The sequence below is a fragment of the Paraburkholderia sp. CNPSo 3272 genome, assembly GCF_024206495.1.
GTDB lineage: Bacteria > Pseudomonadota > Gammaproteobacteria > Burkholderiales > Burkholderiaceae > Paraburkholderia.
Genome location: NZ_JAMBPQ010000002.1, coordinates 115,344 through 171,417, shown reverse-complemented (window position 1 = coordinate 171,417; position 56,074 = coordinate 115,344). Strand labels below are relative to the sequence as shown.

53 protein-coding genes, 1 other RNA gene and 1 pseudogene (1 of these 55 running past the window's edge) are annotated in these 56,074 nt (G+C 65.4%); 30 read left to right on the top strand and 25 right to left on the bottom strand.

The genetic code is table 11. The features are described 5' to 3' along the window. Window positions 1-1,857 carry the 3' portion of a YadA-like family protein gene (locus M3I53_RS03145; protein WP_254314510.1) on the top strand. 1,761 nt of this gene lie to the left of the window's left edge, so 1,857 of the gene's 3,618 nt are visible here — the last part of the coding sequence; its start codon lies beyond the left edge, outside the window; the stop codon is at window positions 1,855-1,857. A 101-nt stretch (window positions 1,858-1,958) separates the two neighbouring features. On the opposite strand, the gene M3I53_RS03140 is transcribed toward M3I53_RS03145, so the two are convergent. Then, window positions 1,959-2,816 (bottom strand): MurR/RpiR family transcriptional regulator, encoded by an 858-nt coding sequence (locus M3I53_RS03140; RefSeq protein WP_254314509.1) that lies wholly within the window; start codon window positions 2,814-2,816, stop codon window positions 1,959-1,961. Window positions 2,817-3,106: 290 nt separating this feature from the next. On the opposite strand from M3I53_RS03140, the gene edd reads away from it, so the two are divergent. The 4 genes from edd (at window position 3,107) to M3I53_RS03120 (ending at window position 7,913) form a co-directional block, all read left to right on the top strand. Further along, a complete protein-coding gene (edd, locus tag M3I53_RS03135; RefSeq protein ID WP_254314508.1) occupies window positions 3,107-5,002 on the top strand; it encodes a phosphogluconate dehydratase in 1,896 nt (631 codons plus the stop codon). 23 nt (window positions 5,003-5,025) lie between these two features. After that, complete coding sequence (gene eda, locus M3I53_RS03130) at window positions 5,026-5,667, top strand: bifunctional 4-hydroxy-2-oxoglutarate aldolase/2-dehydro-3-deoxy-phosphogluconate aldolase (RefSeq protein WP_254314507.1); 642 nt, start codon at window positions 5,026-5,028, stop codon at window positions 5,665-5,667. A 295-nt stretch (window positions 5,668-5,962) separates the two neighbouring features. Then, on the top strand, window positions 5,963-7,324 hold the full coding sequence (locus M3I53_RS03125; RefSeq protein ID WP_254314506.1) for a GntP family permease: 1,362 nt from the start codon (window positions 5,963-5,965) through the stop codon (window positions 7,322-7,324). Window positions 7,325-7,403: 79 nt separating this feature from the next. Beyond that, window positions 7,404-7,913 (top strand): gluconokinase, encoded by a 510-nt coding sequence (locus M3I53_RS03120; protein WP_254314505.1) that lies wholly within the window; start codon window positions 7,404-7,406, stop codon window positions 7,911-7,913. A gap of 96 nt (window positions 7,914-8,009) precedes the next feature. On the opposite strand, the gene purB is transcribed toward M3I53_RS03120, so the two are convergent. Beyond that, window positions 8,010-9,398: an adenylosuccinate lyase gene (purB, locus tag M3I53_RS03115; protein WP_254314504.1), complete on the bottom strand. Its 1,389-nt coding sequence runs from the start codon at window positions 9,396-9,398 to the stop codon at window positions 8,010-8,012. Window positions 9,399-9,652: 254 nt separating this feature from the next. On the opposite strand from purB, the gene M3I53_RS03110 reads away from it, so the two are divergent. The 7 genes from M3I53_RS03110 (at window position 9,653) to M3I53_RS03080 (ending at window position 17,375) form a co-directional block, all read left to right on the top strand. Next, window positions 9,653-11,455 carry a tetratricopeptide repeat protein gene (locus tag M3I53_RS03110; RefSeq protein ID WP_254314503.1) on the top strand — a complete coding sequence of 601 codons (1,803 nt, stop codon included), beginning with the start codon at window positions 9,653-9,655 and terminating at the stop codon, window positions 11,453-11,455. 109 nt (window positions 11,456-11,564) lie between these two features. Continuing rightward, on the top strand, window positions 11,565-12,521 hold the full coding sequence (locus tag M3I53_RS03105; RefSeq protein WP_069268435.1) for a LysR family transcriptional regulator: 957 nt from the start codon (window positions 11,565-11,567) through the stop codon (window positions 12,519-12,521). 198 nt (window positions 12,522-12,719) lie between these two features. Beyond that, on the top strand, window positions 12,720-14,006 hold the full coding sequence (locus tag M3I53_RS03100) for a Glu/Leu/Phe/Val dehydrogenase (protein WP_254314502.1): 1,287 nt from the start codon (window positions 12,720-12,722) through the stop codon (window positions 14,004-14,006). Window positions 14,007-14,252: 246 nt separating this feature from the next. After that, on the top strand, window positions 14,253-15,146 hold the full coding sequence (locus tag M3I53_RS03095; protein WP_254314501.1) for a glutamate/aspartate ABC transporter substrate-binding protein: 894 nt from the start codon (window positions 14,253-14,255) through the stop codon (window positions 15,144-15,146). Window positions 15,147-15,235: 89 nt separating this feature from the next. Continuing rightward, window positions 15,236-15,976 carry an amino acid ABC transporter permease gene (locus tag M3I53_RS03090; protein WP_254314500.1) on the top strand — a complete coding sequence of 247 codons (741 nt, stop codon included), beginning with the start codon at window positions 15,236-15,238 and terminating at the stop codon, window positions 15,974-15,976. Further along, entirely contained in the window at window positions 15,976-16,653 is a 678-nt protein-coding gene (gene gltK / locus M3I53_RS03085; RefSeq protein ID WP_254314499.1) for a glutamate/aspartate ABC transporter permease GltK, read from the top strand. Before M3I53_RS03090 ends, gltK begins: the two co-directional genes overlap by 1 nt. Further along, window positions 16,650-17,375, top strand: a complete 726-nt coding sequence (locus M3I53_RS03080; protein ID WP_254314498.1) for an amino acid ABC transporter ATP-binding protein — start codon at window positions 16,650-16,652, stop codon at window positions 17,373-17,375. Before gltK ends, M3I53_RS03080 begins: the two co-directional genes overlap by 4 nt. Window positions 17,376-17,447: 72 nt before the next feature. Here the strand turns inward: M3I53_RS03080 and M3I53_RS03075 are convergent, their stop codons facing one another. Next, a complete protein-coding gene (locus M3I53_RS03075) occupies window positions 17,448-18,356 on the bottom strand; it encodes a class II glutamine amidotransferase (protein WP_254314497.1) in 909 nt (302 codons plus the stop codon). A gap of 356 nt (window positions 18,357-18,712) precedes the next feature. On the opposite strand from M3I53_RS03075, the gene pyrC reads away from it, so the two are divergent. From pyrC to rnpB, 3 genes are all read left to right on the top strand, one after another. Next, window positions 18,713-19,768, top strand: coding sequence for a dihydroorotase (pyrC, locus tag M3I53_RS03070; protein WP_254314496.1), 1,056 nt, complete (start codon window positions 18,713-18,715; stop codon window positions 19,766-19,768). Then, the gene (locus M3I53_RS03065) at window positions 19,765-20,715 is read left to right on the top strand and encodes a DUF3025 domain-containing protein (protein ID WP_375542454.1); all 951 of its coding nucleotides are present in this window, start codon (window positions 19,765-19,767) and stop codon (window positions 20,713-20,715) included. The genes pyrC and M3I53_RS03065 overlap by 4 nt, the downstream gene beginning before the upstream one ends. A gap of 70 nt (window positions 20,716-20,785) precedes the next feature. Next, an RNA gene (gene rnpB, locus M3I53_RS03060) (RNase P RNA component class A) lies at window positions 20,786-21,196 on the top strand. An 82-nt stretch (window positions 21,197-21,278) separates the two neighbouring features. Here the strand turns inward: rnpB and M3I53_RS03055 are convergent. Next, window positions 21,279-21,701, bottom strand: coding sequence for an OsmC family protein (locus M3I53_RS03055; protein ID WP_254314495.1), 423 nt, complete (start codon window positions 21,699-21,701; stop codon window positions 21,279-21,281). A 639-nt stretch (window positions 21,702-22,340) separates the two neighbouring features. On the opposite strand from M3I53_RS03055, the gene rplM reads away from it, so the two are divergent. From rplM to erpA, 3 genes are all read left to right on the top strand, one after another. Then, a complete protein-coding gene (rplM, locus tag M3I53_RS03050; RefSeq protein ID WP_028201949.1) occupies window positions 22,341-22,769 on the top strand; it encodes a 50S ribosomal protein L13 in 429 nt (142 codons plus the stop codon). Window positions 22,770-22,780: 11 nt separating this feature from the next. After that, window positions 22,781-23,173: a 30S ribosomal protein S9 gene (gene rpsI, locus M3I53_RS03045; RefSeq protein WP_028209425.1), complete on the top strand. Its 393-nt coding sequence runs from the start codon at window positions 22,781-22,783 to the stop codon at window positions 23,171-23,173. Window positions 23,174-23,407: 234 nt separating this feature from the next. After that, a complete protein-coding gene (erpA, locus tag M3I53_RS03040) occupies window positions 23,408-23,773 on the top strand; it encodes an iron-sulfur cluster insertion protein ErpA (protein ID WP_042262553.1) in 366 nt (121 codons plus the stop codon). A 59-nt stretch (window positions 23,774-23,832) separates the two neighbouring features. Here erpA and M3I53_RS03035 read toward each other — a convergent pair whose 3' ends face one another. Further along, entirely contained in the window at window positions 23,833-24,987 is a 1,155-nt protein-coding gene (locus tag M3I53_RS03035) for an anhydro-N-acetylmuramic acid kinase (protein ID WP_309249477.1), read from the bottom strand. Window positions 24,988-25,288: 301 nt separating this feature from the next. Between M3I53_RS03035 and M3I53_RS03030 the strand changes: the two genes are divergently transcribed. The 6 genes from M3I53_RS03030 to M3I53_RS03005 all read left to right on the top strand — a co-directional run bounded on the left by M3I53_RS03030 (window position 25,289) and on the right by M3I53_RS03005 (window position 29,915). After that, window positions 25,289-25,567: a type II toxin-antitoxin system RelE/ParE family toxin gene (locus tag M3I53_RS03030; protein WP_254314494.1), complete on the top strand. Its 279-nt coding sequence runs from the start codon at window positions 25,289-25,291 to the stop codon at window positions 25,565-25,567. Window positions 25,568-25,579: 12 nt separating this feature from the next. Continuing rightward, window positions 25,580-25,891 (top strand): HigA family addiction module antitoxin, encoded by a 312-nt coding sequence (locus tag M3I53_RS03025; protein ID WP_254314493.1) that lies wholly within the window; start codon window positions 25,580-25,582, stop codon window positions 25,889-25,891. A gap of 126 nt (window positions 25,892-26,017) precedes the next feature. Further along, a complete protein-coding gene (gene tyrS, locus M3I53_RS03020) occupies window positions 26,018-27,283 on the top strand; it encodes a tyrosine--tRNA ligase (RefSeq protein WP_254314492.1) in 1,266 nt (421 codons plus the stop codon). Then, window positions 27,280-27,750, top strand: coding sequence for a D-aminoacyl-tRNA deacylase (dtd, locus tag M3I53_RS03015; protein ID WP_254314491.1), 471 nt, complete (start codon window positions 27,280-27,282; stop codon window positions 27,748-27,750). The genes tyrS and dtd overlap by 4 nt, the downstream gene beginning before the upstream one ends. A 17-nt stretch (window positions 27,751-27,767) precedes the next feature. Further along, entirely contained in the window at window positions 27,768-28,451 is a 684-nt protein-coding gene (locus tag M3I53_RS03010) for a histidine phosphatase family protein (protein ID WP_254314490.1), read from the top strand. A gap of 312 nt (window positions 28,452-28,763) precedes the next feature. Next, window positions 28,764-29,915, top strand: coding sequence for a branched-chain amino acid ABC transporter substrate-binding protein (locus M3I53_RS03005; protein WP_254314489.1), 1,152 nt, complete (start codon window positions 28,764-28,766; stop codon window positions 29,913-29,915). A gap of 89 nt (window positions 29,916-30,004) precedes the next feature. On the opposite strand, the gene M3I53_RS03000 is transcribed toward M3I53_RS03005, so the two are convergent. The 9 genes from M3I53_RS03000 to M3I53_RS02960 all read right to left on the bottom strand — a co-directional run bounded on the left by M3I53_RS03000 (window position 30,005) and on the right by M3I53_RS02960 (window position 39,457). After that, complete coding sequence (locus M3I53_RS03000) at window positions 30,005-30,949, bottom strand: oxygenase MpaB family protein (RefSeq protein WP_254314488.1); 945 nt, start codon at window positions 30,947-30,949, stop codon at window positions 30,005-30,007. A 38-nt stretch (window positions 30,950-30,987) separates the two neighbouring features. Continuing rightward, the gene (gene ruvB / locus M3I53_RS02995) at window positions 30,988-32,064 is read right to left on the bottom strand and encodes a Holliday junction branch migration DNA helicase RuvB (protein WP_254314487.1); all 1,077 of its coding nucleotides are present in this window, start codon (window positions 32,062-32,064) and stop codon (window positions 30,988-30,990) included. A gap of 99 nt (window positions 32,065-32,163) precedes the next feature. Beyond that, window positions 32,164-32,745, bottom strand: coding sequence for a Holliday junction branch migration protein RuvA (ruvA, locus tag M3I53_RS02990; RefSeq protein WP_069268447.1), 582 nt, complete (start codon window positions 32,743-32,745; stop codon window positions 32,164-32,166). 107 nt (window positions 32,746-32,852) lie between these two features. Beyond that, complete coding sequence (ruvC, locus tag M3I53_RS02985) at window positions 32,853-33,395, bottom strand: crossover junction endodeoxyribonuclease RuvC (RefSeq protein ID WP_254314486.1); 543 nt, start codon at window positions 33,393-33,395, stop codon at window positions 32,853-32,855. Window positions 33,396-33,584: 189 nt separating this feature from the next. Further along, window positions 33,585-35,150 carry a bifunctional phosphoribosylaminoimidazolecarboxamide formyltransferase/IMP cyclohydrolase gene (purH, locus tag M3I53_RS02980; RefSeq protein ID WP_254314485.1) on the bottom strand — a complete coding sequence of 522 codons (1,566 nt, stop codon included), beginning with the start codon at window positions 35,148-35,150 and terminating at the stop codon, window positions 33,585-33,587. A gap of 70 nt (window positions 35,151-35,220) precedes the next feature. Continuing rightward, a complete protein-coding gene (locus tag M3I53_RS02975; protein ID WP_254314484.1) occupies window positions 35,221-35,454 on the bottom strand; it encodes a Fis family transcriptional regulator in 234 nt (77 codons plus the stop codon). Beyond that, entirely contained in the window at window positions 35,451-36,518 is a 1,068-nt protein-coding gene (dusB, locus tag M3I53_RS02970; protein ID WP_254314483.1) for a tRNA dihydrouridine synthase DusB, read from the bottom strand. Before dusB ends, M3I53_RS02975 begins: the two co-directional genes overlap by 4 nt. Before the next feature lie 192 nt (window positions 36,519-36,710). Next, on the bottom strand, window positions 36,711-38,000 hold the full coding sequence (locus M3I53_RS02965) for a UbiH/UbiF/VisC/COQ6 family ubiquinone biosynthesis hydroxylase (protein ID WP_254314482.1): 1,290 nt from the start codon (window positions 37,998-38,000) through the stop codon (window positions 36,711-36,713). A 50-nt stretch (window positions 38,001-38,050) separates the two neighbouring features. Continuing rightward, window positions 38,051-39,457, bottom strand: coding sequence for an aminopeptidase P N-terminal domain-containing protein (locus tag M3I53_RS02960; protein WP_254314723.1), 1,407 nt, complete (start codon window positions 39,455-39,457; stop codon window positions 38,051-38,053). Window positions 39,458-39,728: 271 nt separating this feature from the next. Here M3I53_RS02960 and M3I53_RS02955 point away from each other — a divergent pair, with 271 nt between their 5' ends. After that, a complete protein-coding gene (locus M3I53_RS02955) occupies window positions 39,729-40,340 on the top strand; it encodes a glutathione S-transferase C-terminal domain-containing protein (protein ID WP_254314481.1) in 612 nt (203 codons plus the stop codon). 95 nt (window positions 40,341-40,435) lie between these two features. Here M3I53_RS02955 and M3I53_RS02950 read toward each other — a convergent pair whose 3' ends face one another. The 3 genes from M3I53_RS02950 to M3I53_RS02940 form a co-directional block, all read right to left on the bottom strand. Continuing rightward, on the bottom strand, window positions 40,436-42,043 hold the full coding sequence (locus M3I53_RS02950; protein ID WP_254314480.1) for an FMN-binding glutamate synthase family protein: 1,608 nt from the start codon (window positions 42,041-42,043) through the stop codon (window positions 40,436-40,438). Window positions 42,044-42,291: 248 nt separating this feature from the next. Continuing rightward, the gene (mnmA, locus tag M3I53_RS02945; RefSeq protein ID WP_254314479.1) at window positions 42,292-43,488 is read right to left on the bottom strand and encodes a tRNA 2-thiouridine(34) synthase MnmA; all 1,197 of its coding nucleotides are present in this window, start codon (window positions 43,486-43,488) and stop codon (window positions 42,292-42,294) included. Between the two features lie 12 nt (window positions 43,489-43,500). After that, window positions 43,501-43,995 (bottom strand): NUDIX hydrolase, encoded by a 495-nt coding sequence (locus tag M3I53_RS02940; protein WP_254314478.1) that lies wholly within the window; start codon window positions 43,993-43,995, stop codon window positions 43,501-43,503. Window positions 43,996-44,290: 295 nt separating this feature from the next. Between M3I53_RS02940 and M3I53_RS02935 the strand changes: the two genes are divergently transcribed. The 3 genes from M3I53_RS02935 to M3I53_RS02925 are packed head-to-tail and all read left to right on the top strand — an operon-like array spanning window position 44,291 to window position 47,258. After that, complete coding sequence (locus M3I53_RS02935; protein ID WP_254314477.1) at window positions 44,291-45,442, top strand: Re/Si-specific NAD(P)(+) transhydrogenase subunit alpha; 1,152 nt, start codon at window positions 44,291-44,293, stop codon at window positions 45,440-45,442. 17 nt (window positions 45,443-45,459) lie between these two features. Beyond that, entirely contained in the window at window positions 45,460-45,789 is a 330-nt protein-coding gene (locus M3I53_RS02930; protein ID WP_254314476.1) for an NAD(P) transhydrogenase subunit alpha, read from the top strand. A 14-nt stretch (window positions 45,790-45,803) separates the two neighbouring features. After that, a complete protein-coding gene (locus M3I53_RS02925; RefSeq protein WP_254314722.1) occupies window positions 45,804-47,258 on the top strand; it encodes an NAD(P)(+) transhydrogenase (Re/Si-specific) subunit beta in 1,455 nt (484 codons plus the stop codon). Between the two features lie 75 nt (window positions 47,259-47,333). Here M3I53_RS02925 and M3I53_RS02920 read toward each other — a convergent pair. From M3I53_RS02920 to M3I53_RS02885, 8 genes and pseudogenes are all read right to left on the bottom strand, one after another. Then, window positions 47,334-48,062, bottom strand: a pseudogene (locus M3I53_RS02920) (helix-turn-helix transcriptional regulator); the annotation flags it as partial. Between the two features lie 41 nt (window positions 48,063-48,103). Next, the gene (locus M3I53_RS02915; RefSeq protein ID WP_254314475.1) at window positions 48,104-48,493 is read right to left on the bottom strand and encodes a VOC family protein; all 390 of its coding nucleotides are present in this window, start codon (window positions 48,491-48,493) and stop codon (window positions 48,104-48,106) included. A 187-nt stretch (window positions 48,494-48,680) separates the two neighbouring features. Then, entirely contained in the window at window positions 48,681-49,997 is a 1,317-nt protein-coding gene (locus M3I53_RS02910; protein WP_254314474.1) for a class I SAM-dependent RNA methyltransferase, read from the bottom strand. 110 nt (window positions 49,998-50,107) lie between these two features. After that, the gene (locus tag M3I53_RS02905; RefSeq protein WP_254314721.1) at window positions 50,108-50,398 is read right to left on the bottom strand and encodes an addiction module antidote protein; all 291 of its coding nucleotides are present in this window, start codon (window positions 50,396-50,398) and stop codon (window positions 50,108-50,110) included. Window positions 50,399-50,642: 244 nt separating this feature from the next. Next, window positions 50,643-51,347: a membrane integrity-associated transporter subunit PqiC gene (locus M3I53_RS02900; protein ID WP_254314473.1), complete on the bottom strand. Its 705-nt coding sequence runs from the start codon at window positions 51,345-51,347 to the stop codon at window positions 50,643-50,645. Beyond that, window positions 51,344-52,957: an intermembrane transport protein PqiB gene (locus tag M3I53_RS02895; RefSeq protein ID WP_254314472.1), complete on the bottom strand. Its 1,614-nt coding sequence runs from the start codon at window positions 52,955-52,957 to the stop codon at window positions 51,344-51,346. Before M3I53_RS02895 ends, M3I53_RS02900 begins: the two co-directional genes overlap by 4 nt. Then, window positions 52,950-53,612, bottom strand: coding sequence for a paraquat-inducible protein A (locus tag M3I53_RS02890; RefSeq protein ID WP_254314471.1), 663 nt, complete (start codon window positions 53,610-53,612; stop codon window positions 52,950-52,952). The genes M3I53_RS02895 and M3I53_RS02890 overlap by 8 nt, the downstream gene beginning before the upstream one ends. Next, window positions 53,609-54,424, bottom strand: a complete 816-nt coding sequence (locus tag M3I53_RS02885) for a paraquat-inducible protein A (RefSeq protein ID WP_254314470.1) — start codon at window positions 54,422-54,424, stop codon at window positions 53,609-53,611. Before M3I53_RS02885 ends, M3I53_RS02890 begins: the two co-directional genes overlap by 4 nt. 428 nt (window positions 54,425-54,852) lie before the next feature. Between M3I53_RS02885 and M3I53_RS02880 the strand changes: the two genes are divergently transcribed. Both M3I53_RS02880 and M3I53_RS02875 read left to right on the top strand, forming a co-directional pair. Next, a complete protein-coding gene (locus M3I53_RS02880; RefSeq protein ID WP_254314469.1) occupies window positions 54,853-55,452 on the top strand; it encodes a YceI family protein in 600 nt (199 codons plus the stop codon). A 42-nt stretch (window positions 55,453-55,494) separates the two neighbouring features. Then, window positions 55,495-56,064 carry a YceI family protein gene (locus M3I53_RS02875; RefSeq protein ID WP_254314720.1) on the top strand — a complete coding sequence of 190 codons (570 nt, stop codon included), beginning with the start codon at window positions 55,495-55,497 and terminating at the stop codon, window positions 56,062-56,064. Window positions 56,065-56,074 lie beyond the last annotated feature (10 nt).

The window sequence follows — 56,074 nt, the reverse complement described above, 5'->3', positions numbered from 1 at the left end:
GCGGCTGGCGTAGTCGCGGCGACGAGCTTCGACGCGGTGAACGGCTCGCAGCTGTACAACCTGGCCAGCTCGACGGCGGATTCGTTCGGCGGCGGCTCGACGGTGAACAGCGATGGCTCGATCTCGAACCCGACGTATAACGTGGGTGGAGACACCTACACCAACGTAGGCGGCGCGATCACGAATCTCGATGGCCGCGTGACACAGAACACGACCGACATCACGAACCTCCAAGGCGACGTCACGAACATCAATGGCCAGCTGGCCGATGCAGTGATGTACGACACGTCGAAGCACAGCTCGGTCACGCTGGGCGGCACGGATGCGACCGCGCCGGTGGCGCTGCATAACGTGGCGGCGGGTCAAGTCTCGGCGACGAGCTTCGACGCGGTGAACGGTGCGCAGCTATACGAGACGGTGACGTACGACACGTCGACGCACGACTCGGTGACGCTGGGCGGCGCGGTCCATGCTCCCGTCGTGCTGACGAACGTGGCGAACGCTGCGCTGAACGCCACGAGCCTCGACGCGGTGAACGGCTCGCAGCTGTACGCACTGGGCGCGAAGACCGATGCGGCGGGCAATATCAGCAACGCGTTTGTCGCGTATGACGACACGTCGCTCAATACGGTGACGTTCGGCGGCCTGGGTCATGCGCCGGTCGTGCTGCACAACGTGGCGAACGGCGTGGATGCGAACGATGCGGTCAACGTCGCGCAGCTCGAAGCCATGGGTGCGAAGGTCGATCCTTCGGGCAACATCTCGAACGCGTTTGTCGCCTACGACGACACGTCGCTGAACTCGGTCACGCTTGGCGGGTCGTTGGGGCACGCGCCGGTTGCCCTGCACAACGTGGCCAATGGTGTCGTTGCGGCAAGCAGCACGGACGCGGTGAATGGCGGCCAGCTGTACGGTGTTGCGTCGAGCACGGCCAGCGCGCTGGGCGGTGGTTCGACGGTCAACTCCGATGGCTCGATCTCGGCGCCGACGTACGTCGTGGGCGGCGGCACCTACAACAACGTGGGTAGCGCGATCTCGAACATCGATGGCCGTGTAACGAACATCGAGCAAACGGTGACCAACATGTCGGGCCAGGTCGCGAACGCGGTTCAGTACGACTCGTCGGCACACGACAAGGTCACGCTGGGCGGCACGGCTTCGACGACGGCGGTCAAGCTGACCAACCTGCAGGACGCTGAACTCTCGGCGTCGAGCACCGACGCCGTAACGGGCTCGCAGTTGTACGCCACGAACGTCGAGGTGTCGAACCTGAATCAGCAGATTCAGAACATCAGCGTCAACGGTACTGAGTATCTGTCAACCAATACGACGAGCGGCGCGGCTTCGGCCACGGGCGCAAGCTCGATCGCGGCAGGCGGCGGTGCGATTGCTTCGGGTGCGAACTCGACGGCGATGGGCGACTCGGCGCACGCCACGGGCAACAACTCGGTCGCGCTCGGTGCAAACTCGGTGGCGGACGAGGACAACACCGTGTCCATCGGCTCGCAAGGCAATGAGCGTCGGATCACTAACGTCGCGAATGGCGTCCACGCTACCGATGCGGTGAACATGGGTCAGCTGCAGAGCGGCTTGAATGCGCTCCAGAGCAACGTCAACTCGGTGGCGCGCAACGCCTACGGCGGTGTTGCGGCGGCAACCGCGCTGACGATGATTCCGGAAGTCGATCAGGGCAAGACCGTCGCGGTGGGTATCGGTACAGCCAACTTCCAGGGCTATCAGGCAGTGGCGCTCGGCGCGTCGGCGCGCATCACGCAGAACCTCAAGGTGAAGGTGGGCGGCGGTTATGCATCGGGCGGCGGCGCCACAGTCGGCGGCGGTATGTCGTACCAGTGGTAAGCCTGGCTTTCCCCGGTCGTTCGGCTGCGTAGCTCAGGCCGAAACGCAAAGCGGACTTCCTCGGGAGTCCGCTTTTTTGTAGGGCGCCTACTGGTGCGCCGTTAGCCGTTCGCGTCCAGCCTTCTTCGCGCGATGATCTCCTTCGCATCGGCGAGTTTTTCCGCAAGCTCCGGACCGCGCTGCAGCGCCACACCCACCGCGAGTATGTCGCCGATCGCGAGATGCGAAGTCCGCGAAGTCATCGGCGAAAAGACGTCGGTGTCCTCGTCGACGTTCGCGTGCAGGCCGACGCTCGCGAGGCGCGCGAGCGGCGACGCGCCATGCGTGATCGCGATCACCTTGGCGCCGCGATCGAGCGCCGTGCGCGCGGCGTCCACGATGTCGCGCGTGCGTCCCGTGTTCGAGATCGCCACGACCACGTCGCCGGGGCCGAGCAGCGCCGCCGACATCAGGAACGTCTGTGGATCCGAATACGCGACACTCGGCATGCCGAGCCGGAAGAACTTGTGCTGCATATCCTGCGCGGCGATGCCAGAGCCACCCGCACCATAGAATTCGATACGCGCCGCGTGCGCGAGCAGGCCGATCGCCGCGGCGAGCGAGTCTGTCGAGAGATTGTTGCGCACCTGCAGCAGCGCGCCGATGGTGCGGTCGAGCACCTTGGCCGCAACGCCCGGCACCGGCTCGTCCGGGCTCACGTCGCGGTAGACGGCCGGATGTTCCGAGGGCAGATCCGCGGCCACCGCCTGCGCGAGACGAATCTTGAACTCCCGGAATCCCGAGAATCCCAACGCATGGCAAAACCGCGCAATGGTCGGCTGGCTCACGCCCGCACGCTCGGCAACCTCGGTCATCGACAGATCGAGCACCTCGCGCGGCGCTTGAATCACGTAATCGGCGAGCTTGCGCTCCGAAGGGCGCAATTGCTCGCGCATGGCTTTCACCTGGGACAGCAGCATCAGGAAACTCGCACTATGCTGAAAGATCCGTGGACTATAACGGATCGGACGTTATGTACAAAAACTACAGGATCGCCGTTTGCTTCTTTTCAGTCCAGCCGCGCATCAGCGCGCAGGGCTTGTAAATAGTGAGACTAGGCGTTCGTTTAACGTCGCGCTCCCAGGGTCTTACCGGGATTGTCGTCTTGTAGTTTTTCTACTAACATCGCGCCATCGCTGTCCGGTGCGCCTGAAGCGCGCCTGACTTGGCCCCGAGCGTCCCCGCCGTGACACGAAAGGAAGGAGATTCGATGGTTTCCCCGCATTCTCAGTTGATGAAGGTCACGCAGCGCGTGATCGAGCGCAGCAAGCCCACGCGCGAAGCCTATCTGGCGCGCATCGCGGCGGCTCAGGACCGGTTCCCGGCGCGCGGCGCGCTCTCATGCGCGAATCTTGCCCACGGCTTCGCCGGCCTCGAGGGCCGCGACAAGATCTCGATCAAGTCGATTCGTGAGCCGAACATCGGCATCGTCTCGGCGTATAACGAGATGCTCTCGGCGCACGCGCCCTACAAGGATTTCCCCGACATCATCAAGAAGGCGGCCCGCGAAGGCGGCGGCGTCGCGCAGTTCGCGGGCGGCGTGCCCGCGATGTGCGATGGCGTGACGCAAGGCAACGCCGGCATGGAGCTGTCGCTCTTTTCGCGTGAAGTGATCGCGATGAGCACGGCCGTCGCGCTCACGCACAACATGTTCGATGCGGCGCTCTGCCTCGGCGTGTGCGACAAGATTGTGCCGGGCCTGTTGATCGGCGCGCTGCAATTCGGCCACCTGCCGACCATTTTCGTGCCCGCCGGCCCGATGACGAGCGGCATCACGAACGACGACAAGGCCAAGGTGCGCCAGCAGTTCGCCACGGGCCAGTGCGATCGCGCGGCGCTGCTCGAATCGGAGGCGGCCGCATATCACGGCCACGGCACCTGCACGTTCTACGGCACGGCCAACAGCAACCAGATGCTCATGGAGATCATGGGCCTGCATCTGCCAGGTTCGGCCTTCATTCATCCGCATACGCCGTTGCGCGACGAGCTCACTGCCGCTGCGGCGCGCCGCGTGCTCGAACTCACCGTCGAGCGCGGCAACTACACGCCGATCGGCCACGTGGTCGACGAGAAGGCCGTGATCAACGGCATCGTCGCGCTGATGGCGACGGGCGGCTCGACCAACCACACGCTGCACCTCGTGGCGATGGCGCGGGCGGCGGGCATCATCATCGACTGGAACGACTTCGACGTGCTGTCGGACGCCGTGCCGCTGCTCGCGCGCGTCTATCCGAACGGCAAGGCCGACGTGAACCATTTCCACGCGGCGGGCGGCGTCGCCTTCCTCGTGCGCGAACTGCTCGACGGCGGGTTGCTGCACGAAGACGTGAACACCGTCGCGGGCCGTGGCCTGCGTCATTACACGGAAGAACCGAAGCTCATCGACGGCAAGCTCACCTGGGTGCCGGCGGTCGAGAAGAGCGCCGACGAAACCGTGCTGCGTCCGCTGCCGACGCCGTTCCAGCCGGACGGCGGGCTGCGCCTGATGCAGGGGCGTCTCGGCCGCGGCGTCATCAAGGTTTCCGCGGTCGCGCCGGAGCGCCGCAAGGTGCGTGCGCCCGCCATCGTGTTCGATTCGCAGGAAGCCGTGCAGGAAGCGTTCGACCGCGGCGAACTCGAGCGCGATTTCGTGGCTGTCGTGCGCTTCCAGGGCGCCCGCGCGAATGGCATGCCGGAGCTGCACCGCCTAACGCCGTTGCTCGGCGTGCTGCAGGACAAGGGCTTTCACGTGGCGCTCGTGACCGACGGACGCATGTCGGGCGCGTCGGGCAAGGTGCCCGCGGTTATCCACGTTTCGCCGGAAACGCTGCTGCACGGCCCGATCGGCAGGGTGCGCGACGGCGATACGATCGTGATCGACGCGGTGGAAGGCGTGCTCGACATCGAAGTCGATGCCGCCGAGTGGGACGCGCGTCCGCTCGCGCAGCCTGCGCATCAGGAACTCAACGAAGTGGGTTTTGGCCGCGAGCTGTTCGGCGTGTTCCGCGCCACCGCCGCGCCGGCGGAGCTGGGCGCCACGGTGTTCGGTCCGCTCGTGGGCGAGCAGGCCGCGCCCGCACCGGCCGCTGCGGCCGCCGCCCATGCGCCGGCCCACGCCGCGAACTAAATTCATCATCAAGGAGCCTGAACATGGCAAATAGCACAGTCGCCGACATCGTTCGCCTCGGTCCCGTCATCCCGGTGCTGGCATTCGACACGCCGGAGCAGGGCGAGCACGTTTCCCGCGCGCTCCACGCGGGCGGCGTGAAGGTGCTCGAAATCACGCTGCGCACGAAGGCCGGCCTCGAAGCGATCGAGCGCGCCGCGAAGATCGCGCCGGACATCGTCGTGGGCGTGGGTACGATCACGAAGCCCGAGCACTGCGCGCTCGCGAAGCAGGCCGGCGCACAGTTCGGCGTCTCGCCCGGTCTCACGCGCGAGATCCATCAGGCGTCGCTCGACGCGGGCCTGCCGCTGCTGCCGGGCGTGATGACGCCGACCGACATCATCGTCGCGATGGAACTGGGCTACGAGATCGTCAAGTTCTTCCCTGCGGTTCCGGCCGGTGGCCTGAACATGCTGCAGGCCTTCCATGGCCCGTTCCCGACGCTGAAGTTCTGCCCGACAGGCGGTATCAGCGCCGAATCCGCGCCGAGCTTCCTCGCGCTGCCCAACGTGGTGTGCGTGGGCGGTTCGTGGCTCACGCCGAAGGCCGCCATCGCCGCGCAGAACTGGGACGAAGTCACGCGCCTGGCGCACGCCGCGAGCGAACTGTCGCGCCCGGTGCGCTAATCGGGCGCGTTTCTCGACGCTGTGATGCGCGCCGCATGCTGCGGCGCAACGAAGACCGGAATAGCTCGCCCCGCGTGTACGAGGGGCATGCAACGAGCCGCGCAAACGGCGCCTTTTAGGCGCGCGCTTTGCGCGGCTCGTGTGTCTTTCAAGCACGCTGCACCAAAAGTCGTTATAAGCTCTGCAATCCCCGGCCCGGCGGCGGCCGGCTTTTGTCCCGCGCGTACCGCTACTGCGCTCATCCGTCGCCGCACAGGGCAAAAGGACTTCGAACAACTACCTGGAGAGGAGCCTCATGGGAGTGGCCCACGGCAGCATGCTGCTGATTTACGCGCTCGTCGCGATCGCCGCGCTGATCCTGCTGATCACGCGCTTCAAGGTTTATCCGTTTCTCGTCCTGATCATCGTTTCGCTGCTGCTCGGCCTCGCCGTCGGCATGCCGATGGATCAGATCGTCAAGTCGTTCGAAACCGGCAACGGCAACACGCTCGGCCACATCGCCATCGTGGTGGGCCTCGGCACGATGCTCGGCAAGATGATGGCGGAGTCGGGCGGCGCCGAGCGCGTTGCCACGACGCTCATCCGCTGGTTCGGCGAGAAGAACATTCACTGGGCCATGATGGTCGTTGCGATCATCGTCGGCTTGCCGGTGTTCTTCGAAGTCGGTTTCGTGCTGCTCATTCCGATCGCGTTCAACGTCGCCAAGCGCACGGGCAAGTCGCTGCTGCTGATAGGCCTGCCGATGGTGGCGGGCCTTTCGGTCGTGCACGGGCTGATTCCGCCGCACCCGGCCGCGCTCCTCGCCGTGCAGGCGTATCACGCCGACATCGGCAAGACCATCGCTTACGGCCTGATGGTAGGCGTGCCCACGGCGATCATCGCCGGGCCGCTTTTCGCGCTCTTCATTCACCGCTACATCAAGCTGCCGGAAAGCAATCCGCTTGCCGACCAGTTCGTGAGCAAGGCCGATCCCAAGCCCGAGAGCGAACTGCCGGGCTTCGGCGTCACGCTCTTCACGATCCTGCTGCCCGTCATCCTCATGCTGATCGGCAGCTGGGCCGATCTCGTGTTCGCGCCCAAGACGCTGCCGAACAATCTGTTGCACTTTATCGGCACCTCGGACGTCGCGCTGCTGATCGCCGTGCTGGTAAGCTTCTGGACCTTCGGCGCGCAGCGCGGCTTCACGCGCGAGCAGATCCAGAAGTTCTGCGGCGACTGTCTCGCGCCGATCGCGGGCATCACGCTGATCGTGGGCGCGGGCGGCGGCTTCGGCCGCGTGCTGATGGACAGCGGCGTGTCGAAGCAGATCGTCGAGCTGGCGCAGAATGAACATCTGTCGCCGCTCTTGCTCGGTTGGCTCGTTGCCGCGCTCATCCGTCTCGCCACGGGCTCGGCCACGGTCGCCATGACCACCGCCTGCGGCATCGTCGCGCCGATCGCATCGGCCAGCGCCATGACCGTGAAGCCGGAGTTGCTCGTGCTCGCCACGGGCTCGGGCTCGCTGATCTTCTCGCACGTCAACGACGGCGGGTTCTGGCTGATCAAGGAGTATTTCGGCATGAGCGTCGTACAGACGTTCAAGACATGGTCATTGCTGGAGACCATTATTTCGCTGCTGGGCCTCGGGCTTACCTTCGCCCTCGCAGCGGTGGTGTAACGCGCAACTATGTTGCAATCATGTTGGATGGGACCGGAGTAAGCGCTCAAGCGCTAACTCCGTTCGACAGGAGCAGTAAATGATTCTGATAGCGATGGGCGTGTCGGGCGCAGGCAAGACACGCATCGGCGAATTGCTCGCCGAGCGCCTCAATTGCAGCTTCACCGACGGCGACGCCTTCCACAGCGAAGCCAACAAGAAGAAGATGCACGACGGCATTCCCCTCACCGATGACGACCGCTGGCCGTGGCTGCGTACGATACGCGCGGCGATCGAGGAGAAGCAGCGCGCCCATGAAACCGCCGTGTTCACCTGCTCGTCGCTCAAGCGCTCGTATCGCGACATCCTGCGCAGCAACGACCGCGACGTGTGCTTCGTCTACCTGAAGGGCTCGCTCGAAGTGCTGCACGAGCGCCTTGCATCGCGCACCGGCCACTTCTTCGACCCGTCGCTGCTGGAAAGCCAGCTTGATACGCTCGAAGCGCCGGGCGCGGACGAGGCGATCGAGGTGAGCATCGAGCTTACGCCCGAGCAGATCGTCGACGAGGTCATGAAGCAACTGGAAACGCGCCGCAATCAGGCCTCCTGATTTCGGGGCCACGCACGATCACGCGATCGTGCGGCGGTAAACGAAAAAGCGCTCGATTCGATCGAGCGCTTTTTTTATGGCCTGGCGGTGTCGCGATTACGAAATCCGCTTCGCCAGCTCCACGGCTTTGCCGACATACGACGCGGGCGTCATCTCCAGCAGACGCTTCTTCGCGTCTTCCGGAATCGCCAGGCCGCTCACGAACGTCTGCAGCGCTTCGCGCGTAATGCCCTTGCCGCGCGTGAGTTCCTTCAGCTGCTCGTATGGGTTCTCGATGCCGTAGCGGCGCATGACCGTCTGCACCGGCTCGGCCAGCACTTCCCACGTGGCGTCGAGGTCGTCGTTCAGGCGCTGCGGGTTCACTTCGAGCTTGTCCAGACCGCGGATCAGCGCGTCGTACGCGAGCAGCGAGTAGCCGAATGCGACGCCGATGTTGCGCAGCACCGTCGAGTCGGTGAGGTCGCGCTGCCAGCGCGAGACGGGTAGCTTGTCGGCGAGGTGGCGCAGCGTGGCGTTCGCGAGGCCGAGGTTGCCTTCCGAGTTTTCGAAGTCGATCGGGTTGACCTTGTGCGGCATGGTCGACGAGCCGATTTCGCCAGCCTTCGTCTTCTGCTTGAAGTAGCCGAGCGAGATATAGCCCCAGACGTCGCGGTCGAGGTCGAGCAGGATCGTGTTCGCGCGCGCGACGGCGTCGAACAGTTCCGCCATGTAGTCGTGCGGCTCGATCTGGATCGTGTACGCGTTGAACGTGAGCTTCAGACGCTGCTCGACGACTTCCTTCGAGAAGGCTTCCCAGTCGAATTCCGGATACGCCGAGAGATGCGCGTTGAAGTTGCCGACCGCGCCATTCATCTTGCCGAGCAGTTCGACCTTCTCGATGCGCTGGATCGCACGCGCGAGACGCGCCGCGACATTGGCCATTTCCTTGCCGAGCGTCGTGGGGCTGGCGGGCTGGCCGTGCGTGCGCGAGAGCATCGGCTGTTCGGCGTGCGTGTGCGCGAGCGTGACGAGCCGTTGATGCACCGAGCGCAGCGCCGGCAGGATCACGTGCTCGCGTGCGCCCGCGAGCATCAGGCCGTGCGACGTGTTGTTGATGTCTTCCGAGGTGCAGGCGAAGTGGATGAATTCGCTTGCGCGCTCCAGTTCCGGCTGACCCTTCACCGACTCCTTGAGCCAGTACTCCACAGCCTTCACGTCGTGGTTCGTCACGCGCTCGATGTCCTTGATGCGAGCGGCGTCGTGCGCGGTGAAGTTCTCGGCGAGCTTGAGCAGGAATTGCTCCGAGGCAGCCGAGAAGCGCGGCACTTCCGCGAAACCGGCCTGCGAGAGGGCGATCAGCCAGTGGATTTCCACGGTCACGCGGTTGCGCATGAACGCGGCTTCCGAAAGCCAGTCGCGCAGCGCTTCGGTTTTCGAGGCGTAGCGGCCGTCGAGCGGGGAGAGCGCGTTGAGCGCGAAGAGGGTATCGGGACGAGTGTCGGACATGATGGGGACGTAACGTGGCGCGTTACGCTCAGTTGGCAGTCGGTTGCAGTCGAATTCGAGACCGCGGGAACCCGAGATTTTATCACCTTGCCGACAGTGGCCGAGGCCGACGCTGTCAGCTACGGTAAAGCGCAGGCGCGGGACGCACCCCAAGGCGTTCAGTTGCATCGGCCTGTTAACGAGATGGCACGTTTTGAGACGGATATAGAGTGCGCTCACGTCAAAAGTTTGCGCTTAATCAAATACTTGCCGCCATGACTCTCGATGCTCCCATCCTCGCTACCGGCCAGGCCGCTGATCTGGTCGAAGCCGGCCTGGCTTGCCACCGCGCGGGCCGGATCGACGACGCCCACGCTTACTATCAGTCCGCGCTCGCGGCGCACCCCGAAGATCCCGGCGCACTGCACTATCTGGGCGTGATCGCGCTCGGCCGCGACCAACTGCGGGAAGCCGCCGCGCTGATGGATCGCGCGCTCGCGCAGAAGCCCGACAGCGCCGAATATCTGGCCAACCGTGGCGTGGTCGCGCACCGCCTTGGCGACCATGCAGGTGCCGCCGTCTTGCAGCGCAAGGCGCTGGCGCTCGCCCCCGGCTTCGCGAACGCGCACAACAATCTCGGCAATGCGCTGATGGAACTGAGCGATCTCGCGGGCGCGGCGCAGCATTATCGGCATGCGCGTTCGCTGGAGCCGCAATCCGCCCACTTCGCGTTCAACCTCGGGCGCGCGCTGGAAGCCACCGGCGAAAAAGACGCCGCACTCGCGCAGTTGCGCACCGCCGCCGCGCTCGATCCCCGCGATCCGAAGACGTTAATCCACATGGGCCGGCTGCTACGCTCAATGGAGAAGCACGCTGACGCGGCCGCCTGCTTCGAGGCCGTGATCGCGCGCGAGCCCGACAACGCGCTCGCGCTCTTCGAACTCGGCTATGCCTACGACGCGATGCACCGCTACGAAGCGGCAATCCCGCTTTACCGGCGTGCCGCGGAACTCAAGCCCGATGGGGCGGGCATCGTCAACAATCTGGCCTTCGCGCTGACCGCGCTGGCGCGCTACGACGAAGCGGAGATCGGCTATCGCCGCGCACTGGCGCTGAACCCCGACTTGCCGGAATCGCGCTTTCAACTCGGCATGCTGATGCTGCGGCGCGAAGACTACGCCGGCGGCTGGCCGCTCTTCGAGAACCGCAAGCTCACCTCGACCGCGAGAGCCAACTACCGCAAGCTGCCGTGCCCGGAGTGGCGGGGCGAGCCGCTGCGAGGCAAGCGTTTCCTGATCTGCCGCGAGCAGGGCATGGGCGATCAGATCCAGTTCCTGCGCTATGCGAGCCTGCTGGCGCAGATGGGCGCGCGGGTTCACGCGTGGGTCGCGCCGGAACTGGCATCGCTCGCGGCGACGGTGCCGGGCGTCGCACGCGTGCTCGACGCCGCGCCGAGCGACGGAGCCATCGCCTCGCAATACGACTACTGGTGCGACGTAATGAGCCTGCCGCTGAGGTTTCCCGGCCGGCCGATCTACGCCGACACGCCATACATGCGCGCCGATCCTGTGCGGGCCGCCGCCTCGCGCGCCCGCGTGAACGCACTGGCCGGCGCCGCGCAGCGCCGTATCGGGCTCGTCTGGGCGGGCAACCCGCGCCATCATTTCGACGCTTTCCGTTCCGTGCCGCTCAAGTCGCTTCTGCCGCTGGCCGCGCTCACCGGCAACGCCTGGTTCGCGCTCCAGAAAGGCCCGGCGGCCGCGCAACTTGAGGCGATCGCGGGCCGCTGGCCGATGGATGCGCCAGGCGACGATCTGCACGACTTCGCGGCCACGGCGGCGCTCATCGAGGCGCTCGATCTCGTCATCACGGTAGATACGTCGGTCGCGCACCTCGCCGGCGCGCTCGGCAAGCCCGTTTGGGTGCTGCTCGCCGCGCAGCCCGACTGGCGCTGGGGCAAGGATCGCGCCGATTCGGTCTGGTATCCGTCGGCGCGCGTGTTTCGCCAGTCCACGCTCGGCGACTGGCGCGGCGTGGTCGCCGAACTGGAAGCCGCGCTTTCCGGGGCTTCCCGCTAACGTCGTGAAAGTATCCGGCCGGCGCGCCGCGCGATATTCACCGTACCGGCGCCCAGCCGTGCGCCCGCAGGCCTAGAATGCGGACTTCTCATCCGCTCGCTGGCCCCGCATGGAACTCAAATGGCTCGAAGACTTCGTCTCGCTTGCCGAGACGCATAGTTTCAGTCGCTCGGCCGAGCTGCGCCACGTGACGCAGCCGGCTTTTTCGCGCCGCATTCAGGCGCTCGAAGCGTGGCTCGGCACCGAGCTGATCGATCGTTCGGTTTATCCGACGCGCCTCACGGCGGCGGGTCAGGTCTTCTACGAGCAGGCGCTCGCGATGCTTTCGCAGTTTCACGAGGCGCGCACCCTGTTGCGCGGCCACACGGCCACGCCCGCCGCGACGATCGAGTTCGCGGTGCCGCACACCCTTTCGCTCACGTACTTTCCGCGCTGGCTGCAGCGCATCGAGGCGAAGCTCGGCCGCATCCACACGCGGCTGCGCGCGCTGAACGTGCACGACGCCGTGCTCTCGCTCGTGGAGGGCGGCTGCGACCTCGTGATGGGCTATCACCACCCGAGCCACCCCGTGACGCTCGACCCCGCGCGTTACGACACGCTGACGCTCGGCATCGAGTCGATCAGCCCGTACTCGGCGCCGCAGCGCGCAGGCCGCGCGCGTTACACGCTGCCCGGCACACCCGATGCGCCCGCACCCTATCTTTCCTATACGCCGAACGCGTATCTCGGCCGCATGACCGAGGTGATCGTTGCCAACGCACCGGCGCGGCTCTATCTGGACCGCGTGTACGAAACGGACATGGCGGAAGGCCTCAAGGCGATGACCCTGGCCGGTCACGGCATCGCCTTCTTGCCGCACAGCGCGGTGGAAGACGCCGTGGCCCAGGGCGAGCTGATTCGCCTCGACCGCGGCACGCGCGGCGTGCCGGAGGGCCAGTTCACGCTCGACATGGAGATCCGCCTCTATCGCGACAAGCTCGCGACGCAGGGCGACGATGCGCGCCAGGCGCTCGTGCGCGAACTGTGGGAGGCGGTCAGCGAGGAACTTGCGCAGGGCAGGCGCTAACGAAGCGCAAGCTGCACTCACAACAGCGACGCAAACAGTCAGGCTATTTCAGTCTGTAAGGCCTGAGCACTAGCCGCGCGACATGTTTTTTCGACTTCGGGACGTTATGCACGAAAAGCATAACGGGATAATCAAACGGCATTGGATTTCAGTTGGGCGTTTTCTGACAATGGCACCACTTGTTCGATCGGAGCGTTCATGTCATCCCAACTGCAGTCGGTTCCTTCTTATCTCCATGCCGATGATCTCGGCCCCTGGGGCAACTATCTTCGTCAGGTCGACCGCGTGGCGCCGTATCTCGGCTCGCTCTCGCGCTGGCTCGAAACGCTCAAGCGTCCGAAGCGTATCCTGATCGTCGACTGCCCCATCGAACTCGATAACGGCACCGTTGCGCACTTCGAAGGCTATCGTGTCCAGCACAACGTGTCGCGTGGTCCCGGCAAGGGCGGCGTGCGTTATCACCAGGACGTTACGCTCTCCGAAGTAATGGCGCTGTCCGCGTGGATGTCGGTGAAGAACGCTGCGGTGAACGTGCCGTACGGCGGCGCGAAGGGCGGTATCCGCGTCGATCCGCGCACGCTGTCGCGGGGTGAACTCGAGCGCGTGACGCGTCGCTACACCAGCGAAATCGGCATCATTATCGGACCGAACACCGACATTCCTGCGCCGGACGTCAATACGAACGAGCAGATCATGGCGTGGATGATGGACACCTACTCGATGAACCAGGGCCAGACGGCCACCGGCGTCGTGACGGGCAAGCCCATCTCGCTCGGCGGCTCGCTCGGCCGCCGCGAAGCCACGGGCCGCGGCGTGTTCGTGGTTGGCTGCGAGGCCGCGCGCCGCACGGGTCTTTCGATCGACGGCGCACGTATTGCCGTCCAGGGCTTCGGCAACGTGGGCGGCATTGCCGCGCGCCTGTTCCAGGAAGCCGGCTCGAAGATCGTCGCCGTGCAAGACCATACCGGCTCGCTCTACAACTCGAGCGGCATGAACTCGGAAGCGCTGCTCGAGCACGTCGCAAAGACGGGCGGCGTGGCGGGCTTCGCGGGCGCCGAAGTCATGGCGAACGACGAATTCTGGACCGTCGAAACCGACATCCTCATTCCGGCCGCGCTGGAAAACCAGATCACCGAGAAGAACGCTGGCAAGATCCGCACGAAGATCATCGTGGAAGGCGCGAACGGCCCGACCACGACGGCAGCCGACGACATCCTGCACGACAAGGGCGTGCTCGTGATCCCCGACGTGGTGGCGAACGCAGGCGGCGTGACCGTTTCGTACTTCGAGTGGGTGCAGGACTTCTCGAGCTTCTTCTGGACCGAGCACGAAATTAACGAACGTCTCGAACGCGTGATGCGCGAAGCCTTTACGGCAGTGTGGCAAGTATCGAGCGAGCAGAAAGTTTCGATGCGTACCGCGGCGTTCATCGTGGCATGTAAGCGCATCCTGATGGCGCGCGAAATGCGCGGTCTGTATCCGTGATTGCGCGCGGCTGGCAGGCGTCACGACGCTGCAAGCCTTGCCACGCAAGGCGCGCCGCGAAGTGACGAAAGCATGACTGCGCCGTGACACGTTTTTGCGCTGCACATCAAGGCGCATAGAAGGCGGACGTCCTCCACAAGGGGGCGTCCGCCTTCGCACATTCAGCCGTTGCGCCAGGGTCACTCTTGATTCTTTCAAAAAAATTACTTTGATAAACTGGCGGCGGTTCTTGTACCGGAGAAAACAATGCAAATGAAAAAGACCGCCGCACTGCTCGCACTCCTTGGTTTCGTCGCCACCAGCGCTTATGCGCAGGACGCGGGCACGCTCAAGAAGATCAAGGACACGGGCGTCATCTCGCTGGGGCACCGCGAGTCGTCCATTCCTTTTTCGTACTACGACGACAAGCAGAATGTGATCGGCTACTCGCAAGACTACGCGATGAAAATCGTCGAGGCAGTCAAGCAGAAGCTGAACATGCCTAACCTGAAGGTCAAGATGGTGCCCATCACGTCGCAGAACCGCATTCCGCTCGTGCAAAACGGCACGGTGGACATCGAATGCGGCTCGACCACGAACAATGCCGAACGTCAGCAGCAGGCCGCCTTCTCGAACACGATCTTCGTGATCGGCACGCGCCTCATGACGAAGAAGGATTCGGGAGTCAAGGACTTCGCCGACCTCAAGGGCAAGACCGTCGTGACGACGGCAGGCACGACGTCCGAGCGCCTCTTGCGCAAGATGAACCAGGACAAGAGCATGGGCATGAACATCATCAGCGCGAAGGACCACGGCGAGTCGTTCATGACGCTCTCCACGGGTCGCGCAGTGGCGTTCATGATGGACGACGCGCTGCTCGCGGGCGAGCGCGCCAAGTCGAACAATCCGGGCGACTTCGTGATCGTCGGCCAGGCGCAGTCGCGTGAAGCTTACGGCTGCATGATGCGCAAGAACGACCCCGAGTTCAAGAAGGTCGCCGACGACGCCATCGCCAAGGTCCAGACCTCGGGCGAAGGCGAAACGGTGTACAAGAAGTGGTTCGAGTCGCCGATCCCGCCGAAGGGTCTCAACCTGAACTTCCCAATGAGCGACGACATGAAAGCGCTGTTCAAGAATCCGAACGACAAGGCGATCGATTAACACGGCCCCGGCCGTTCGACCCGCATTTAGCGTTTAGCACGGAACGGAAGAAGCGCCGCTTCTTCCGTTCTTTTTCTTGGAGTCTCTTGATGTCCTATCACTGGAACTGGGGCATTCTGCTCAGCCCGGTCTCGACGGGCGAACCCACCACGTACCTCGGCTGGATTCTCTCCGGCCTCTGGGTGACGGTCTCGGTGTCGCTGTGCGCGTGGGTGATCGCGCTCATCGTCGGCTCGTTCTTCGGCGTGCTGCGCACGGTGCCCAACAGGTTTCTCGCGGGCGTCGGCACAGTCTATGTGGCGATCTTCCGCAATATCCCGCTTATCGCGCAGTTCTTCATCTGGTACTTCGTGCTGCCGGAAATCGTGCCGCAAGCGCTTGGCAATGCGTTCAAGCAATCGCCGCCGGGCGTGCAGTTCTTTTCGGCGTCGGTCGTGTGTCTCGGGCTCTTTACCGCGGCGCGCGTGTGCGAACAGGTGCGCTCGGGCATCAACGCGTTGCCGCGCGGCCAGCGCGCAGCCGGCCTCGCCATGGGTTTCACGCAGTGGCAGACGTACCGCTACGTGCTGCTGCCCGTGGCGTATCGCATCATCGTGCCGCCGCTCACCTCCGAGTTCCTCAACATCTTCAAGAACTCGGCGGTCGCTTCGACGATCGGCCTGCTCGATTTGTCGGCCCAGGCGCGTCAGCTTGTCGACTACACGGCGCAGACCTATGAGTCGTTCATCGCCGTCACGCTCGCTTACGTGCTCATCAACCTCGTCGTCATGACGCTCATGCGCTGGGTCGAGGCGAAGTCGCGTCTGCCCGGCTACATCGGAGGCAAGTGATGCATCACTTCGACTGGAGCGGCATCCCGGGCGCGCTGCCCACGCTGTGGACGGGCGCGATCATCACCTTCAAGATCACGCTGTGCGCGATCGTGGTCGGCATTCTCTGGGGCACGCTGCTCGCGCTCATGCGGCTTTCCAGCGTGAAGCCGCTCGAATGGTTCGCCAAGGGCTATGTCACGATCTTCCGCTCGATCCCGCTCGTGATGGTCCTGCTGTGGTTCTTCCTGATCGTGCCGCAGGTGCTGCAAAACGTGCTGGGCCTGTCCCCCGACATCGACATTCGCCTCGCTTCCGCGATGATCGCGTTCTCGCTGTTCGAGGCCGCGTATTATTCGGAGATCATTCGAGCGGGCATTCAGGCGGTGCCGCGCGGGCAGGTGAACGCTGCGTTCGCACTCGGCATGCGCTATGGCCGGGCCATGCAATACGTGGTGCTGCCGCAGGCGTTCCGCGCGATGGTGCCGCTGTTGCTTACGCAGGCCATCGTGCTGTTTCAGGACACCTCGCTCGTGTACGTGATCAGCCTCGCCGACTTCTTCCGCACGTCCACCAATATCGGCGACCGTGACGGGACGATGGTCGAAATGGTACTGTTCGCGGGCGCGTGTTATTTCGTGATTTGCGTGATCGCGTCGAGCCTCGTGAAAGGTCTTCAGAAAAAGGTCGCAAGATGATTTCAATTAAGAACGTTTCGAAGTGGTACGGCCAGTTTCAGGTGCTGACCGACTGCACGACGGAAGTGAAGAAGGGCGAGGTGGTGGTGGTGTGCGGGCCCTCGGGCTCGGGCAAATCCACGCTCATCAAGACCGTCAACGGGCTCGAACCGTTCCAGCAGGGCGAGATTCTCGTGAACGGCGAGTCGGTGGGCGACAAGCGCACCAACCTCTCGAAGCTGCGCTCGAAGGTGGGCATGGTGTTTCAGCACTTCGAACTGTTCCCGCATTTGTCGATTACCGAGAATCTCACGCTCGCGCAGATCAAGGTGCTCGGCCGCGGCAAGGATGAGGCCACGCAAAAGGGCCTGAAACTGCTCGACCGCGTGGGCCTGCGCGCGCATGCCGACAAGTTCCCGGGGCAACTCTCGGGCGGCCAGCAGCAGCGCGTCGCGATTGCGCGCGCGCTGTCGATGGACCCCATCGCCATGCTGTTCGACGAGCCGACCTCGGCGCTCGACCCCGAGATGATCAACGAGGTGCTCGACGTGATGGTGGAGCTCGCCCAGGAAGGCATGACCATGATGTGCGTGACGCACGAAATGGGTTTTGCGAAGAAGGTCGCGCACCGCGTGATCTTCATGGACCAGGGCGCCATTGTGGAAGACGACCAGAAGGAAGCCTTCTTTGCGAGCCCGAAATCGGATCGCGCGAAGGACTTTCTGGCGAAGATCCTGCACTGAGGCTTCGTACGCTTCGAAAAAAAGCCGCGCTCGAATGATGCGCGGCTTTTTTCGTTTTGGCCGTCGCCCGGCTTACTCGCCCCAGGTCTGCAGTGCGTCCACGGCTTCCGGGTCGATCTCGGCCGTCTGCCCGGCGCACGGTGCGCTGGCCGACGCGTCGAGCGAAGGGTTGGCGAGCTTGTCGAGCACCTTCTGCGGCACCGGCACGCTCGCTTGGGCGATCACGTCGCCGTGCTGGAACATGAGCAGGTCGCCGGGGGCGAAGCGCGTCCAGACTTCGTTGTCGGTGAGCGGGGCGGTGGCGATCACCGCCACGCGGTCCTCGGGCGTCGTGTACTTGGCGAAGTCGATGGAGACATCGGCATCGACGAGATGGGCCGTCGAGAACGGCCAGCGTCGCACGAGATAGTAGAGGTGCGTCGAACAATGCGCGAACAGCGCCTGGCCGTTCGACATCAGGAAGTTGAAGACGCCGAACTGGGTGACCTCGCGCGTGAGCGACTCCAGCGCGGCGAACAGCTCGGCGAGCGGCGGCTGCGCACCAGGGAACGCCTTGCGCAGGCCTTGCAGCAGCAGGCAGAACGCGCGCTCGCTATCGGTTGTGCCAACCGGCTGGTAGACGCCCGACATCACCGGATTGAAGTCCTGAAGGTCGCCGTTGTGCGCGAAGATCCAGTGACGGCCCCACAGCTCGCGCTGGAACGGATGACTGTTCTCGAGCGCGCAATTGCCTTGCGTGGCCTTGCGGATGTGGGCGATGGTGTTGCGCGACTTGATGGGATAGTGCTTGACCATCTCGGCGATCGGCGAACGCGCCGAGGCCTCGTTGTCGATGAAGAGGCGGCAGGCCTTGTCCTCGAAGAACGCGATACCCCAGCCGTCGGCGTGGTGATCGGTGGCGCCGCCGCGCGCCGCGAATCCTGTGAAGGAGAACGTGACGTCCGTCGGCGCGGCGCAATTCATTCCGAGAAGTTGGCACATGGTGCTGATGGTGCGTAATGCGACTGCGACGGCGGGTGCAGTGGTAGGCGGGAGCCGCCGTCGACCCGTTACAATGATGATTTTCCAAGCATATCACCGGCCTGCGGGTCGCCAATACGAAATTTGTCGTATGCATTGCAGGCTTGCGTAGAAGGGCGCGCGCCGGGGTCGATGCAGCGCGGATTGTCGTGTGCACGCGACGGTGCGGGCAACGCGCAAGTTGGATCAGCATCGATCGCCGCCGCGCTTTTTCACGTGATATGCCCGGAATTTCCGGCAGCCTGAGCGCGTTCCAAGCGAACTCGCCGCCGTTCATTCATACCGCTGTTGGTTCACTACCGCGCCTGACTCTTGCCATGAACGCCTCTTCCCCCTCGACTCTCACGCTCGCCCGCCCCGACGACTGGCACCTGCACGTGCGCGACGGCGCGATGCTCGCGGCCGTGCTGCCGCATACGGCGCGTCAGTTCGGCCGCGCGATCATCATGCCGAACCTCAAGCCGCCCGTCACGACGACCGAGCAGGCCGCCGCCTACCGCGAGCGGATTCTCGCGGCGCTGCCGGCGGGCTCGACGTTCGAGCCGCTGATGACGCTCTATCTCACCGACAACACGCCGCCCGAGGAAATCCGCCGCGCGAAGGCGAGCGGCTTCGTGCATGGCGTGAAGCTGTATCCGGCGGGCGCGACGACGAATTCGGACGCCGGCGTGACCGACATCCGCAAGTGTGCGAAGACGCTCGAAGCGATGCAGGAAGTGGGCATGCCGCTGCTCGTGCACGGTGAAGTGACGAGCGCCGACATCGACCTGTTCGACCGCGAGAAGGTCTTCATCGACCGCGTGATGATTCCGACGCGCCGCGAATTTCCGGGTCTCAAGGTGGTGTTCGAGCACATCACGACGAAGGACGCCGTCGACTACATCCGCGCCGATCATGCCGCGCCCGGTCTGCTCGGCGCGACGATCACCGCGCATCATCTGCTCTATAACCGCAACGCGATCTTCCAGGGCGGCATTCGTCCGCACTACTACTGCCTGCCCGTGCTCAAGCGCGAGACGCATCGCGTGGCGCTCGTGGAGGCGGCGACCTCGGGCGATCATCGCTTCTTCCTCGGCACCGACAGCGCGCCGCACCCGAAGGGCCTGAAGGAGCACGCGTGCGGCTGCGCGGGCTGCTACACGGCGCTGCACGCGCTCGAGCTCTACGCCGAAGCGTTCGACAATGCGGGCGCGCTCGACAAGCTCGAGGGCTTCGCGAGCTTCTATGGCGCTGACTTCTACGGCCTGCCGCGCGCGACCGAAACGGTCACGCTGCGTCGCGAGAGCTGGACGCTGCCCGCCGAAGTCGAGGCCGGCGGCACGCCCGTCGTGCCGTTGCGCGGCGGCGAGACGATCGGCTGGAAACTCGCTTGAACGAGGCGGGGCAGGGCGTGGCTGCGGGCGCAACGGTAGGTCCGAACAGGGCAGTCGATGCGCACGCATCGATGCCCGGGCGCGCCCCGCGCCGGACCATGCCGCTGGGCAGTTTCACCGACATCGACTGGGCCCGCCCGTGGTTCGCGCAACACGAAGTGCGCGGCCGGCGTTGGCAGCGGGCCGCGCTGGCGGGATACGCGGCGTACCTCGATGAACTGAACGCCGATGCGCTGGCTTGCGCCCAAAGCACGGGCCGCGGCCAGCCGCTGCGCTTCATCGCCCAGGACGACTTGCCGGAGGGCTCGGCCTACGAGGCGCATATCGCGGCGACGGGCTGTGTACCGACGCGCCACAATCTCCACGACTTCTTCAACGCGCTCGGCTGGTTCGCGTTCCCGCGCATCAAGGCGACGCTGAACGCGCGCCAGGCCGCGGCAATCGACGTGCTGGGCGTGGGCCCCACGCGCGGCGGCGTGCGCGACGCGCTCACGCTGTTCGACGAGAACGCGGTGCTCTTTGCCTCATCGGACGCGATGCTGGTCGCGGCGTTGCGCGGCTTCGACTGGCGCACGCTGTTCGTGGCGCAGCGCGCAGGCTGGGAAGCGGCTTTCGGGGAGACGATCGGCGCGGCGCGCTGCGAAGTCCGCGTATTCGGCCATGCGCTGCTCGAAAAGATGATCTGGCCTTATGCGGCGTGCACGGCGCACGCATGGGTGGTCGAGGTGCCGCAAGCGTATTTCACATGGCCGCGCGCGCAACGCGACGCGTATCTGGACGCGACGGTGAGCGTCACGCTTGCCGCCGCCACCACGGCTGATGCGCTCAACGGGCGCAGCTTCGCGCCGCTGCCGGTGCTTGGCATTCCGGGCTGGTGGGAGCAAAACGGGGATCCGTCGTTCTACGACGACGCCACAGTCTTTCGCACTGGCCGCCGAACTCGCTAATAGCCAGGCAGGCGGCAATCGATCCGGCCCCCGGCGCGTCGCGCCCGCGCGTGCTAATATCGCGCCTCGCAAAGCAGGCCAGGCAGTCGCGGCTCCGAGGTTTCGGCCAAAGAGGCGAGGAAAGTCCGGACTCCACAGGGCAGGGTGATGGCTAACGGCCATCCGTGGCGACACGCGGAACAGGGCAACAGAGAACAGACCGCCGATGGCCCGATTTCGGTCGGGATCAGGTAAGGGTGAAACGGTGCGGTAAGAGCGCACCGCGTCTGCGGTGACGTAGACGGCACGGTAACCTCCACCCGGAGCAATTCCAAGTAGGCAGGCGCGCATCTTCGGGATGCAGGATGGGGCCCCCATTCCGTCTGCGGGTAGGAAGCTTGAGCGCGTCAGCAATGGCGCGCCTAGAGGAATGGCTGCCACGCGCGGCGCGTCTTCGGACGCGGCGTGTGCACAGAATCCGGCTTATCGGCCTGCTTTGCAGCCTCATTCATGCAAAAAGCCGGCGCGGTTCTTCGCAGAACCGCGCCGGCTTTTTCTTTTGCCGCCGATTATTGCCGCCGATATCAAGGCGCGACGATCTCGAACGTATGCGTGATCTCGGCAGTCTTGCCGATCATGATCGACGCCGAGCAGTACTTGTCGTGCGAGAGGTTGATCGCGCGCTCCACGGTGGCGGGGTTCAGGCTCTTGCCGGTCACGGTGAAGTGGAAGTGGATTTTCGTGAAGACCTTGGGATCTTCGCTCGCTCGCTCGGCCTTGAGCGTCACGCTGCAGCCGCTCACTTCCTGGCGGCTCTTCTTGAGGATCAGCACTACGTCGTAGGCCGTGCAACCGCCCGTGCCGAGCAGCACCATTTCCATCGGCCGCGGTGCGAGGTTGTGGCCGCCGCCTTCCGGTGCGCCGTCCATGTTGACGAGATGGCCGCTGCCCGTTTCAGCTGCGAACGCCATGCCGTCCTGACCCATCCAGCTAACTTTGCATTCCATGTGCGTATGCCCCTGCGCGATTTCTTGTGATTCCGAACGGCATTGTAGCCCGCGCCTTACTGGTATGTCCGGGGGACACGGCGGCGCGCGCCTTATGACACCCGCTTGAATGTTGCATCGCGACATCCTGTGGACAAGGCGGATTTCCGTGCCGGAATTAGGGGTTTCGCTCTAGCTGTCCTGGATGCTTTTCGCCGGCAGGATTTTTAACCCACTGATTTTTAAGAAATTCTCTTCCAGTACGTCGTTTCGATTTGATTTCACATTGTGGTGTTAGATTTCGCAATGCAAATGTCCTTGCGCCGCACAAGGCTCATCCGTATAATTCGTCTCATTGGTTGTCGTGCTTCACGACACCCTCAGCATGTCTCCTCCACCCTCCTCAAAAGAGTGGATTAAGCCCGAACAAACGCGTTCGGGCTTTTTTTCGTCTGCCGCCCTCGGCTTGTACCGTCAGTAACGCGCCGAAAGCAATTTTTTGACTCGCGACTGAATTTCCCTTTATAATCGTAGGTTCTCCGCATCCATGTCCGCGCGGAGACGGGGAAACTCGAACCAGGGAGAGCCTGCGCCGACGTCAACGAGCGTCACCATATAAGCAGGACCAAAACAGGGCACAGCATTTTTTTTGGATCGATCATGAAGACTTTTTCCGCCAAGGCACATGAAGTGCAGCGCGAATGGTACGTGATTGACGCGACGGATAAGGTTCTCGGCCGTGTCGCCAGCGAAGTGGCACGCCGTCTTCGCGGCAAGCACAAGCCTGAGTTCACCCCGCACGTCGACACTGGTGATTTCATCATCATCATCAACGCCGGCAAGCTGAAGGTCACGGGCAACAAGACCACCGACAAGAAGTACTACCGTCACTCGGGTTACCCGGGCGGTATCTACGAAACGACGTTCGGCAAGATGCAGGAACGCTTCCCGGGCCGCGCGCTCGAGAAGGCCGTGAAGGGCATGCTGCCGAAGGGCCCGCTCGGTTACGCGATGATCAAGAAGCTGAAGGTCTACGCAGAAGCAACGCACCCGCACTCGGCGCAACAGCCGAAGGCGCTCGAGATCTAAGGGGAGCCCATATGATCGGTAACTGGAATTACGGTACGGGCCGCCGCAAGAGCGCCGTCGCTCGTGTCTTCATCAAGTCGGGCAAGGGCGAGATCGTCGTCAACGGCAAGCCCATCGCCGACTACTTCTCGCGCGAAACGTCGCTCATGATCGTGCGTCAACCGCTGGAACTCACGAACCACGGCACGACGTTCGACATCAAGGTGAACGTGACGGGCGGCGGCGAAACCGGCCAGGCCGGCGCAGTTCGCCACGGCATCACGCGCGCGCTGATGGACTACGACGCAACGCTCAAGCCGGCACTGTCGCAAGCTGGCTTCGTCACCCGTGACGCACGTGAAGTGGAACGTAAGAAGGTCGGTTTCCACAAGGCACGTCGCCGCAAGCAGTTCTCGAAGCGTTAATCTCACATTGGCGCTTGGCGTCTGCGCCCCTCGCGGGGCGCAGCGCAGCTGCAAAAGCCGTCCGCGCTTCGTGCGCCGGGCGGCTTTTTCGTTTGTTTTTCGTTTTCGTCGGCGCGCCGAACGTGTGGCGCGCAAGCTGCGACAAGCTGGAGAAACCCCTTGATTTCGTGGGCTTAAGCACGATATCGGGAAGAGCCCTACAATAGCGGCTAGAAGCTTTTTTGGAGAGTTCGAATGAGCGCTGTCACTGAAACTACCGCGACCGAAATGCCCGGTCCCTTCGTTTTCACCGAAGCAGCGGCTGACAAGGTCAAGCAACTGATCGACGAGGAAGGCAACCCGGAGCTGAAGCTGCGCGTATTCGTGCAGGGCGGCGGCTGCTCGGGCTTCCAGTACGGATTCACGTTTGACGAAACGGTCAACGAAGACGACACCGTGATGAACCGCAACGGCGTCCAGCTTCTGATCGACTCGATGAGCTATCAGTACCTCGTCGGCGCCGAGATCGACTACAAGGACGATCTGAACGGCGCGCAATTCGTCATCAAGAACCCGAACGCGACCACCACGTGCGGTTGCGGCTCGTCGTTCTCGGTCTGATCGATTTGCTGTAATAAGAAACGGGGCTTCGGCCCCGTTTCTTATTGGTGCGCGCCTGCTCAGCGCGGATAGATCGCACCCAGCACGCGCTCGCCGGCAGCCCCGGTCACGGCCGCGAGATTGCCAGGTTCGCGTGCCACGCAGCGCATGGCGAGCCACGCGAAAGCAAGCGGCTCCGCCTGATGCGGCGGGACGCCGAGCGCTTCGGTGGTCGTGACCGGTACGCCCGCCACACCGCCTGTTTCGAGCGCCTTTCGCAGCGCAGCCATCAATGCCGCATTGCGCGCGCCGCCGCCGCAGACATACACGGCACGGCAATCGCTCGCGTGACGCTCGATCTCGCGGGCCACGCTCACGGCGGTCAGTGCGACCAGCGTGGCCTGCACGTCGGCGGGCGTGAGAGACTCGAAACCCTTGAGCTTGTCGTCGAGCCATTGAGCATTGAAAAGATCGCGGCCTGTACTCTTGGGCGGCGGCTGCTCGAAGAACGGCTCGTCCAGCAGGGCGTTCAGAAGCGGCTGATGCAGATTGCCGCTCGCGGCAAACTTGCCGTTCTCGTCGTAGGGCTTGCCCAGGTGCCGTTCGGCCCACAGGTCGAGCAGGGCGTTGGCCGGGCCGCAGTCGAATCCACGCACGGCGCCCGTCGACGAGAGCACCGTGATGTTGCTGATGCCGCCGAGGTTGCAGACCACGCGCGTTTCTTCCTGTGAGCCGAACAGCGTCGCGTGGAACGCGGGCACGAGCGGCGCACCCTGGCCGCCCGAGGCGACGTCGCGGCTGCGGAAATCGGCGATCACGTCGATATGCGTGAGTTCGGCTAGCAGCGCCGGGTTCTGGATCTGCACGGTATAGCCCTTCTCCGGACGATGCCGCACGGTCTGGCCGTGCGCGCCGATCGCGCGCACCTCGGCGGGGGGCACCTTGCTCCCGCGCAGCAACTCGTGGCAGCACACCGCATAGCGGGCAGCCAGCGCGTTGCCGGCGAGCGCTTCGCGCTCGATCTCGTTCTCGCCTGGCTGCTGTAACGAAAAAAGCGCCTCGCGCAGCCCCTGCGCGAAGCCGACGAACGCCTCGGCGAGCACCACTGGCCGCTGGCCCGCCTCGAAGCGCACGGCAATGCCGTCCACGCCATCCATGCTCGTGCCCGACATCAGGCCGAAATACACGCCGTCGGCGGCGTGTGCGCTGTCGTTTGGTGCGTCGCGTGGCGCCACGTTGTGCTCCTTTATCAATGCAATTCAGTGCCCTGCGAGGGGATTATCGGTGCAATGCCTCTCGAGCGTAAGCCGAACGGCTGACTGTTGGCCGCCCGCGCGCTGTGGGACGCTCGTCGTCACCGCTCGAAGGCGGGCGGCGCTGGAGCCTTGCGCGATGTCAACCCGTTGAGTCTCTGTGTTGACTGCGCAACGCGCCATCCGTATAGTGAGCCTATACGCTATACGGAGGGCGCGCACCGACCCCAAGCCGGAACCCGGCTCCAGACCCATCCATTGGATCTGCTTAGTCTGGAGAGTCATGATCAAGTCGTGGAACCACAAAGGCCTGAAGGCGTTCTTCTTCACCGGCAGCAAGGCAGGCATCCGGCCCGATCACATACCGCGCCTGCGGCGTCAGTTGGCGCGGCTAGACGAGGCCGAGTCCCCGCGGGACATGAACGTGCCGGGCTGGCGCTGCCATGCGCTGGAAGGCCGTCTCGACGGCCATCACGCGATCGTCGTCAACGGCAACTGGCGCCTGACATTCGCATTCGAGGGCCGCCATGCGGTCCTCGTCGACTATCACGACTACCACTGAGGCACGAGCAAGATGAACGCCACGATACGCATGCATAACCCGCCGCACCCCGGCGCAACGCTGCGCGACGACATTCTCCCCGAGCTGGGGCTCACCGTGACCGAGGCTGCGGCACAACTCGGCGTCACTCGCGCGGCCCTCTCGCGCGTGCTCAACGGTCGCGCTGGCATCTCCCCCGAAATGGCGCTGCGCCTCGAGGCATGGCTCGGCGAAGAAAACGGCGGCCGCGCCGATCTGTGGCTCGCCATGCAGGTTGCCTACGACCTTTGGCAGGCGCGCGCGAAAGGCGTGCCGCGCGTGGAGCGCGCCCCCGCCCGTTCCTGAGCGCGGGGTTCGCGGCACGCGCCGCGAGCAAACGCCGCGCGCGCGACCCGTAAATCTCGGCCCGGCGAGTCGAATCACGTAAAATTGCGGCCTAGACCCAGACTTAACGACAGAACCGATCGAAGCATGAGCAACGAGTCCACCTCCAGCACCGGTTCCAGCACCGGCGCAAAAGACGCCTTTCCGGTCACCGACGAAGTCCGTCACGCGCTTGCCGTCACGAAGCGCGGCGTGGACGAACTGCTGATCGAAGAAGAATTCGAGCAGAAGCTCGCCCGCAGCGCGGCCACCGGCAAGGCGCTGCGCATCAAGCTCGGCCTCGACCCGACCGCGCCGGATATCCACATCGGCCATACGGTCGTGCTCAACAAGATGCGCCAGCTGCAGGATCTCGGCCACAACGTGATCTTCCTGATCGGCGACTTCACTTCGCTCATCGGCGACCCGTCGGGCCGCAACGCCACGCGCCCGCCGCTCACGCGCGAGCAGATCGAATCGAACGCGAAGACGTATTTCGAGCAGGCCGCGCTCGTGCTCGACCGCGAAAAGACCGAAATTCGCTACAACAGCGAATGGTCGATGCCTCTCGGCGCCGACGGCATGATCAAGCTCGCGTCGCGCTACACGGTGGCGCGCATTCTCGAGCGCGAGGACTTCACCAAGCGCTTCCAGAGCGGCGTGCCCATTTCGATCCACGAATTCCTGTATCCGCTCATGCAGGGCTACGACTCGGTCGCGCTCAATGCGGACCTCGAGCTCGGCGGCACGGACCAGAAGTTCAACCTGCTCGTTGGCCGCGAACTGCAGAAGCAGTACGGCCAGGAGCAGCAGTGCATTCTCACGATGCCGCTGCTTGAGGGCCTCGACGGCGTCGAGAAGATGTCGAAGTCGAAGAACAACTACATCGGCATCAGCGAGAAGCCCAACGACATGTTCGGCAAGCTCATGAGCATTTCCGACGTGCTGATGTGGCGTTACTTCACGCTGCTCTCGTTCCGTCCGATGGACGAAATCGAAGGGTTCAAGCGCGAAATCGAAGCGGGCCGCAACCCGCGCGACTTCAAGGTGCTGCTCGCGCAGGAAATCGTCGCGCGTTTTCACTCGCAGGCCGACGCCGAGCGCGCGCTCGAAGACTTCAACCATCGCGCCAAGGGCGGCGTGCCGGACGACATTCCATCGATCACGCTCGCGGGCGCGCCGCTCGCCATCGGCCAGTTGCTCAAGCAGGCGGGGCTCGTGCCGTCCACGAGCGAAGCGCTGCGCAATATCGAGCAGGGCGGCGTGAAGATCGACGGCGCCACCGTCTCCGACAAGGGCCTCAAGGTCGAAGCGGGCGAGTTCGTCGTGCAGGTGGGCAAGCGCCGCTTTGCGCGCGTGACGCTCACCGCATGATCGCGCTAATCCAGCGCGTGCGCCGCGCCGAGGTACGCGTGGCGCACAACGGCGGCGAGCGCGTGACCGGCGCGATCGGCCAGGGCCTGCTCGCGCTGGTTTGCGCGGAACGCGGCGACACCGAGGCCAATGCCGACAAGCTGCTCGCGAAGCTGCTCGGCTACCGCGTGTTCAGCGACGCGGCGGGCAAGATGAACCTGAGCGTGCAGAACATCGACGGCAACGGCGCCCCCGGCGGCCTGCTGCTCGTCTCGCAGTTCACGCTGGCTGCCGACACGAACAGCGGTCTGCGCCCGAGTTTCACGCCGGCGGCGCCGCCTGAAGAGGGTCGGCGCCTGTTCGATTATTTCGTTGCCGCCGCGCGCGAGAAGCATACGACCGTCGAGACCGGCGAATTCGGTGCCGACATGCAGGTGTCGCTCGTGAACGACGGCCCCGTCACGTTCTGGCTGCAAGTGCGCAACTGAACCATGCGCTTCTGACTATGAACACGCAGATTCTCTTTATCCGCCACGGCGAAACGGACTGGAACCGCATCAAGCGCATCCAGGGGCATATCGACATTCCGCTCGCGGAAAGCGGCCTGGCGCAGGCGCAGCAACTCGCCGCGCGGCTCGCGGAAGAAGTGCAGTCGGGCGCCCGGCTCGACGCCATCTGGTCGAGCGATTTGTTGCGCGCGCAACAGACTGCGCAGCCCATTGCCGAAGCCCTGGGTCTGCCCATGCAGCTCACCGAAGGCCTGCGCGAGCGTAACTATGGCGCCTTTCAGGGCCACGACAGCGACGAAATCGCCGAGCGTTTTCCGGACGAGTACGCGCACTGGCAAACGCGCGACCCTGGCTTCGCGCCGCCCGAAGGCGAGTCGCAGCGCGAGTTCTACCACCGTGTGCTGCACGCGCTCGAGCCGATCCTGGCCATGCACCCGGGCGGCCGCATTGCGTGTGTCGCGCACGGCGGCGTGCTCGACTGCGTGTACCGCTTCGCAAGCGGGCTCGCGCTCGACGCACCGCGCGCGTGGCCGCTCCTGAACACGAGCGTGAACATCGTCGATTTCGAACGCGGCGAATACGTGACGCAGGCGCGCGTCGTCGCATGGGGTGACGTGGCGCATCTGGGCGGCGTCAGCGCCGACGACGGCTTCAAACGCACGCCCGAGGCCGGGCGCTAACTTTTTTCAGACAGCGCGGTGCTCCGCCGCGCTGTCCTGTTCTTCCTGTCTTACCCCTCCCAGCGCCCCGCTCCCGTGCTTCGCCTACGCCGCGGCCCCACCGATTTCCTTTCCGCTCGCTTGCGGGATCTTTCCAAAGCCCAACCACGAAGTTAAGCGTCCTGCTAATATTTGTCCGACCTTTGGGCGCTCCGGCCACTGGGCTCCATGCCCGGCCCGGCGTTGAAGAGGGACGCACGCGCATGACAAGCGCGAGGCCGAGTGTCCAAGGTACGAACGGGTATTCCAAGAAATCACGCAGGAGAAAGTTCAATGACGTTCAAGCTTCACAAGTTGCTGCCGGTGAGCGCAGCGGTCATGGCGCTCGCAGCGCTGTCGGCGAGCAATACCGCGTCGGCCGACCAGGTCGTCAAGATCGGCCACGTCGGGCCGCTCACGGGCGGTTCGGCCCACCTCGGCAAGGACAACGAGAACGGCGCGCGCCTCGCCATCGAGGAAATCAACGCCAAGGGCTTGACGATCGACGGCCAGAAGATCACGCTCGCGCTCGACGCCCAGGACGACGCCGCCGACCCGCGCCAGGCCACCCAGGTCGCGCAGAAGCTCGTAGACGACAAGGTCGTGGCCGTGATCGGCCATCTGAACTCGGGCGCGTCGATCCCGGCATCGAAGATCTACAGCGACGCCGGGATCGTGCAGATCTCGCCGTCGTCGACCAATCCTTCGTACACGCAGCAGGGCTTCAAGACCACGTACCGCGTGGTCGCGACCGACGCCCAGCAAGGTCCCGCGCTCGCCGATTACGCGGCGAAGAGCCTGAACGTGAAGACCGTGGCCGTGGTCGACGACTCGACCGCCTATGGCCAGGGCCTCGCAAACGAGTTCGAGAAGACGGCGAAGTCGCTCGGCATGAAGGTGCTCTCGCACGACGCGACCAACGACAAGGCCGTCGATTTCCGCGCGATCCTCACGAAGATCAAGGGTGAGAACCCCGACGCCATCATGTACGGCGGTATGGACGCCACGGGCGGCCCGTTCGCGAAGCAGGCCCGCCAGCTCGGTCTGCGCGCGAAAGTGCTGTCGGGCGACGGCGTGTGCACGGAAAGCCTCGCGGACCTCGCGGGCGCGGCGACGGACAATATCGTCTGCTCGCAGGCCGGCATGGCGATCGAGCGTATGAACGGCGGCGCGGCATTCGCGGCGAAGTACCAAAAGCGCTTCGGTCACCCGATCGAATTCGATGCGCCGTTCACGTATGACGCGGTGTACATCGTCGTCGACGCGATGAAGCGCGCGAACTCCACCGATCACGCGAAGGTCCTCGCGCAGATCCCGGGCACGGACTACAAGGGCGTGATTGGCGAGACGACCTTCGATTCGAAGGGCGACCTCAAGCACGGCGTGATCTCGCTCTACAACTACAAGGCGGGCAAGAAGACGCTGCTCGACGTGGTGAAGATGTAAGCACGCGGGCGCGCGCCGTCGCATCGGCGCGCCGCACATGCAACGGCCAGTCTGCGCGAGCGGCTTGGCCGTTTTTTATTGCGCAGCGCCTACTTCGCGGGTGTTGCCGCCGCCCGCCGCCGCGCGCGTTTCGAGACGCCGTTGACGAGCGCCCAGCGCAATACCGGCGCCACCGCGAGCATGCCGGGCCGCACCATGGCGCGGCGCGCGAACGCGAAGGTCTCGAAGCCGAGCATCTGCTGCGCGAACGGCGGCAACAGGTCGATGCCCGCGTTCCTGATCAGCGCGCCTGCGGGGCGCATCCCCGGGCGCGGCGCGGGCGCTTCCATGAGCACGCGCACCACTTCGAACGTGCGGTCGCTCGCGACGAGTTCGGGCTGCATCGACTGCAGATACGCGGCGATTTCGGCGCGCGAGTGCGGCACGCTCGTCGCGCCGAGCAGTTCGGCGATGCGCGCGACTTCGGCGTAGTACTGATCCTGCATCTCACCGGGCAGCGCGGGATTTACGAAGCGCAAATAGGCGCCAAGAAAGCTCGAGACTTCGGCCACGTGCACCCAGGTCAGCAACGCAGGATCGGTCGCGCGATAGGGACGGCCATCGGGCGCAGTGCCCGTCACGGCGAGGTGGATACGCTTGACGCGTTCTATCAGCGCCAGCGCGTCGGCGTGGCTGCCGTAAGTCGTGCCGGCGATGAAGGTCGCGGTGCGTCGCAGCCGCCCGAGGATGTCGATGCGAAAAGTCGAATGGTCCCACACACCGGCGAGCGCGAGCGGATGCAGTGCCTGCAGCAACAGCGCGCTGACGCCGCCCGCCATCATCGCGGCAAAATCGGCATGGACCTTCCAGCAAACGGCGTCAGGGCCGAAGAGGCCCGGGTCGCCGGGCGGATTCGAGTAATCGAGTTTCTGGCCGCTGCCCGTGGTGAGATGTGTGATGTTTTCGGCGAGCGTCATGCGCAGGCGGCGCACGAGCTGACCGGCAAGGCCGGTCGGTTCGGGAGCGTTGGGCGGGAGGCCGGCGTGATCGGACATCGTGCTCTCGCTCGCGCTGCGTTGAGGCTGGCGCGCCTTCAGGACGCGTCCGGTTCCCAGTCGCCGCCCGTCGATGCGTCGTCCGGCACCGTGAGGCCGAAGTGGCGGTAGCTCAGCTGCGTGGCCACGCGCCCGCGCGGCGTGCGCTGCAGATAGCCCTGCTGGATCAGATACGGTTCGAGCACGTCCTCGATCGTGTCGCGTTCCTCGCCGATGGCGGCGGCAAGGTTGTCCACGCCCACCGGACCGCCGTCGAACTTGTGCAGGATGGCTTCGAGCAGCTTGCGGTCCATCAGGTCGAAGCCGACGGCATCGACGTCGAGCATGCGCAGCGCGGCGTCGGCGACCTTCGCGGTGATCGCGCCGTCGGCCTTCACCTCCGCGTAGTCGCGCACGCGGCGCAGCAGGCGGTTGGCGATACGCGGCGTGCCGCGCGAGCGGCGGGCGATTTCGAGCGCGCCGTCGGGGTGGATCTGCGCGCCGAGCAGCGAAGCCGAGCGCTGCACGATGCGCGAGAGTTCGCCCGCGTTGTAGAACTCGAGGCGCGAGACGATGCCGAAGCGGTCGCGCAGCGGGTTCGTGAGCATGCCCGCACGCGTGGTCGCGCCCACGAGCGTGAACGGCTGGAGGTCGAGCTTCACGCTGCGCGCGGCCGGCCCTTCGCCGATCATGATGTCGATCTGGTAGTCCTCGAGCGCCGGATACAGGATTTCCTCGACGACCGGCGAGAGCCGGTGAATTTCGTCGATGAAGAGCACGTCGTTGGCTTCGAGATTGGTGAGCAGCGCCGCGAGATCGCCCGCGCGCTCCAGCACGGGGCCCGACGTCTGCCGCAGATTGACCCCCATTTCGCGCGCGATGATGTGCGCGAGCGTGGTCTTGCCGAGGCCCGGCGGCCCGAACAACAGCACGTGGTCGAGCGGTTCGGACCGGCGCTTCGCAGCCTCGATGAAGATCTCGAGCTGGCCGCGCACCTTTTCCTGGCCGACATATTCGTCGAGCTGGCGCGGGCGCAACGCGCGTTCGAACGCTTCCTCATGAGTCGAGGCGGGCGTGGCGGCGATCACGCGGTCGGCGCCGGCGTGGTTGGCGGCGAGTTTGTCGGTTTCGATCATGCAGCGATTGTACCGCGCAGACTCTGCGACGGCGGGGCCGTCCCGGGCATCACGATGGCACCGCAACTAACAGCACGCCTCGAGCGTGCGCGTGGGCGATCAGGCCTTGGAGAGCGCCTTGAGCGCGAGCTTGATGCCTTCCGAAACGCCGGTGCCGGCGGGCACGTTCTTGATCGCGGCCAGCCCTTCCTTCTCCGAATAGCCGAGCGCGAGCAGCGCGTTGAGGATGTCGTTCGCGTGGTCGGAAGGCGAAGCGGCGGCGGCCATTGCGCCGAGGTCCGCGCCGAGCTTGCCCTTGAGTTCGAGCAGCAGGCGTTCGGCCGTTTTCTTGCCGATGCCGGGCACGCGTGTGAGACGCGCCGCATCCTGCTGCGTGACCGCCTGCGCCAGGTCATTCACGCTCATGCCCGAGAGCACGGCGAGCGCCATGCGTGCGCCGATGCCGCTGATCTTGAGCAGCTCGCGAAACGTCGAGCGTTCCTCATGCGAGCCGAAGCCGAAGAGCAGATGCGCGTCTTCGCGCACGATCATCTGCGTGAGCAACACGATTTTTTCGCCGGTGCCGGGCAGGTTGTAGAACGTGCTCATCGGCACGTCGACTTCGTAGCCGACGCCGTTGCAGTCGATGAGCAGGTGCGGCGGGTTCTTTTCCAGCAATACGCCGGCAATGCGACCGATCATGGCGGGTTCTGTGATGAGGGAAAGCTCAAGAGTGTAGCGGAGGGCAGGGCAGTCCGGAGCGCGCGTCCGGAACGTTGGCCGCCCGCCCAGGCGCATCGCCCACGCATTCAGCCGATCAACCGTCCGCGGCGTACGCGCATGCCCTTCTTCGCGAGCGCCGGCGCGAGAGCGCCGAGCGTGGCAAGCGCGTCGCCGCCGTGGGCGTGGCAGATCGCCATGCCGAGCGCGTCGGCGGCGTCGGTGCCGGGCGTGCCGGTGAGGGCGAGCAGGCGCACGACCATCTGCTGCATCTGTTCCTTGGTCGCGCGTCCGTAGCCCACCACGGCCTGCTTGAGCTGCAGCGCAGTGTACTCGGCCACCGGCACGCCGCCCGAAACCAGCCCGCAGATGGCCGCGCCGCGCGCCTGCCCGAGCAGCAGGGTCGACTGCGGATTGACGTTGACGAAGACCTTTTCGATTGCGGCCTGATCGGGCGCGTGCTGGCGGATCAGCGTGGAAACGCCCTCGAAGATGGTGCCGAGGCGCGTGGGCAGGTCGGCATCGGCGGTGCGGATGACGCCGCTTGCGACGTACGTGAGCTGATGGCCGTGACGCTCGATTACGCCGAAGCCGGTGACGCGCAAGCCGGGGTCGATGCCGAGAATTCTCATGAAATGCGGGGAAGACGGATGTGCCTGCGATGGTACAACGAACGGCACAGATGCCGCGAGCCTTGAAGGCGCGAGCGAACAAGGCGCGCCGCGCAAAGAAAAAGCCCGCGAGACGCAAGTCCGGCGGGCTTTGCACAAGCGGCGCGTCACGTGCAGGTGACGCGCCGCACGCAACCAGTGCGACGAAGATCAGTGACGGAAGTGGCGAATGCCCGTCATCACCATCGCGATGTTGTGCTCGTCGGCGGCGGCGATCACTTCGTCGTCGCGCATCGAGCCGCCCGGCTGGATCACGCAGGTCGCGCCCGCGTTCACCACCACGTCGAGGCCGTCGCGGAACGGGAAGAACGCGTCCGACGCCACTGCCGTGCCAGCGAGCTTGAGGCCCGCGTTTTCAGCCTTGATGCTGGCGATGCGCGCCGAGTCCACGCGGCTCATCTGGCCCGCGCCCACGCCCATCGTCATGCCGTTCGCGCAGAACACGATGGCGTTCGACTTCACGAACTTCGCGACGCGCCATGCGAACAGCAGGTCGTCCATTTCCTTCGGCGTGGGGTGGCGCTTCGTCACCACGCGCAGTTCGTGCGGCTGCACGTTCTTCGCGTCGAGCGATTGCACGAGCAGGCCGCCGCCCACGCGCTTCAGATCGAATGCGTTATGGCCATCGCCCAACGCGATCTCGAGCAGACGCACGTTCTGCTTCGCGGCGAATACGGCCTTCGCGGCTTGCGAGAACGACGGCGCGATCAGCACTTCGACGAACTGCTTGGCCACGGCCTGCGCCGCGGCTTCGTCCACTTCGCGGTTGAACGCGATGATGCCGCCGAACGCCGAGGTCGGGTCGGTCTGGAACGCCTTCGAGTAGGCTTCGAGCGCGTTCGCGCCGATCGCCACGCCGCACGGATTCGCGTGCTTGATGATCACGCACGCCGGGGCGTCGAACGTCTTCACGCATTCCCATGCCGCGTCCGAGTCGGCGATGTTGTTGTACGAGAGTTCCTTGCCCTGCAGCTGCGTGTAGTTCGCGAGCGCGCCGGCGGGCGTCGCGAGGTCGCGGTAGAACGCGGCGCTCTGGTGCGGGTTTTCGCCGTAGCGCAGGTCCTGGACCTTGTCGAACGCGAGGTTCAGCATGGCCGGGTAGGTGTTGCGCGACTTGTGCTCGAGCGCTTCGGTGAGGCTCGTGAGGTAGTTCGCGATCGCGCCGTCGTACTGCGCCGTGTGCGAGAACACCTTGGTCGCGAGGCGGAAGTTCGTGGCGTAGCTCACGCTGTTGCCGTTCGCGCGCATTTCTTCCAGCACTTTCGCGTAGTCGGCCGGGTCGACCACCACGGTCACGTCGCGATGGTTCTTCGCCGCCGAGCGCAGCATGGTCGGGCCGCCGATATCGATGTTCTCGATCGCGTCTTCGAGCGAGCACTCTTCCTTCGAGATCGTCTGGACGAACGGGTAGAGGTTCACGACCAGCAGGTCGATCGTCGGGATGTCGTGCTTTTCGAGCGCGGCCATGTGCTCGGGCAGGTCGCGGCGCGCGAGGATGCCGCCGTGCACCTTCGGGTGCAGCGTTTTCACGCGCCCATCGAGCATTTCCGGAAAGCCCGTGTAGTCGGCCACTTCGGTGACGGAAAGGCCCGCGTCCGCGAGCAGTTTCGCGGTGCCGCCGGTCGAGAGGATCTTGACGCCGAGGTCGGACAGCGACTTCGCGAAGTCGACGATGCCGGCCTTATCGGAAACGGAGATGAGCGCTTGCCTGATCATGATGGATAACGAGGTAGATTGCCGAGAGATCGAGGGGTCTGCGCCGAAGGTCCAGAAAAACGCAGCGGCGTTACAGCAGGCCGTGCTGCTGGAGCTTCTTGCGCAGCGTGTTGCGGTTGATGCCGAGATACTCGGCGGCGAGCGACTGATTGCCGCCTGCCTGCTCGAGCACCACCTCGAGCATCGGTTTTTCGACGCACGCTATCACCATTTCGTAGACGTCGTGCGGATTGCTGCCGTCGAGGTCCTGGAAATAGATGCCAAGGCTCTCGCGGACGGATTGTTCGATGTTGTGCTTGCTCATGCTGCCAGTCGATCGGTTGATTCGTCGCTGCCGTCGCTGTCGTTGTTCTCGTCGTCGACGTAGACGAGGCGCTCGGAGCGCGCCTTCTGTTCGTCGAAGAACTGGTTGACGGCGACGAGCTGCTCGCGCGTGGTGTCCAGCGTATTCATGCGATGCCGGAACGTATTGGCGCCACAAAGGCCGCGAGTGTACCAGCCGATATGCTTGCGCGCAGTACGCACGCCCGTAAATTCACCGTAAAAAGCGTAGTGGTCCTCCAGATGCTCGTTCATGATCGACTGGATTTCGTCCACGCGCGGCGGCGGCAGCAGCTCGCCGGTCGCCAGGAAATGCTCGATTTCGCGGAACAGCCACGGGCGCCCCTGCGCCGCGCGGCCGATCATGATGGCGTCGGCGCCCGTGAGCGCGAGGACCTCGCGCGCCTTTTGCGGCGACGTAATGTCGCCGTTCGCGACCACCGGAATGCGCGCGGCAGCCTTAACCGCGGCGATCGTTTCGTACTCCGCTTCACCGTGATAGAGATCGGCGCGCGTGCGGCCGTGCACGGTGAGCATGGCGATGCCGCTTTCTTCGGCAATGCGCGCGATGGTGAGCGCATTGCGATTGTCGCGGTCCCAGCCCGTGCGGATCTTGAGCGTGACGGGCACGGCGTCGGGGCCCACGCCCACGGCGTCGACCACGGCCTTGACGATGCGCGCGACGAGCGGCTCGTTCTGCAAGAGCGCCGAGCCGGCCGCGACGTTGCAGACCTTCTTGGCCGGGCAGCCCATGTTGATGTCGATGATCTGCGCGCCGTTCGCGACGTTGTAGCGCGCGGCTTCGGCCATCATTTCCGGATCGGCCCCGGCGATCTGCACCGAGATGGGTTCCACTTCGCCCGCGTGATTGGCGCGGCGCATGGTCTTTTCGCTCTTCCAGAGCTGCGCGTTGGACGCGACCATTTCGGAGACCGCATAGCCCGCGCCGAGGCGCTTGCACAGCTGACGGAACGGCCTGTCAGTGACACCCGCCATGGGGGCGACGAACAGGTTATTACGCAAGGTGTGACGGCCGATATTGAACATGACGCGCGGGCGAAGCCGGTGCCGCGACCCGGATGGCAATCCGGCCGGCGCGGCGATCGGCGTGAATTTGAAAAAGGGGAAACGTCTATTTTAGCGTAAGCGGGATGCGGGGTCGCGCAGCGCGGACCCTGGTCGGCTCGCGCAGCGGCGTTGCAGCGTTCAAAGAAAAAACGATGCGACCCTTAGTTGGCCTCAACTCCGCTGGCCGAACATCATCTGCCGCGCGAGCGCTGTCTTCACGGGCGGTGCGAATTCGAGCGCCGTGAGGGCGAGCCCCCGCAGCGCGGCGAGCGGGCCGAAATCGACGGTGAACAGGCGGGCGAGCGTATCCGTCGCGCCGATCGTCAGGCGCCGGTCGAACGCGCGGCGGCCCGCGAACTCGGCGAGCGCGCGGGGCGTGGCGCCGTGCTGCGCGAGCGAATCGGCGAGGGCGTGGGCGTCGCGCAGACCGAGATTGAGGCCCTGGCCCGCCACCGGATGCAGTGTTTGCGCCGCATTGCCGACCGCCGCGATGCGGCCGTGACCGGAAACGAGGGCGTCGAGCGCGTTCAAGCCGAGCGGAAATGACGCACGGCCGTGAATCTGCGTAAAGCGGCCCATGCGCGCGCCGAACGCCATGCCGAGTTCGGCGAGGAACTCCGCGTCCGAAAGCTGCGCGCGGCGCTCGGCCTGGGTAGGGGAGCAGCACCACACGAGCGCGTAATCCGCGCCGCGCACGCCGCCCATCGGCAGGAGCGCGATCGGGCCTTCGCTCGTGAAGCGCTCCCACGCGACGTGGGGCTGAGGGGCGGCGAGCGTCACCACGCCGACCAGCGCCGTTTGCCCGTAGTCGCGCGTGCGTTTGGTTTTGGCGCCCGGCGGTGCGGCCTCTGCATCGGCTTCGTTGCCTTCGTCGCTATTGTCTTGCGCGTCGCGTGGCGGCGGCGTGCGATACAGGCCGCCTTCGGCGTTCACGAGGACGCGCGTGCGCAGATGCCGTTCGACCCCCGCGCTCGCGACCGGCAGCGTCACGCCATCGTTCTCCGCGACAGGATCGTGGGCCTGGGCGTGATGCAGCCAGTGCACCGGCGTGCCGCGCACGGCCTGCGCGAGCGCCTGAACGATCGCGCCGTAGCGCGCCACGTAGCCGAGCGCGGGCAAGTCGTAGTCGTGGCGGTCGATCAGCGTGCGCCCGAAATGGCCGCGCTGCGAAACATGGATGCGCTCGATGGGCGTGGCGTCGTGCGGCCACGCGAGCGCTTCGAGCAGCGTGCGGCTGCCTTGCGAAACGGCGATGGCGCGCGGATCGCCTGCGCTGTCCTCGGGTTCGCGCGCGTCGATCAGCGCAATCGAGAGCCCTTGCGTGGCGCTGCGCCGGGCGAGCCAACCCGCGAGCGCGAGACCTACCGGCCCCGCGCCGACGATCGTGACATCGTGGTCGAAATGGGCGGGCGCGTTCGCGCCGGTGGATGTGTCGTTCGCGCTGCCGGAAACTGCGTTCATGTCGTTTGCTTCGCTTCGTGTGGAATCTTCGCGTTTGCGTTCCGTTTGCGTCAGGCGCCGCGTTGCGCGGCCTGCATGAGCGCTTCGATTTCATCGGCGGCAACGGGCACGCCGCGCGTGATCAGCTCGCAGCCCGTTTCGGTGACGATGGCGTCGTCCTCGATGCGGATGCCGATGTCCCAGTAGCGCTCGGGCACGTCCTCGGCCGCGCGGATGTAGAGACCCGGCTCGATCGTGAGCGTCATGCCGGCGCGCAGCGTGCGCCACGGCGGCGGGGCGTCGGGTTTATCGGCGCTTGCCGCAACGCCGCGTTCACCACGTTCACGATAATCGCCAGCATCGTGCACATCCATGCCGAGCCAGTGCCCGGTGCGATGCATATAGAAGCGCGCGTAGGCGCGCTCGGCGATCACGTCGTCGACGCTCGCAAAGCGCTGCCGGTCGATGATGCCCGTATCGAGCAGCCCCTGCGCGAGTACGCGCACCGCGGCGTCGTGCGGCGCCTCGAAATTCACGCCGGCGCGCGTGGCGTCGATCGCGGCCTGCTGCGCGGCGAGCACGATGTCGTAAAGCTCGCGTTGCGCGCTCGTGAAGCGGCCGCTCGCTGGGAACGTGCGGGTGATGTCCGAGGCATAGCCGTTCAACTCGCACGCGGCGTCGACCAGCACGAGGTCGCCCTCGCGCGCCACCGCGTTGCCGGCCGGGTAATGCAGCACGCACGCGTTCGCGCCTGCCGCGACGATCGAGCCATAGGCGGGCGCCTGCGCGCCGTGCTTGCGGAACGTGTAGAGCAATTCCGCCTCGATCTCGTACTCGCGCATGCCGGGGCGGCAAGTCTGCATCGCGCGAACGTGCGCGAGCGCCGAGATCTTCGCGGCGCGGCGCATCGTGTCGAGTTCGTGTGCATCCTTGGACACGCGCATGTCGTCGAGCAGCGGCAGCAGGTCGTACGCGGCGGCCGGCGCCGTGACGCCGCTGCGCCCCTGCGCGCGCACCGCGTCGATCCAGCGCTTCACCTGCGCATCGAAGCGATCGGAGGCCGCGAGCGCGTAGTGCAGCGCCGGACGGTTGGCGATGAGTTGCGGGATGCGCGCGTCGAGTTCGTCGGCGGGAAACGCGGCGTCGAAGCCGAACGCTTCGCGCGCGGCGTCCGGACCGAAGCGAAAGCCTTCCCATGTTTCGCGCTCTACGTTTTTCGCGCGGCAGAACAGGATCGCGGCGGGCTGATTCTCGCCCGCGTTCGCGTCGAGCACGAGCAGCGCCTCGGGCTCCGTGAAGCCGGTGAGGTAGTAGAAGTAGCTGTCGTGCCGATAGGGATAGTCCGCGTCGCGATTGCGCAGCGCTTCGGGCGCGGTCGGCACGAGCGCGACACCGCCGCCTTGCGCACGCAGCGCTGCAAGCACACGTTCGCGGCGCGCGCGATAGAGCGCGGCGCCGCCGTCGGGGCCGCGCTGCATGTCGGCTGCGTCGGCCACGCTGGCCGCAGGGTGGGCTTCGCTCGAGGCGGCCGGGGCGCTTCGCTTGAGGGTCGAGTCCATCGTGAGATTGTAGCGCTGGCTACAAACGGACGCGCTGGCTCGCGGTGACCCGACCCGCGCGCCGCTATCGCCCGGTGTTGTCTCCTGCTGACATCATTTGTAGGAAAAATCCTGCACTGCAACAGACGGCGCGTCAGAAAATTACGAATCCAACGTATACTTCGGCCGGATTCCAGAAAAGGCAGGTGGTATGAAACTTATCGGTTCGCTCGGCAGCCCGTATGTCCGCAAGGCGCGGATCACGCTCGCCGAAAAGAAAATCGACTACAAGCTGGTGCTCGAAAACGTGTGGGGCGAGGAAACGGCGATTCACGATTTCAACCCGCTCGGCAAGGTTCCGTGTCTCGTGATGGACGACGGCGAGGCCGTGTTCGACTCGCGCGTGATTTGCGAGTACGTCGACATGCTCTCGCCCGTGGCCAAGCTCATTCCGCCCGCAGGACGCGAGCGTATCGAAGTGCGTTGCTGGGAGGCGCTCGCCGACGGCATGCTCGACGCAACCGTGCTGATCCGCCTCGAAGGCACGCAGCGCACGCCGGAGCAGCGCAACGAGGCGTGGGTCAAGCGCCAGGAGCGCAAGATCCACGAAAGCCTCGCCGCGATGGCCAAGGGGCTCGCCGGCAACCCGTGGTGCGCGGGCAACCGCTACACGATCGCGGATATTGCCGTGGGCTGCGCGCTCGGCTATCTCGACTTCCGCATGCCGGAACTGAACTGGCGCGAGGCGCATCCGAATCTCGCGCGGCACTTCGAGAAGCTCTCGCAGCGTCAGTCGTTCGTCGACACGGTGCCGCAAGGCTGACTTTCAGCTGATCTGCAGCTGATGTGACTAAAACAAAACGCCCGACGGCATTGCGTGCCGTCGGGCGTTTTCGTTCAAGCCGCAGATCGCCTTCCTCAGACGATCTTTTCCTCGGCCGGCGCGAACGAATCGCTGCGCGCAACCGGCCACCACTTCTCATACAGCTGATAGCGATAGCGGCCTTCGAGCAGATCGCCGGGCTTCAGGTACCTGAGCAGTTCCGACATCAGCTTCACTTCATACGACGACACGCGCCGCACGATGTGATGCGCGCGCAGATCCGAAGGGCTCGCGAGGCCCGCGGCCTGAATCAGCTCCTGCAGCGCGTGCAGCGTGTTGTGGTGGAAGTTGAAGACGCGCTCGCCCTTGTCCGGCACGTTCAGCGCGCGCTGGCGCACGGGGTCTTGCGTGGCGACGCCGGTGGGGCAGCGGTCCGAGTGGCACTTCTGCGCCTGGATGCAGCCCACGGCGAACATGAAGCCGCGCGCCGAATTCACCCAGTCCGCGCCGATTGCGAGCGTGCGCGCGATATCGAACGCGGTGATGATCTTGCCGCTCGCGCCGATCTTGATCTTGTCGCGCAGGCCGATGCCCACGAGCGTGTTGTGCACGAGGAGCAGGCCTTCCTGCAGCGGCGTGCCGATGTGATCGGTGAATTCGAGCGGCGCTGCGCCCGTGCCGCCTTCCGCGCCGTCCACGACGATGAAGTCCGGCAGGATGCCGGTTTCGAGCATCGCCTTGGCGATGCCGAAAAACTCCCACGGATGACCGATGCACAGTTTGAAGCCCGTGGGCTTGCCGCCCGAGAGCTTGCGCAGGCGCTCGACGAATTCGAGCAGGCCGCGCGGCGTGGAAAACTCCGAGTGGCGCGCGGGCGAGACGCAATCCTGGCCGATGGGAATGCCGCGCGTCTCCGCGATCTCGGGCGTGACCTTGGCCGCGAGCAGCATGCCGCCGTGGCCGGGCTTCGCGCCCTGCGAGAGCTTCACCTCGATCATCTTCACCTGCGGCTCGTTCGCGAGGCGCTGGAATTTTTCCGCGCTGAAGGTGCCGTCGTCGTTGCGGCAGCCGAAGTAGCCCGAGGCGATCTCCCAGATGACGTCGCCGCCATTCTCGCGGTGATACTTCGACATCGAGCCTTCGCCGGTGTCGTGCGCGAAGCCGCCTTTCTTCGCGCCCATGTTGAGCGCGCGAATGGCGTTCGCGGAAAGCGCGCCGAAGCTCATCGCCGAGATGTTGAAGATCGACATCGAGTACGGTTGCGCGCGGTTGGCGCCCACGAGCACGCGGAAGTCGCTGCCTGCGAGCTTCGTGGGCGCGAGCGAATGGCTGATCCACTCGTGGCCCACGGCCTTCACGTCGAGTTCAGTGCCGTACGGGCGGCTGTCCACCGCGTTCTTCGCGCGCTGGTAGACGAGGCTGCGCTGGGCGAGCGAGAACGGCTTTTCGTCGGTGTCGTCCTCGACGAAGTACTGGCGGAATTCGGGCCGAACGAACTCGAACAGGAAGCGCAGATGACCCCAGATCGGGTAGTTGCGCAGGATCGCGTGGCGCTCCTGGAACATGTCGTAGAGGCCGAGCGCGACAAGAAGCGCGGGCACGATCATGCAGTACCACGACAGGCGATGGAGCGCGGCAGCGGCGGCACAGGCCGCGAGCAGCAGCACCGCGCCCCACATGGCGAGATAACGTCGGGAAAACATTGGGGGGAACTCCTCGAACTTGATGTAATGCGCGCGCCTGCTCTCCTCTTGTGAAGGGGCGGCGCGCGTGAGCCGCGCGGTTGCTGGGCGCGGCTTGCGGGAATGATGCCGCAAGTTCGTGAAACTGGCAGGCAAGCGGGCAGTGTCGTTCGAGCGGCCTGTGCGAGGCTTCAAACGTCGGATAAAAGAAACGCGGCGCCCAGGGCGCCGCGCGGTGTTTTCTTACGTTTTGCCTGACGCAGCTTGCGTCACGCGGCCGTCGCCGCAGCAGGCTTCTTGCGCGGGACGCGCTTCCTTTTCTTCGGCGCTTCGGGCGGCAGCACGGCGGGCACGTGCGGCGCGAGCGTCGTTACCGCCTCGATGATGCCGCCGCCCAGGCACACGTCGCCGTCATAGAGCACCGCCGACTGGCCGGGCGTAACGGCCCACTGCGCGTCGGGAAAGCGCAGCGTGAACTGGCCCGCGCCGAATTCGTCTGCGGTATGGAACGAGCAGGGCGCATCGGCCTGGCGATAGCGCGTTTTCGCGCCGCATGCATGGTCCTGCGCCGGCGGCTCGCCCGCCACCCAGCTCACGTTGCCTGCGCGCAGCTCGTGAGCGAGCAGCCACGGATGATCGTGGCCCTGCACGACGTAGAGCGTGTTCGAGGCCATGTCCTTGCCCGCCACGAACCACGGATCGCCGCTGCCGTCCTTGCTGCCGCCAAGGCCAATGCCCTTGCGCTGCCCGAACGTGTAGAAGGCGAGGCCGATATGCTCGCCCACCACCTTGCCCTCGGGCGTCATCATCGGGCCGGGTTTGGTCGGCAGATAGCGGTTGAGGAAGTCGCGGAACGGCCGCTCGCCGATGAAGCAGATTCCTGTGGAATCCTTCTTTTTCGCGTTCGGCAGGCCGATCTTTTCGGCGATCTCGCGCACCTTCGTTTTGGGGATCTCGCCGAGCGGGAACATCGTCTTCGAAAGCTGCGCCTGGTTCAGGCGATGCAGGAAGTACGACTGATCTTTCGTGTGGTCGAGCGCCTTCAGCAGTTCGAAGCGTCCGTTGCCCTCGTTCTGGCGCACGCGGGCGTAGTGGCCCGTGGCGATCGTTTCCGCGCCGAGCGACATGGCGTGGTCGAGAAAGGCCTTGAACTTGATCTCGGCGTTGCACAGCACGTCCGGGTTCGGCGTGCGCCCCGCGGAATACTCGCGCAGGAACTCCGCGAACACGCGGTCCTTGTATTCGGCGGCGAAGTTCACGGCCTCGACGTCGATGCCGATCAGGTCCGCGACCGACACCACGTCGATCCAGTCCTGACGCGTCGAGCAGTACTCGCCGTCGTCGTCGTCTTCCCAGTTCTTCATGAAGAGACCGACGACGTCGAATCCCTGCTCCTTGAGCAGCCATGCGGTAACCGACGAATCGACGCCGCCCGACATGCCTACTACGACCTTACGTTTGCTCATTTCGTTGCTGCCTTAGTTCATCCCGGGTGCTGCCTTCGGCGCCGTCGCGTGCGTCTGGATGAAATCCAGCGGCACGCGCTTGCCGGCGAGGTAATCGTCGACACAGCGCATCACGAGCGGCGTGCGATGGCGCTCGCTCGCCGCGCGCATCTCGTCCGCGCTCATCCACACCGTGCGGACGATATCCGGATCGAGCGCGCGGTCTTCCGCCTCGGCGGTGACACTGCCGCAGTACGTGAAGCGCACGTACGTCGCGCCGCTCTCGCCGGGCTTGCCGAAGTGCGTCATATACACGCCGACCAGCGCTTCCGGCGTGAACGCATGCGCCGTTTCCTCGAGCGTTTCGCGCACTACGGCCTCGTGCAGCGTTTCGCCCGCCTCCAGATGGCCGGCGGGCTGGTTCAGGCGCAGTCCAGTTGGCGTGTGCTCTTCGACGAGCAGAAAACGCCCGTCGCGCTCGACGATTGCGGCCACGGTGACGTGGGGTGCCCAGGTTTCCTCATTCATGGGCCGGTATTTTACCGGGACGGCGCGAACGCTGCCCGGGGCCGGATCGGGCCCCACAGGGGCGCGTGCCCGGCTCGCCTGATACTGCCGACCGTCCGGTCGGACGACACAGCTTGTTGTGTGCATCGCACAAAAACGGGCAATTCCCGCTACAAAGGCGTCGCTGCTTTCGGTTAAAGTGGTGCCGTCGTTTGCCGTTGCAATGGATGCCGGCGCTTGAACGCCGTTTGTCGGCCTCCCTTCGCTCGATTCGAGCCAGAACAGCTAGAACAAGAAGGTCGAGGAGGAAACAACGATGCATATCGGAGTGCCTGCAGAGACGCGGGCGAACGAAACCCGCGTGGCCGCGACGCCGGAGACAGTCAAGAAGTACGTCGCCCAGGGCCACACGGTCACGATCCAGGCCGGCGCGGGCGTCGGCGCGAGCTATCCCGACGAGGCCTACACGGCCGTGGGCGCGCAGGTCGCTGACGCGGCCACGGCCTTCGGCGCGGACCTCGTGCTCAAGGTCCAATCGCCCACCGTCAGCGAATTGCCGTTCATGAGGCGCGGCGCGGTGCTGGTCGGCATGCTCGATCCCTTTAATGCGGAGAACGCAGCGAAACTCGCCGAGGCTGGCGTGACGGCTTTCGCGCTCGAAGCCGCGCCGCGCACCACGCGCGCGCAAAGCCTCGACGTGCTGTCCTCGCAGGCCAACATCGCCGGGTACAAAGCGGTGCTGGTGGCCTCGAACCTCTATCCGCGCTTCATGCCGATGCTCATGACCGCCGCCGGCACCGTGAAAGCCGCGCGCGTGCTGATTCTCGGCGCGGGCGTGGCGGGCCTGCAGGCCATCGCCACGGCGCGGCGCCTGGGCGCGGTGATCGAAGCCTCGGACGTGCGCCCGGCCGTGAAGGAGCAGATCGAGTCGCTCGGCGGCAAATTCCTCGACGTACCCTACGAAACCGATGAGGAACGCGAAGCGGCCGTCGGCGTGGGCGGCTATGCCCGGCCCATGCCGCCGTCGTGGCTGACGCGCCAGTCGGCGCTGGTGCACGAGCGCGCGAAGCAGGCGGACATCATCATCTCGACCGCGCTGATTCCAGGCCGCGACGCGCCGACGCTGCTGCCTTCGGAAACCGTGCAGGCGATGAAGCCCGGGTCGGTGGTCATCGACCTCGCTGCAGGCCGCGGTCCGGTCGCCGACGAGACAAGCGGGCGACGCGGTGGCAACTGCCCGCTCACCGAGGCCGACAAGGTGGTGACGCACCACGGCGTGCAGATCTGCGGCTACACGAACCTCGCCTCGATGGTCGCCGCCGACGCCTCTGCGCTCTACGCACGCAACCTGCTCGACTTCCTGAAGCTCATCGTCACGAAGGAAGGCGCGCTCAACATCGATCTCGCGGACGACATCGTCGCGGCCACGCTGCTGGCCCGCGACGGCCAGGTCACGCGCAAGGCATGACGAGGAGGAGACCAACAATGGAAGTCATCAACCATACCGTCATCAACCTGATCATCTTCGTGCTGGCCGTGTATGTCGGCTACCACGTGGTCTGGAACGTCACGCCCGCGCTGCATACGCCGCTCATGGCCGTGACCAACGCCATTTCCGCGATCGTGATCGTCGGCGCAATGCTCGCCACGGGCCTGACCGTGGGCGGACCGGGCAAGTTCTTCGGCACGTTCGCCGTCCTGCTCGCGGCCGTGAACGTGTTCGGCGGGTTCCTCGTCACGCGGCGAATGCTGGAGATGTTCCGCAAGAAGGAGCCGAAGAAGCTCTCCGCGTCCGGCAGCAAGGAGGGCGCATGATGGGGCTGAACTTCGTGAGCATGAACGTCGTTACGCTGCTTTATCTGGTGGCGTCGGTCTGCTTTATCCAGGCGCTCAAGGGGCTGTCGAATCCGAAGAGCGCGCGCGCCGGCAATGTGTTCGGCATGGTCGGTATGGCCATCGCCATTCTCACGACCCTTGCGCTGATCGTGAAGGAGTCCGCACAGTTCGGCTCGAACCTTGGGCTGGGGCTTGCGCTGCTGTTTGCGGCGCTCGTGGTGGGCGGCGGCCTCGGAGCGTACGTCGCCGCGCGCGTCGAGATGACGAAGATGCCCGAACTCGTCGCGGCCATGCACTCGCTGATCGGTCTGGCGGCGGTGTGCATCGCGTATGCGGTCGTCTCCGAGCCCGCAGCATTCGGACTGGTTGCAGAAGACGCGCCGTATCCGGGCTTCCTGCCGTATGGCAACCGCATCGAGCTGTTCATCGGCACGTTCGTCGGCGCGATCACGTTCTCGGGTTCCGTGATCGCCTTCGGGAAGCTCTCCGGCAAGTACAAGTTCAGGCTGTTCCAGGGCGCACCGGTGGTCTATCCGGGCCAGCATCTGATCAACCTGTTCCTCGCGCTCGGCATGATCGGCTTCGGCATCCTGTTCTTCCTCACGCAGTCGTGGCTGCCGTTCATCATCATGACGCTGATCGCGTTCGCGCTGGGCGTGCTCATCATCATCCCGATCGGCGGCGCGGACATGCCCGTGGTCGTCTCGATGCTGAACTCGTACTCGGGCTGGGCGGCAGCGGGCATCGGCTTCTCGCTGAACAACGCCATGCTGATCATCGCGGGCTCGCTCGTGGGCTCTTCCGGCGCGATCCTCTCGTACATCATGTGCCACGCGATGAACCGCTCGTTCTTCAACGTGCTGCTGGGCGGCTTCGGCGGCGAAGCGGGCGCGGCGGCGGCGGGTGGGGCGCAGGAGCAGCGTCCGGTGAATTCGGGTTCGGCCGAGGACGCGTCCTTCATGCTCGGCAACGCCGAGAGCGTGGTGATCGTCCCCGGTTATGGCCTTGCGGTGGCACGCGCACAGCATGCGCTGAAGGAACTCACCGACAAGCTCGTAGAGAAGGGCGTGGACGTGCGTTACGCGATCCATCCGGTGGCGGGCCGCATGCCGGGCCACATGAACGTGCTGCTTGCGGAAGCCGAGGTGCCCTACGACATGGTGTTCGAGATGGAGGACATCAACAACGAGTTCGGCCAGACCGACGTGGTGCTGGTGCTCGGCGCGAACGACGTGGTGAATCCCGCGGCGAAGAACGATCCGAAGTCGCCCATCGCGGGCATGCCGATTATCGAGGCGTACAAGGCGCGCACGATCATCGTGAACAAGCGCTCGATGGCGGCCGGTTACGCGGGCCTCGACAACGAACTCTTCTACATGGATAAAACCATGATGGTGTTCGGCGACGCCAAGAAGGTGATCGAGGAGATGGTGAAGTCGGTGGAGTGAGGGCGGCTCGCATCAGACCCACGTGAAAGGCGCGCAGCGATGCGCGCCTTTTTTTGTTGCGCCTCTCCTCGGCACTCACAGCGAGGGCGCATTCACGCGGCGCAGATAGTCGGCCAGGCGCCGCCCGCTCACATCGGGAAACTGCTCGAGCACTTCCATGTTCTCCATGCGAGCTATGTTGAAGTTGCGGAAGTCCTCGCGCATTTCGCACCAGGCGCCCACGGTCCATTGCGCGCCCCAGTACACGAGCCCAAGCGGCCAGATGCGCCGCTGCGTATGCGCGCCGATGCGGTCGCAGTACGCGAAGCGCACGACGAGCCGAGTGTCGACGGCGCGATGCAGCGCGTCTAGCTTGTCCGAGAACGCGTGATCCATGTGATACGCCGGCGCGAACACGGCAAGCCGTTCCAGCACGGCGCGCTTTTCCGCGGGCATGGCGGCGGCGATCTTCGCGAGCGCGCCGCGTGCGCCGCTCGCGAGCGCCGCGCCGCCCCACGATTCGGCCATGCGCGCCCCCACCGCGAGCGCGGTGAGTTCGTCGGCGGTGAAGGTGAGCGGCGGCAGACTCGCCGTGCGCGCCAGCCGGTAGCCAATGCCCGCCTCGCCTTCGATCGGCACGCCCGAGAGCTGCAGGTCGCGCACGTCGCGATAGACCGTGCGCGGCGAAACTTCGAGCCAGACGGCCAGTTGCTGCGCCGTGGTGAGGCGCCGGCCGCGCAGCAGTTCGGCGATGCGAAAAAGGCGGTCGGCGCGGCGGGTCATGGGCGGACGGTCGCGCAGGCGGGCGCGGGGAGGGGGACAAGCACAGATGATAGCGCCGGGCGCGCGTGGCGCCCGGCCGCGGCTTAACCGAGCTTCGGCGCGTGCAGACCGACGCGGTTGCCTTCGGTATCGATGAAGAAGCCGATATAGCCGTAGTTGTTCGGCAACTCCACTGCGGGCCCCTGCTGCTTGCCGCCGGCTTTTTCCACGCGGTCGAGCACGGCGGTGACCGATGGCTGCGCGTTCAGATACACGAGCACGCCCTTCGGGTCGGGCTTGGCGTCATGCGGATCGAACACGATGCAGCCGCCGGTTTCAGTTTCGGTGTGTGCGAATAGCGCCATCGGCACGCCGCCGACCACTTCGCGCTGCAGCGCGGTGTCGAAGGCGGCTTCGTAAAAACGGGCGGCACGCTCCAGGTCGTGCGCGGGAATTTCGAACCACGAGATCACACGGGACAGATCGGTAGACACGGTGCAGCTCCTCGAAGACAACGGCGGACGTTGAATGGCGGCAGCCGGGCGGCGGCAGCCTCGCCGGATGGCGTAGAAGCAGTGTGCCAGGGGGCTGCTGACAGCGTGCTGTCAGTAGGTTTGACGCGCCGTGCCGGGCGCTTGCGCGGCGGGTGGGAGCGTCACCCGCCGCGCGCGTTTGCCAATGTCAGTTGGCGTCGTCGTTGCCGGCGGCGGGGTTCGCGCCGCCGCTGGCCGGACGCTGGCGCACGCTGCCTGCGATCAGGTCGAAGCGGAACAGGCGGCATTCCAGCGCACCGTTGTACAGCGGCGTCTTGGCGGCTTCGCGCAGGCGCAACTGGCCCGGCAGCTTGCGGTCCGAGGTGAGGACGAACGCGCGCCAGCCCGTGAAGCGCTGCTTGAGCGCGTCGCCGAGCGCCTGGAAGAACTCGGCGTCGGGCGCCTCGTCCTTGGCGCGGCGAAAGCCTTCGTCATCGTCGCCGCGCAGCTCGCGCGCAGTCGGGCGCGCCTCGCCGCGCGCGTTGCGGCCGCGCACTTCGATACGTTCGCCGTAGGGCGGATTCGCCACGAGAATGCCGGGCGCAGCCGAGGGCGGCGTCATGTTGCGCGCGTCGAGCTGCTTGAGCGTCACGCTGCCGAAGCCCGCGCGCTTGAAGTTCGCACGGGCCTTTTCCAGCATGACGTCGGAGATGTCGCTGCCGTAAATCAGCAGGTCGCTGGTCTTGCCTTGGGCGAGATTGCGCGCCGTGTTCGCCTCGCTCTTGAGGTGCCGCCAGGCGGCCATGTCGGCCTGCTTGAGCGACTCGAAGCCAAAGCGGCGATCGAGTCCCGGCGCGATGTCGAGGGCGACTTGCGCGGCTTCCGCGAGGAAGGTGCCGCTGCCGCACATCGGGTCGTAGAGCGGCGTGCCGGGCGTCCAGCCCGTCAGGCGCAGGATGCCCGCGGCGAGGTTCTCGCGCAACGGGGCGGCGCCCTTGTCCAGACGCCAGCCGCGCTTGAACAGCGGCTCGCCCGAGGTGTCGAGATAGAGCGTGCATTCGTTCGCCGTGAGGAACGCGAAGACGCGCACATCGGGAAACGCGGTGTCGACGCTCGGACGCGCGCCGGACTTGTCGCGCATGCGGTCGCAGATCGCGTCCTTCACGCGCAGCGTGGCGAATTCGAGGCTGCGCAGCGGCGACTTGATCGCGGTGATGTCGATGCGGATCGTCTCGTTCGCCGAGAACCACTTCTCCCACTGCTGCTCGCGCGCGAGCGCATAGATGTCCTGTTCGCTGCGGTACGGGCGCTGGGCGATCTTCAGGAGCACGCGGCTCGCAATGCGCGAATGGAGGTTGGCGGCGATGCCGCCGGCCCAGTTGCCGCGGAAATGCACGCCGCCGGGCACCTCGGCGCCGACCTCAAGTGCGCCTGGCGGCAGGCGCCGTTGCGCGGTGTCGGCCAGTTCGGCGGCGAGCGCGGCTTCGAGGCCGCGCGGGCAGGGGGCAAAGAAATCGAAAGACATGAAGGAGGATGGGACGCTGCGGGGAAGGCGCTATTGTACGCGGGTTGCGGGAGCGGCCAGGTACGGTTGCCTTTTGGCGCGCCGGGTCGGCAGCGCGGGCATTGCGCGAGTCAAACGGACGCCTTCGAGCCGTGCAGTTCGAGCCCGAGCGCTTTCACGACTTTCAGGATGGTCGCGAAGCTTGGATTGCCTTCGCGGGAGAGCGCCTTGTAGAGCCCCTCGCGGCTGATTCCCGTGTCGCGCGCGACCTGCGCCATGCCGCGGGCACGAGCGATCACCCCCAGCGCATGAGCGATGAACGCCGGATCGTCACCCCCTTCGCGCAGGCAGGCTTCGAAGTATTCGGCAATGTCGTCTTCGGTCTGGAGATGTTCGGCAGAATCCCAGGGCCGGGTCTTGATTGTCTTCCCTTCAGGTTGACGAACCACGTGTCGAATACCTCGGTCGTCCGGATCGTGAGACAGGGAGAAGTGTAATCCATAGTTGACTGACTGTGAACCGTGGTTCACGCGCGATGTGCCGCCGAAGCGGTTTCACGTTGCGGGTGCCGATAGGTCGACCCTACCGTCCTCGCTTCGATCGCGCTTTATCGTCAGTCAAATTCCGCTATTTCATGAGTTCGCCGCCTCAACGAAAACCGCCCGCTCAGCCGCCGGCGGCCGCCATCTGCGGACACGCGATGCTCGCCGCCGGCTTCGCGCGCATGCCAGCCTTCCCACCATTCGACGCCACACTCACGCGCGGCGCGGCCGCGAGCGCGCGCACGCCGCTCGCGATCGACTGCGATAGCGCCTCGACCGCCTGCCGGTGGCCGATGACGAGCGCGTCGTAGCCGTCGCCCACCTTCTCGTTGAGCACGCTGCGGCAGGTCAGGACCGTTTGCGTGTCGAGCGCGCGTACGCTCCACACGGCGTCGATGAGCGCATGCGAGCCCGGCCACGATTCGAAGCGCTGCACGTTTACGCTCACGCGATAGACGGGCACGCCCTCGGGATGCAGCGAGCCGTACACGTCGATGGTGCCGAGCTGCTGCGTGAGGTCGCCCGAGAGCGCCCGGCGGATCTCGTCGCCGGGCATCGAGGACCAGCGCTCCTGCTCGAGTACGCGCACCTGGTTGGCGTCGGTTTGCACGACGAACTGTGTCTTCGCCACCTGCGGCGGCACATCGACAGGCGCCAGCTCGATCAGCCACTGGGCGTTGCCCGCGCTTGGCGCGGCGGCGGTGCGAGCCGTGTCGTCGCTCGGGCTGAGTGTGTAGAACCGGCTGGGGGGCGAACTGCAGCCCGCCAACGCGGCTGCGATGACCAGCGCGCCGAGCGTGGCAAGGGCGGGGACGCGTCGGAACGTCATGGCTTGTCTCCAGATTTGCCGCGCAGCAGCGATTCGGGATGGCGCTCCAGATAATCGGAGAGCGCGTTGAGCGATTGCAGCGTACGCGTGAGTTCCTGCATCGCCTGGTGCACGTCGGACTGCAGCGGCGAATCCTGCTGCAGCGTGGACTGCGCGGCGTTGAAAGTCTTCTGCGCCTGGTCGAGCGTGCCTTGCAGCTGCGGCAGGATCTGATCGTTCACCTTGCCGAACAGCTGGTTGGCGTTCTTGAGCGACTCGTTCAGGTTGTTGCCGATCTTGTCGAACGGAATCTGATCGAGCTTCTTGGCGATGTCCGCGACCTGCAGCTGCAGTTCTTCGAGCGAGTTCGGCACCGTGGGCAGCTCGAGCGGGTCGTGGTTGAAATCGATCGCCGCGGGGCCCGCCTTCGGGAAGATGTCGAGCGCGACATAAAGCTGCCCGGTGATCAGGTTGCCGGTGCGCAACTGGCCGCGCAGACCGCGTGCGACGAGCCGCTTGATCAGCTCCTGGCTTTGCGGCGTATGCGGCGCAGGCGCCTCGCCGCGGATGCGGCGCGACAAGCGCAGCGGATAGAGGTCGATCGTCACGGGCATCGTGAAGTTGTGCTGTTTCGGGTCGTACTCGATGCCGATGTCGGTCACCTGGCCGAGCACGATGCCTCGGAAGTCGACCGGCGCGCCGACCGAAAGGCCGCGCAACGACTGATTGAAGTACATGACCACGCGTTGCGGCGCGCCGTCCGGCTCGCGCATCGCCTCGCTCTCGTCGGAGGCGAGCGCGAAGGTTGCGCTGTCGGGCGCTTGCGGGCCCATGGACTGGCCGGCCGGGGCCTGGAACGCGAGCCCGCCTACCACGATCGTGGCGAGCGACTGCGTGTTGACCTTGATGCCGCTCGAATCGAGCTGCACATTCACGCCGCTCGCGTGCCACCAGCGCGTATTGGTGCCCACGTACTGGTCGAAGGGCGCGCTCACGAACACCTGCACCGTCACGCCGGTGCCGTCCTTGTCGAGCGAATAGCCGGTCACCTGGCCGACCTGGATGCGCCGGTAGAAGATCGGCGTGCCGATGTCGAGCGAGCCGAGCGTCGCACTATGCAGGGTATAGCGATGCCCCTTCTCGTCGATGGTCACGGCAGGCGGCGCTTCCAGCCCGACGAAGTCGCTTTGCGATTCCTGCGAGCGGCCGGCGTCGGCGCCGATATACGAGCCCGAGAGCAGCGTGGTGAGGCCCGAGACGCCGCTTGCACCCACGCGCGGGCGCACGACCCAGAAGCGGCTGTCCTTCACGGCGAAGCGTTCTGCATCCTTGGTGAGCTCGACCGTAACGATCACATGCGAAAGGTTGGGCGAGAGCTTGATGGCGCGCACCGAGCCGATGTCCACGTCCTTGTACTTGACCTTGGTCTTGCCGGGCTCGAGTCCTTCGGCGCTCACGAAGCTGATCGTGATGGTCGGGCCGCGCGTGGCGACCGACTTCACGACGAGCGCCACGCCGATCAGCGCCGCGACGATCGGCACGATCCAGACGAGCGAGGGCAGCCAGCGCCGCGGCTTGACGATCTCCGGCTCCGGCAGATCGGGCGGGGTCGGTCCTTTCGGACTATTCATGAGGTTGATCCTGTGTGTGTTGCGCAGGTTTGTGTTTGTCTTCGTCCACCGGATCCCAGATCAAGCGTGGATCGAACTGCATTGAGGCGATCATCGTCAGGATCACGACCGAGCCGAACGCGATCGCGCCGGGGCCCGCCGTGATGACCGCAAGCGACTGGAAGCGTACCAGCGCCACGGTTAGCGTGACAACGAACACGTCGAGCATCGACCAGCGCCCGATGAATTCGACGAGCCGGTAGAGTTTCGTGCGTTCCACGGGCCGCCAGGTCGAGCCGCGCTGCGAGGTGATTGCGAGCAGCGCGAGCACGGAGAGCTTGAGCATCGGCACGAGAATACTGGCGATAAAGACGATCACCGCGAGCGGCCAGTCGCCCGAGGTCCAGAAGTAGACCACGCCGCTCATGATGGTGTCGTCCTCGTCGCCGACAAGCGAGGCCGTATGCATCACCGGCAGGAGGTTCGCGGGGATGTAGAGCAGCGCCGCGGCAATCAGGAGCGCCCACGTGCGCATGATGCTGTCCGGGTTGCGCTCGTGCACGGGCGAGCCGCAGCGTGCGCAGCGCGCGTGCTTGCGCGTGCGCACGTGTGGCTGCACGTGCCCGCAGGCGTGGCAGGAAACGTAGCCGGCGTCGGCGGCGGTCTGATATTTCATCGGGGCCCCTTGGGGAGCGGGCCGCCGCGCGGCTGCGCCGGTTCTTGCGTGTTTGCGCCGGGCTCGCGGATCTCGGGCTCGGAGAGCGGGTGCGCCGATGCCGGTGACGGCGAGGCGGGCGAATGCGGCGCATGCGGTCCCGCCGGGCCGGCGTCACCCGCGAGGCCGCCTGGACCTGCGCCGCCCTCGCGCGCCGCGCGTGCGGCGTCGCGCAGGCCGTCGGCGACGTCCCAGAGCGTGCGCGCATCGAACGTGACGACCACGGTGAACATCAGCGTGAGCGCGCCGAAGGCGAAGAGCGCGGTTTCGGGAATCACGCGCGCGAGGCTCACCATTTTCACGATGGTGATGAGCACGCCCAGCATGAAGACCTCGAGCATGCCCCACGGTCGCACGAACTGGATGGCGCGCAGCACGTGGTCGAAGCCCGGCGGAATGAAGCCGCGCCGCACCGGCACCAGGACGTAGAGCAGCGCTACCATCTCCGTGAGCGGAAAGAGGATGGTTGCGCAGAAGACGATCACCGCGACGATCTGCATGTCCTCGTGCCACAGCACCACGAGGGCGCCGAACAGGCTCGACTCCGTAGTGATGCCGTTCGCATCGAGCTCGATGATCGGAAACGACTGGGCGATGATGAAGGTGACGAGCGCCGCGACCGTGATGGCGCAGATGCGGTCGAGCTGGGACGCGGCGCTGCTGTAGAGCGTGGCGCCGCAGCGCGAGCATCGCGCTGACTGGCGGCCGAGCAGCCGCGGTTTGCGGTAGAGCGCGTCGCAATCGTGACACGCGATCAGTTTGTCCTGGGCCATGCGGGCAGGTGACGCAAAACGACGTGAACGAAGGACGCGCTGCGGCGGCACACAGGCTGGAAGGTGCCGACAGCGCTTCGCGCCATGTTACCAAACGCGCCCGGCGGCGTGCCGGAGCGAGCCGCGGCCGCTGGCGGGCGGCTGCCGGGGCTGCTGCCGGTTCGACCGCGAGTAAGCCGCGGGTGAGTCGGGGGCTAGCCGCGGGCTAGCCAATCAAGCGGCGCTCGCGTGGGCGGCGAGCGGGCTGCGAAGTGTGCCACGTTTGCGCCGCGAGCGTGTGCGAGCCCGGCGCAGAGCCGGCCCTTATCTCCAGATGTTTGCAGTCAGCCAATTTGGATTATCTTTCGGGCATGGAGCATGCATGGCTGAGCAAGGTGGCCGCTGCCCATCCACGAAGCCAATGACTACGCAATCAAAGCGAGACGATCATGGAAGCCTTGTCGAGGTGGATTCGTTCTTATCGGTGGCGGCCGGCGGTCGGGGCCGCGGCAGTGTGGGCCGGCGCCGCTGCGGCGCTGCTCGCGGGCGGGGCCGCCCAAGCGCAGCTCGACGCGGCGAAGAGCACGATCGTCGCGGTCTCGCGCCAGATGAACGTGCCGGTCCAGGGCAGCTTCACGAAGTTCGACGCGCAGATCGCCTTCGATCCGGCCAAACCCGCTGGCGGCAGCGCGAAGATCACGGTCGACACGGCGAGCTATGATCTGGGAGACCCGACCTACAACGATTCGGTGCACGGGCCCGAATGGTTCGACGCGAAGACGTTCCCGCAGGCAACGTTCGTCTCGACCGCCATCGCGCCGACCGCAACGAACCAGTACAGCGTGAGCGGCAAACTGACGATCAAGGGGCACACGCAGGACGTGGCCGTGCCCGTCGTGCTCACGCAGCAAGGTGGCACGCAGACCTTCGACGGCACGTTGCCGATTCACCGGCTCGCGTTCGACATCGGCACCGGCGAGTGGAAGGACACCTCGATCGTCGCCGACGAAGTGCTCATCAAATTTCATATCGTCGTCGCGCACAAGTAGATCGACGGCTCCGAGGAGGTGCTTTTGAACAAGCTCGTATGGATGGCCGCAGGAGGCGCCGTGTCGCTCGCCGCCCTGGTGACGCAAGCCGCGCACGCCGCTGATACTTACCAGCTCGATCCGAATCACACGTTTCCGAGCTTCGAGGCCGACCATTTCGGCGGTCTGTCCACGTGGCGGGGCAAATTCACGAAGACCACGGGCATGGTCACGCTGGACCGCGCGGCGAAGACGGGCACCGTGGACGTGACGATCGATCCGGCGTCGATCCAGACCGGCAATCCGCAGCTCGACCAGCATCTGGTGGGCGACGACTTTCTCGATGTCGCGAAGTACCCCACGGCCACCTACAAGGGCACGCGCATCGTCTTCAATGGAGACACGCCGAAGGAGGTGATCGGCGACTTCACGCTGCACGGCGTGACGCGGCCGCTCAAGCTCGAGATCGCGTCGTTCAAGTGCATGCAGCACCCGGTGCTCAAACGCGAGGTGTGCGGCGTGGAGGCCGAGGCCGCATTCAACCGTGACGACTTCGGCATGGACTCGGGCAAGAAGTACGGCTTCAAGATGACGACCACGCTGCATATCCAGGCCGAAGGCATCAAGCAGTAGGCAAGCGCGG

Coding starts and splice junctions, on each gene's coding strand:
- M3I53_RS03055 (WP_254314495.1), bottom strand. CDS start 21,701: ATGGAATGCAAAGTTAGCTGGATGGGTCAGGACGGCATGGCGTTCGCA.
- M3I53_RS02875 (WP_254314720.1), top strand. CDS start 55,495: ATGGCCGCAGGAGGCGCCGTGTCGCTCGCCGCCCTGGTGACGCAAGCC.
- M3I53_RS02950 (WP_254314480.1), bottom strand. CDS start 42,043: ATGTTTTCCCGACGTTATCTCGCCATGTGGGGCGCGGTGCTGCTGCTC.
- M3I53_RS02895 (WP_254314472.1), bottom strand. CDS start 52,957: ATGAATAGTCCGAAAGGACCGACCCCGCCCGATCTGCCGGAGCCGGAG.
- rpsI (WP_028209425.1), top strand. CDS start 22,781: ATGATCGGTAACTGGAATTACGGTACGGGCCGCCGCAAGAGCGCCGTC.
- tyrS (WP_254314492.1), top strand. CDS start 26,018: ATGAGCAACGAGTCCACCTCCAGCACCGGTTCCAGCACCGGCGCAAAA.
- dusB (WP_254314483.1), bottom strand. CDS start 36,518: ATGTTCAATATCGGCCGTCACACCTTGCGTAATAACCTGTTCGTCGCC.
- eda (WP_254314507.1), top strand. CDS start 5,026: ATGGCAAATAGCACAGTCGCCGACATCGTTCGCCTCGGTCCCGTCATC.
- M3I53_RS03095 (WP_254314501.1), top strand. CDS start 14,253: ATGCAAATGAAAAAGACCGCCGCACTGCTCGCACTCCTTGGTTTCGTC.
- purB (WP_254314504.1), bottom strand. CDS start 9,398: ATGTCCGACACTCGTCCCGATACCCTCTTCGCGCTCAACGCGCTCTCC.
- M3I53_RS03090 (WP_254314500.1), top strand. CDS start 15,236: ATGTCCTATCACTGGAACTGGGGCATTCTGCTCAGCCCGGTCTCGACG.
- M3I53_RS02965 (WP_254314482.1), bottom strand. CDS start 38,000: ATGAACGCAGTTTCCGGCAGCGCGAACGACACATCCACCGGCGCGAAC.
- ruvC (WP_254314486.1), bottom strand. CDS start 33,395: ATGAGAATTCTCGGCATCGACCCCGGCTTGCGCGTCACCGGCTTCGGC.
- M3I53_RS03080 (WP_254314498.1), top strand. CDS start 16,650: ATGATTTCAATTAAGAACGTTTCGAAGTGGTACGGCCAGTTTCAGGTG.
- M3I53_RS03120 (WP_254314505.1), top strand. CDS start 7,404: ATGATTCTGATAGCGATGGGCGTGTCGGGCGCAGGCAAGACACGCATC.
- M3I53_RS02930 (WP_254314476.1), top strand. CDS start 45,460: ATGGAAGTCATCAACCATACCGTCATCAACCTGATCATCTTCGTGCTG.
- M3I53_RS03000 (WP_254314488.1), bottom strand. CDS start 30,949: ATGTCCGATCACGCCGGCCTCCCGCCCAACGCTCCCGAACCGACCGGC.
- M3I53_RS03010 (WP_254314490.1), top strand. CDS start 27,768: ATGAACACGCAGATTCTCTTTATCCGCCACGGCGAAACGGACTGGAAC.
- M3I53_RS03125 (WP_254314506.1), top strand. CDS start 5,963: ATGGGAGTGGCCCACGGCAGCATGCTGCTGATTTACGCGCTCGTCGCG.
- gltK (WP_254314499.1), top strand. CDS start 15,976: ATGCATCACTTCGACTGGAGCGGCATCCCGGGCGCGCTGCCCACGCTG.
- M3I53_RS02885 (WP_254314470.1), bottom strand. CDS start 54,424: ATGGCCCAGGACAAACTGATCGCGTGTCACGATTGCGACGCGCTCTAC.
- erpA (WP_042262553.1), top strand. CDS start 23,408: ATGAGCGCTGTCACTGAAACTACCGCGACCGAAATGCCCGGTCCCTTC.
- M3I53_RS03030 (WP_254314494.1), top strand. CDS start 25,289: ATGATCAAGTCGTGGAACCACAAAGGCCTGAAGGCGTTCTTCTTCACC.
- rplM (WP_028201949.1), top strand. CDS start 22,341: ATGAAGACTTTTTCCGCCAAGGCACATGAAGTGCAGCGCGAATGGTAC.
- M3I53_RS02975 (WP_254314484.1), bottom strand. CDS start 35,454: ATGAGCAAGCACAACATCGAACAATCCGTCCGCGAGAGCCTTGGCATC.
- ruvB (WP_254314487.1), bottom strand. CDS start 32,064: ATGATCGAAACCGACAAACTCGCCGCCAACCACGCCGGCGCCGACCGC.
- M3I53_RS02940 (WP_254314478.1), bottom strand. CDS start 43,995: ATGAATGAGGAAACCTGGGCACCCCACGTCACCGTGGCCGCAATCGTC.
- purH (WP_254314485.1), bottom strand. CDS start 35,150: ATGATCAGGCAAGCGCTCATCTCCGTTTCCGATAAGGCCGGCATCGTC.
- M3I53_RS02900 (WP_254314473.1), bottom strand. CDS start 51,347: ATGACGTTCCGACGCGTCCCCGCCCTTGCCACGCTCGGCGCGCTGGTC.
- ruvA (WP_069268447.1), bottom strand. CDS start 32,745: ATGATCGGTCGCATTGCCGGCGTATTGCTGGAAAAGAACCCGCCGCAC.
- mnmA (WP_254314479.1), bottom strand. CDS start 43,488: ATGAGCAAACGTAAGGTCGTAGTAGGCATGTCGGGCGGCGTCGATTCG.
- M3I53_RS02880 (WP_254314469.1), top strand. CDS start 54,853: ATGGAAGCCTTGTCGAGGTGGATTCGTTCTTATCGGTGGCGGCCGGCG.
- M3I53_RS03005 (WP_254314489.1), top strand. CDS start 28,764: ATGACGTTCAAGCTTCACAAGTTGCTGCCGGTGAGCGCAGCGGTCATG.
- M3I53_RS03100 (WP_254314502.1), top strand. CDS start 12,720: ATGTCATCCCAACTGCAGTCGGTTCCTTCTTATCTCCATGCCGATGAT.
- M3I53_RS02935 (WP_254314477.1), top strand. CDS start 44,291: ATGCATATCGGAGTGCCTGCAGAGACGCGGGCGAACGAAACCCGCGTG.
- M3I53_RS03025 (WP_254314493.1), top strand. CDS start 25,580: ATGAACGCCACGATACGCATGCATAACCCGCCGCACCCCGGCGCAACG.
- edd (WP_254314508.1), top strand. CDS start 3,107: ATGGTTTCCCCGCATTCTCAGTTGATGAAGGTCACGCAGCGCGTGATC.
- M3I53_RS02890 (WP_254314471.1), bottom strand. CDS start 53,612: ATGAAATATCAGACCGCCGCCGACGCCGGCTACGTTTCCTGCCACGCC.
- M3I53_RS03075 (WP_254314497.1), bottom strand. CDS start 18,356: ATGTGCCAACTTCTCGGAATGAATTGCGCCGCGCCGACGGACGTCACG.
- M3I53_RS02960 (WP_254314723.1), bottom strand. CDS start 39,457: ATGCAGCGCGGCCCCGACGGCGGCGCCGCGCTCTATCGCGCGCGCCGC.
- M3I53_RS03140 (WP_254314509.1), bottom strand. CDS start 2,816: ATGCTGCTGTCCCAGGTGAAAGCCATGCGCGAGCAATTGCGCCCTTCG.
- M3I53_RS03105 (WP_069268435.1), top strand. CDS start 11,565: ATGGAACTCAAATGGCTCGAAGACTTCGTCTCGCTTGCCGAGACGCAT.
- M3I53_RS02910 (WP_254314474.1), bottom strand. CDS start 49,997: ATGTCTTTCGATTTCTTTGCCCCCTGCCCGCGCGGCCTCGAAGCCGCG.
- M3I53_RS03110 (WP_254314503.1), top strand. CDS start 9,653: ATGACTCTCGATGCTCCCATCCTCGCTACCGGCCAGGCCGCTGATCTG.
- pyrC (WP_254314496.1), top strand. CDS start 18,713: ATGAACGCCTCTTCCCCCTCGACTCTCACGCTCGCCCGCCCCGACGAC.
- dtd (WP_254314491.1), top strand. CDS start 27,280: ATGATCGCGCTAATCCAGCGCGTGCGCCGCGCCGAGGTACGCGTGGCG.
- M3I53_RS02955 (WP_254314481.1), top strand. CDS start 39,729: ATGAAACTTATCGGTTCGCTCGGCAGCCCGTATGTCCGCAAGGCGCGG.